Source organism: Pseudomonas fildesensis (genome assembly GCF_001050345.1).
Taxonomy (GTDB): Bacteria; Pseudomonadota; Gammaproteobacteria; order Pseudomonadales; family Pseudomonadaceae; genus Aquipseudomonas; species Aquipseudomonas fildesensis.
Window position 1 is genome coordinate 171,472 of sequence record NZ_LFMW01000009.1, and the last position, 53,833, is coordinate 225,304.

The 53,833-nt window shown below is 60.4% G+C and carries 38 protein-coding genes, 2 rRNA genes and 1 pseudogene (1 of these 41 cut by a window edge); 10 read left to right on the top strand and 31 right to left on the bottom strand.

Translation table 11 applies throughout. The features are described from left to right. The 19 genes from ACR52_RS15220 to ACR52_RS15305 all read right to left on the bottom strand — a co-directional run. Positions 1-281: the 5' portion of a DUF6911 family protein gene (locus ACR52_RS15220; RefSeq protein WP_048725531.1), read on the bottom strand. 124 nt of this gene lie to the left of the window's left edge; 281 of the gene's 405 nt are visible here — the first part of the coding sequence; its start codon is at positions 279-281; its stop codon lies off the left edge, out of view. Then, entirely contained in the window at positions 278-724 is a 447-nt protein-coding gene (locus ACR52_RS32010) for a cytidine deaminase-like fold-containing protein (RefSeq protein ID WP_152687628.1), read from the bottom strand. Before ACR52_RS32010 ends, ACR52_RS15220 begins: the two co-directional genes overlap by 4 nt. Further along, complete coding sequence (locus ACR52_RS30405) at positions 706-1,095, bottom strand: hypothetical protein (protein WP_048725533.1); 390 nt, start codon at positions 1,093-1,095, stop codon at positions 706-708. Before ACR52_RS30405 ends, ACR52_RS32010 begins: the two co-directional genes overlap by 19 nt. 2 nt (positions 1,096-1,097) lie before the next feature. Beyond that, complete coding sequence (locus tag ACR52_RS15230; RefSeq protein WP_053221246.1) at positions 1,098-9,791, bottom strand: hemagglutinin repeat-containing protein; 8,694 nt, start codon at positions 9,789-9,791, stop codon at positions 1,098-1,100. 31 nt (positions 9,792-9,822) lie between these two features. After that, complete coding sequence (locus tag ACR52_RS15235; RefSeq protein ID WP_048725534.1) at positions 9,823-11,544, bottom strand: ShlB/FhaC/HecB family hemolysin secretion/activation protein; 1,722 nt, start codon at positions 11,542-11,544, stop codon at positions 9,823-9,825. Positions 11,545-12,092: 548 nt separating this feature from the next. Continuing rightward, the gene (pgaD, locus tag ACR52_RS15240; protein WP_048725537.1) at positions 12,093-12,575 is read right to left on the bottom strand and encodes a poly-beta-1,6-N-acetyl-D-glucosamine biosynthesis protein PgaD; all 483 of its coding nucleotides are present in this window, start codon (positions 12,573-12,575) and stop codon (positions 12,093-12,095) included. 2 nt (positions 12,576-12,577) lie between these two features. Next, positions 12,578-13,918, bottom strand: a complete 1,341-nt coding sequence (pgaC, locus tag ACR52_RS15245) for a poly-beta-1,6-N-acetyl-D-glucosamine synthase (protein WP_048725541.1) — start codon at positions 13,916-13,918, stop codon at positions 12,578-12,580. 2 nt (positions 13,919-13,920) lie between these two features. After that, the gene (gene pgaB, locus ACR52_RS15250; RefSeq protein ID WP_048725542.1) at positions 13,921-15,918 is read right to left on the bottom strand and encodes a poly-beta-1,6-N-acetyl-D-glucosamine N-deacetylase PgaB; all 1,998 of its coding nucleotides are present in this window, start codon (positions 15,916-15,918) and stop codon (positions 13,921-13,923) included. A 12-nt stretch (positions 15,919-15,930) separates the two neighbouring features. Beyond that, the gene (pgaA, locus tag ACR52_RS15255) at positions 15,931-18,411 is read right to left on the bottom strand and encodes a poly-beta-1,6 N-acetyl-D-glucosamine export porin PgaA (protein WP_048725544.1); all 2,481 of its coding nucleotides are present in this window, start codon (positions 18,409-18,411) and stop codon (positions 15,931-15,933) included. A gap of 299 nt (positions 18,412-18,710) precedes the next feature. After that, positions 18,711-20,207, bottom strand: coding sequence for a YdgA family protein (locus ACR52_RS15260; protein ID WP_048725546.1), 1,497 nt, complete (start codon positions 20,205-20,207; stop codon positions 18,711-18,713). 149 nt (positions 20,208-20,356) lie between these two features. Continuing rightward, the gene (locus ACR52_RS15265; protein WP_048725550.1) at positions 20,357-20,989 is read right to left on the bottom strand and encodes a hypothetical protein; all 633 of its coding nucleotides are present in this window, start codon (positions 20,987-20,989) and stop codon (positions 20,357-20,359) included. Positions 20,990-21,084: 95 nt separating this feature from the next. Then, positions 21,085-22,527, bottom strand: a complete 1,443-nt coding sequence (locus tag ACR52_RS15270) for an efflux transporter outer membrane subunit (protein WP_048725553.1) — start codon at positions 22,525-22,527, stop codon at positions 21,085-21,087. Next, positions 22,524-23,414 (bottom strand): efflux RND transporter periplasmic adaptor subunit, encoded by an 891-nt coding sequence (locus tag ACR52_RS15275; RefSeq protein ID WP_048725556.1) that lies wholly within the window; start codon positions 23,412-23,414, stop codon positions 22,524-22,526. The genes ACR52_RS15270 and ACR52_RS15275 overlap by 4 nt, the downstream gene beginning before the upstream one ends. Next, complete coding sequence (locus ACR52_RS15280) at positions 23,411-23,620, bottom strand: DUF1656 domain-containing protein (RefSeq protein WP_012721577.1); 210 nt, start codon at positions 23,618-23,620, stop codon at positions 23,411-23,413. Before ACR52_RS15280 ends, ACR52_RS15275 begins: the two co-directional genes overlap by 4 nt. Beyond that, positions 23,617-25,695 carry an FUSC family protein gene (locus ACR52_RS15285; protein WP_048725561.1) on the bottom strand — a complete coding sequence of 693 codons (2,079 nt, stop codon included), beginning with the start codon at positions 25,693-25,695 and terminating at the stop codon, positions 23,617-23,619. The genes ACR52_RS15280 and ACR52_RS15285 overlap by 4 nt, the downstream gene beginning before the upstream one ends. Further along, on the bottom strand, positions 25,692-26,123 hold the full coding sequence (locus ACR52_RS15290; protein ID WP_048725563.1) for a MarR family winged helix-turn-helix transcriptional regulator: 432 nt from the start codon (positions 26,121-26,123) through the stop codon (positions 25,692-25,694). Before ACR52_RS15290 ends, ACR52_RS15285 begins: the two co-directional genes overlap by 4 nt. A gap of 344 nt (positions 26,124-26,467) precedes the next feature. Then, positions 26,468-27,961, bottom strand: coding sequence for a Fic family protein (locus ACR52_RS15295; RefSeq protein ID WP_048725567.1), 1,494 nt, complete (start codon positions 27,959-27,961; stop codon positions 26,468-26,470). 101 nt (positions 27,962-28,062) lie between these two features. Continuing rightward, the gene (locus ACR52_RS15300) at positions 28,063-28,308 is read right to left on the bottom strand and encodes a DUF2789 domain-containing protein (protein WP_048725570.1); all 246 of its coding nucleotides are present in this window, start codon (positions 28,306-28,308) and stop codon (positions 28,063-28,065) included. Between the two features lie 33 nt (positions 28,309-28,341). Continuing rightward, entirely contained in the window at positions 28,342-29,946 is a 1,605-nt protein-coding gene (locus ACR52_RS15305) for a glycosyltransferase family 39 protein (RefSeq protein ID WP_048725571.1), read from the bottom strand. Positions 29,947-30,125: 179 nt separating this feature from the next. Here ACR52_RS15305 and ACR52_RS15310 point away from each other — a divergent pair, with 179 nt between their 5' ends. The 5 genes from ACR52_RS15310 (at position 30,126) to ACR52_RS15330 (ending at position 35,064) form a co-directional block, all read left to right on the top strand. Continuing rightward, entirely contained in the window at positions 30,126-32,294 is a 2,169-nt protein-coding gene (locus ACR52_RS15310; RefSeq protein ID WP_048725574.1) for a hypothetical protein, read from the top strand. After that, on the top strand, positions 32,291-32,995 hold the full coding sequence (locus tag ACR52_RS15315; RefSeq protein ID WP_048725576.1) for a DUF3142 domain-containing protein: 705 nt from the start codon (positions 32,291-32,293) through the stop codon (positions 32,993-32,995). Before ACR52_RS15310 ends, ACR52_RS15315 begins: the two co-directional genes overlap by 4 nt. A gap of 70 nt (positions 32,996-33,065) precedes the next feature. After that, positions 33,066-33,695, top strand: a complete 630-nt coding sequence (locus ACR52_RS15320) for a hypothetical protein (RefSeq protein ID WP_048725655.1) — start codon at positions 33,066-33,068, stop codon at positions 33,693-33,695. 26 nt (positions 33,696-33,721) lie between these two features. Beyond that, positions 33,722-34,396, top strand: a complete 675-nt coding sequence (locus tag ACR52_RS15325; protein ID WP_236692152.1) for a hypothetical protein — start codon at positions 33,722-33,724, stop codon at positions 34,394-34,396. Then, positions 34,393-35,064, top strand: a complete 672-nt coding sequence (locus ACR52_RS15330; protein WP_048725581.1) for a protein phosphatase 2C domain-containing protein — start codon at positions 34,393-34,395, stop codon at positions 35,062-35,064. Before ACR52_RS15325 ends, ACR52_RS15330 begins: the two co-directional genes overlap by 4 nt. A gap of 44 nt (positions 35,065-35,108) precedes the next feature. On the opposite strand, the pseudogene ACR52_RS31595 reads toward ACR52_RS15330, so the two are convergent. The 9 genes and pseudogenes from ACR52_RS31595 to ACR52_RS15370 form a co-directional block, all read right to left on the bottom strand. Then, a pseudogene (locus ACR52_RS31595) lies at positions 35,109-35,209 on the bottom strand (RNA polymerase subunit sigma); the annotation flags it as partial. A gap of 74 nt (positions 35,210-35,283) precedes the next feature. After that, positions 35,284-36,729 (bottom strand): efflux transporter outer membrane subunit, encoded by a 1,446-nt coding sequence (locus ACR52_RS15335; RefSeq protein ID WP_048725584.1) that lies wholly within the window; start codon positions 36,727-36,729, stop codon positions 35,284-35,286. Next, positions 36,726-37,784, bottom strand: a complete 1,059-nt coding sequence (locus tag ACR52_RS15340; protein ID WP_048725586.1) for an HlyD family secretion protein — start codon at positions 37,782-37,784, stop codon at positions 36,726-36,728. The genes ACR52_RS15335 and ACR52_RS15340 overlap by 4 nt, the downstream gene beginning before the upstream one ends. Before the next feature lie 27 nt (positions 37,785-37,811). Continuing rightward, on the bottom strand, positions 37,812-39,347 hold the full coding sequence (locus ACR52_RS15345; protein WP_048725589.1) for an MFS transporter: 1,536 nt from the start codon (positions 39,345-39,347) through the stop codon (positions 37,812-37,814). A gap of 173 nt (positions 39,348-39,520) precedes the next feature. Then, a complete protein-coding gene (locus ACR52_RS15350) occupies positions 39,521-40,438 on the bottom strand; it encodes a LysR family transcriptional regulator (RefSeq protein ID WP_048725592.1) in 918 nt (305 codons plus the stop codon). Positions 40,439-40,617: 179 nt separating this feature from the next. Continuing rightward, entirely contained in the window at positions 40,618-41,466 is an 849-nt protein-coding gene (locus ACR52_RS15355) for an ABC transporter permease (RefSeq protein ID WP_048725596.1), read from the bottom strand. Positions 41,467-41,477: 11 nt separating this feature from the next. Next, on the bottom strand, positions 41,478-42,329 hold the full coding sequence (locus tag ACR52_RS15360; RefSeq protein WP_048725599.1) for an ABC transporter ATP-binding protein: 852 nt from the start codon (positions 42,327-42,329) through the stop codon (positions 41,478-41,480). Position 42,330: 1 nt separating this feature from the next. Beyond that, positions 42,331-43,356: an ABC transporter substrate-binding protein gene (locus ACR52_RS15365; RefSeq protein WP_048725602.1), complete on the bottom strand. Its 1,026-nt coding sequence runs from the start codon at positions 43,354-43,356 to the stop codon at positions 42,331-42,333. Positions 43,357-43,370: 14 nt separating this feature from the next. Beyond that, positions 43,371-44,264: a TauD/TfdA dioxygenase family protein gene (locus ACR52_RS15370; RefSeq protein WP_048725605.1), complete on the bottom strand. Its 894-nt coding sequence runs from the start codon at positions 44,262-44,264 to the stop codon at positions 43,371-43,373. A 335-nt stretch (positions 44,265-44,599) separates the two neighbouring features. Here ACR52_RS15370 and ACR52_RS15375 point away from each other — a divergent pair, with 335 nt between their 5' ends. The 5 genes from ACR52_RS15375 to ACR52_RS15395 all read left to right on the top strand — a co-directional run bounded on the left by ACR52_RS15375 (position 44,600) and on the right by ACR52_RS15395 (position 51,226). Continuing rightward, complete coding sequence (locus ACR52_RS15375) at positions 44,600-45,298, top strand: GntR family transcriptional regulator (RefSeq protein ID WP_048725609.1); 699 nt, start codon at positions 44,600-44,602, stop codon at positions 45,296-45,298. Between the two features lie 379 nt (positions 45,299-45,677). Next, on the top strand, positions 45,678-46,436 hold the full coding sequence (locus ACR52_RS15380) for a DUF3050 domain-containing protein (protein ID WP_082143164.1): 759 nt from the start codon (positions 45,678-45,680) through the stop codon (positions 46,434-46,436). Then, positions 46,433-47,380, top strand: a complete 948-nt coding sequence (locus ACR52_RS15385; protein ID WP_048725614.1) for a diiron oxygenase — start codon at positions 46,433-46,435, stop codon at positions 47,378-47,380. The genes ACR52_RS15380 and ACR52_RS15385 overlap by 4 nt, the downstream gene beginning before the upstream one ends. Beyond that, positions 47,377-50,748, top strand: coding sequence for an amino acid adenylation domain-containing protein (locus tag ACR52_RS15390; RefSeq protein ID WP_048725617.1), 3,372 nt, complete (start codon positions 47,377-47,379; stop codon positions 50,746-50,748). Before ACR52_RS15385 ends, ACR52_RS15390 begins: the two co-directional genes overlap by 4 nt. 19 nt (positions 50,749-50,767) lie before the next feature. After that, positions 50,768-51,226, top strand: a complete 459-nt coding sequence (locus ACR52_RS15395; RefSeq protein WP_048725620.1) for an SRPBCC family protein — start codon at positions 50,768-50,770, stop codon at positions 51,224-51,226. Positions 51,227-51,265: 39 nt separating this feature from the next. Here the strand turns inward: ACR52_RS15395 and ACR52_RS15400 are convergent, their stop codons facing one another. The 3 genes from ACR52_RS15400 to rrf (ACR52_RS15410) form a co-directional block, all read right to left on the bottom strand. Beyond that, on the bottom strand, positions 51,266-53,146 hold the full coding sequence (locus ACR52_RS15400; RefSeq protein ID WP_048725622.1) for a methyl-accepting chemotaxis protein: 1,881 nt from the start codon (positions 53,144-53,146) through the stop codon (positions 51,266-51,268). 347 nt (positions 53,147-53,493) lie between these two features. Beyond that, a 5S ribosomal RNA gene (gene rrf / locus ACR52_RS15405) occupies positions 53,494-53,609 on the bottom strand. A 110-nt stretch (positions 53,610-53,719) separates the two neighbouring features. Next, positions 53,720-53,833, bottom strand: a 5S ribosomal RNA gene (gene rrf, locus ACR52_RS15410); the annotation flags it as partial.

A 53,833-nucleotide genomic window follows, 5' to 3' on the forward strand; every position in this document is an offset into this window, starting at 1 on the left:
TCGTTTTTTGAGTTGAGATCAGTCATAGTTCTGACGACATGCTCACCATCTTTATCATACTCGCTAAGCATCAGTAAAAAATTTTCACTTTCAACATAAAGCGCCAATTCATAGGGGCGACCTTCAGATTCAGACTCGCACCGCATCTTGATAACGCCGGAGCCTTTACCAATGGAAGTCAATACCCCTCGAACATCCAATTCTTCGGGATCCATGATAGCTTCTAACTGATGGCGATATCCATCAGCGTCAACAATATAGCCGCCAAAAACCATACTCATGGCACCTCCTTAATCGACCGCATTCCCGGCACCCAATTATATTTTTTTGGTAATCCAGTTACGTCGTCTATCGCTTGAATAGTCAAAGAACTCAATCCGGATTTTTCCGCAGCGGCTGCTATATCACCTTTGCAAAATCCACATACATCTTTACCTGCAACGCTCATAGCCATATCAGCACCTTGAGTCTTGCCAGCATTATATGCCTGCTGTATGACGCCAATTTCTGCATGAGCGTCAGCCATATTTCCATTCGGCAAACATTTTCCTGTTGCTTCAGTTTTGGCCGTTACTCGATCAGCTATCAGAGTTGCCTCATCTGGATTTGCCTGAGCTACTGGACGAGCTGTTTGGTTTACATCAGTAAATGCCGCATCTCCAATTTTTCCCTCTGCGGTGACAACCGGAGAAATACCTTTTGCACCTACAAGTAATCTAGCCAGTCACCGGACTTAACATTCTGTCTCTTCTTGAGGAAATCCTCGTACCGAGCTTTATGTTTTTCAACAGCACCCTCAACATCTATAGAAATAAAACCACGCCCTCTCTCCTCTACAGATAAAGCTGTTGGCTTAATCTTCATCGGCGAAAGCTCTATCAAGACCCCTGAAACCTTAGACTTATGAAATATAAAGCTCTTTCCTCCGGCCAAGGGAAGGATTTCATCCATCACAGAAAACATTATTTCAGGGTTAGACATCTCAATTTTTTCACCATCTTCATAACTTTCTGAATAGTTCTCTGGGATGAGGAAAAGCTTATAATCAATAATAACCAGCCAGCCATCTAGCTCAACAATATCGCCGATATTCATTATCACTTCCCTATCACAATGGCATTAACGCCTGTTGACATTGCGCCATCTAACAACCCTTGCTGAACACCTCTTGGCCCGACATACGGGTCTCGTGTCATATAGTAACTTACGCCATCAATAGACTTAACACCATCAACAATAATGAAGTGTTTTCCTTGGCCAGCGGGAACCTGAACGATAACACTCGCTCCTTCTTGCAGTGCTTTGTTTAACTGCTCAGGTAGCATTGTAGTGTTTACAGTATTTTTAACTCCCGCCTTAGATATCACATCTGATAATTCCAGAGTGTTAACGCCGGTCGGCCTGACCCCGTTTACAAAGCTTCCAATTGCATTGTCAAGGCTAATAGCCGCACCCGTTTTGTCAGTAATTGTCATTGCTGCGCAGGCTGGTCCGCATACAGGGGCGTCACCTTGTAAAACAACCGAGCCCTTTGGTTCATATGGGATTGTTTTAGGCGCAACAACAATACCGCCTGCGCCATCAACAGAAGCACCTGCTGTCGCTTTTGCACCTGTGCTCTCAGGTATTTTTGGTAAATCTGAAACAACCCTAGTCGTCGACGACTCCAACTGGGCAACAGTTTCACTGACCTTCACACTATCCTTCAACCCCATTTTGCCAAGGGTTTTACTGGAAACCTCGATACCAATCCTAGCCAGTGCAGCGCCGCCCTTAGCCAGCCCGCCTGCATCCACTGCAACACCCGCGACTGTATGCAGGAGTAACCCTACGTCACGTCCAAGCTGAAGGGCTTGGTCAGTTCCCCCATATTCCAGGGCATAATTGATTCGAGCAATTGAGGCTTCCAGGCTTTTAACGCCTTCCTCTCCGAGCTGTTTGCGGACCTCGGGATTCTTAACGAGCTCAGTGATGCCATTCAGACTGTCCACTGGATGGGCCAGGAAAGTCGCCATTCCCGAAAGGTCTTTCCACCCGCCCTCTTGGAGGCCTAAGACAAAACCGACTTGACTTCCAAGATCCTGTGCAGAATCGATCCCACCCCATTTTCTATAAACGGCGAGTTTCTCTATCAGGTTCGGCGCCGCATCCAGTTCCTTCTGCTTTTGTACTTCTTGCTGAGTCGCCAACCAATTGTTATCAACATTCGCAGTCGCCGCATTGGTAGCGGTCGCCACGCCATTGGGGTCCGTGACTGCCGCAATCCCTGTCACCAAACTGGTGATGATGTTGCGCTTAGCCTCTCTTTCTTCACCGGTTTCATCGGGGTTGGCGTCATCGAACAACCCTGCCAATACGCTTGCAGCCGAAGCCCCCACAGCACCTGAGGAACAACTCTGGTTACTGGCTGCAGCCCCCGCACACCCTACGATGGCATGGAGTGCCGCGTGTTCCGGACTGCCCTCCTTGAGTCCTTGCACTACCAGCTTGCCGATGTAGTCAGAGCCCTGTTGCTGGACGTAATTGACCACCATGTTTTGGGCAAACTGGCTGGTGCCACCCGTTACATTACCCGAAGCACCAGCGACCAATGCTGTCGCGATCTGGCGATAAGTGCCGCCTGCGCCCCAATCATTGGCTATGGATTTGGCTTCCTGGTTTAGCTCCAGATACTTGTCACGGTGCTTCTGACTTGCTTCAGGACTGAGATCCGGATTGGTGGAGGCGATTTGCTCTTTCTCGGCCAACGCTTTCTTGGCATCCACCTCACGAGCCCGCGACTCCAGGTAAACCGACACGTTCTGTACGAACTTGCCAGTGATGTCGAAACCGGCCTGGATCTCATCGACGTTGAAGATCGGTTTGAGCTTGTTGCTGCCGTCCCGATCACTGGACACGTCGGTGTTGATCGCCGCGACTGCCTGTTCGGAGGTTTCTCCGGTCAGTGCCTGCTGCTTGCTGCTATCGGTGATTTTTACGTCCGCGCCGCTGATGCCACTGCGGGTTTTGCTGCTGGAGTCATCGCCCGCATACAGCGCGATTGGCGCAGACACGCTGACACCTTTATCGCTTGCAATCACAGGCCCCGGTTTGGTTGCGTCTGCGTTGCCTTTCGAGTCCCGACCGATCTTCCCACCGTAACCGCCGCTGAGGTTGATGCTGGTGGCGTCATACTCGGCTTTATTCTTGATGTCAGAACTGGTGAGACTCCCAGTCGTCAGGGTATTGCGCCCGTCCGCTACAGCTTTGTCCGTACTGGCGATGACGGCGCCTTTCAGATCGGTATTGCCTTTTACATTGACTTGGAAGCCGCCGTCCCCAGCCTTGATCCCGGACTGTTCGCTGACACTCGCATAGTCACTTTGCATCTTCTGCTGGCTGATCCCACCACTGATGCTGCTCATGCCATAGCAGAACGGCGGGATACAAAGGCTGACGCCAACATTGGCGCTTTGTTGTTTGGAGGTGTAGGTACCGGTGTCCTGCAGGCTGGCGATATTGAGATCCCCACCCACATTCGCTTGTACCTGACGCCCAGAGACAACCGCTCCTTTGAGGTTTGTATCGCCTCCACTTTCAAGCAGTGCAATGTTACCGGCCTTAATCACACTGTTTGTCTGTGTGACATCTTCGCCGCTGGCCTTACCCCGTCCCTTGTTAGCAGCAAGATCCAAAGTAAACCCACTGCTTTCACCGAAACCAAATCCGATTCCTGCGCTCCAGCCGCTATTGCCGCTGGTATTTTTCTGACTGGACGTATTTTGCGCGGCCAGGAGACTGATCGCGCCATCAGCCTTGAGGTTGGCATTCTGGCCTGCCTCGATACGGCTGCCGAGGACGTTAATGTTGCTGTTCGCCCCGTCGCCTTTAGCGCTGATATTGACGTCACCGCCGGCAACTACGCTGCTACCAACCACGTTACGACCCGATTGACTCCCTTCCCGATGACTGCGGCTGTCACTGAGATTGATGCTGATCTTCACCCCGGCAGTTGGGGTTTGAAGCATCGACTGGCCCGCCTCCACGGCCTGATTGGCACTCATGGCAACATTAACGGCAGCCAGAGCGAGCATGCGGCCATCATTGGTGTCCTGGGCGGCTTTACCCATGTCCTGAATGCCACGCAAGGCTTCCAGCAAAGGCACTGTGACTGTTCCGCCTATCGCGGTTCGGCTGTTGCTTGCCGTATTACTGGTTTTAAGCGTGTCGAAGCCCGCATTGATGCCGACTCGTTTGGCGAGAATATCGATATCGCCTTTGGGTGCAACAACCTGACTGGCGACTTGGTTGTAATGTTCACCCGCCCTTAGCTGGACATCACCACCCAAGGAAGCCACCTGGCTACCGGACTGTCGAGTGGTGTCATTTTTATCGGATTCTTTTTGCTTGACGATACCCGTCGCCCCTTGCCACCAGGAGCCGATCTCGCCGACCTTCTTGCTGCTGGAGCGAGCAGTGGCACTGTTGGTATTTTCTGCACTCACAATCTCAAGATCGCGACCCGCATTGATCTTGAGATCTGCATCTGTAACCAGTGTGCTACCGCGAATGACGGCATCGCGGCCACTTTTGATATCAAGCGTTCCTGCGCTGATATCACTGCCCACGCTCTCGCTGGAACCCTGCCGTCCATCTTGGGCTTTCTGCGTGGCTGAAAGCAGGCCGTTGAACGTCATTCCAACCTTGCTGGACTGTTTGGATTGGCTCGATGCCTGATGCTGCTCGGCAGTCCCGATTACAACATCGTTGCCTGCCACGACTCTCGCCGCCTCTTGGGCCTTGATGGAGGAAGCCGTCATAACAATGTCGTTACCAGCCTTCAGGTCAACGCTTTGAGCCACAAGATCTGTGCCGGTAAAACTGGTCTGACTGTTAGAGCTGCTGCTGGACTTGCTGGACAAAAATCCTTTTTTCGATTTTGCACTGGCTTGGCTGGAGAAGTTTTCAGCAGCATCAAGATTGATGTCATGCCCGGCGCTGGCCAGCAATGCGCCCGCAGTGGCCAATTTTGCACCCTCGGCGTTGATATCCTGCGAGGCGGAGATAACCAGTTTTTTCCCGGCTTCAATCGTCGAGCTGACGGCTAGATCGCTCTCGCTTTCCGTCATCTTCGAACTCTTTTTACCCCACGATCCCTTCTTGGTCTTTGAGTAGTACGAGTAATCTGCGTTTTCAGATGTCGCAAGGTTGAGATCGTTGCCTGCGAACAAATAGGCCTCGTTGCCTGCGGCTACCCGGCTTGCTACAACGCCCAAATCCTGCCCGGCACTCAACGTCGCATCGCCACCGGCCTTGATCACGCTGGACACTTGCTGCACGTGGTCTTCGATGCTTTTGACCTTTTTCGTGTTGGCCGTGGAGTGCTGCTCGTTGGCTGCCGCGATGGCGTTGAGGTCGCGGGTGGCAATCAGGTTGATGTCGCGCTTGGCTTCGACCTGGCTGGCGATGGCGCTGATGTCGCGCCCGGCGACCACATGCAGGTCGCGGCCAGCGTCGACCACGGAGCCTTGCTGGGCGATGGTGGTGAAGCTGGAACGGTTGCCGATGGCGCCGCTGTCGAGGGTTTTTGAAGCGGTGATGTTGACGTCGCCCACGGCTTTGACCGTGGTGTCGGCGCCGCTCTTGAGCACACCGCCGACGTTGTTGACGTTGCCGCCAGCCTGCATGGCCAAATCGCTGGCCGATTCGATGCGCGCGGCGCTGTCGACGAAGTCGCTGCGTTCGGTGCGGTAGTTGCTGGCGCTTTCGTGGGTGGTGACGCTGCGTTCGTTGAGCAGGTCGGCGCCAGCGGCGAGGTTGACGTTACCCCCGCTGATCACACCGCCTGCGCGGTTGGTCAGGTTGTTGCCGCTGAGCAGGTCGAGGCGACCACCGGCTTCCATCAACCCACTGTTGGTGAGGCTGCCGCCGACGTTCGCCAGCAGGCTGCCGGTGGCGCGCAAGGTGCCGGCGTTGTTGAGGTTGCTGCCGGTGATCAGGTTGACGTCAGTGCCGGAAATCAACGCGCCGTTGGGCGCCAGGCGGTTGCTGGCCTGGGCGAGGTACAGCACCGGCACCAGCACTTGTTGCCCGGCGACGGTGGTGCTTTCCAGCCACACGATGTCGTGGGTCAGGGCCGCGACCTGTTCGGCGGTGAGGCTTACGCCCACCGACAGGTTAAGCGCGGTTTTGCTGCCGATGGCGTTGTCCATCAGGTGCTTGAACAGGTCGGCGTCGCTGGTCTGGCCGTCGATGAAACGCTGGCCGGTACGGGCGAGTACGGCTTGCTGGATCAGGCGCTGTTCGTAGAAACCATCGCCCAGGCGCTTTTGCGCGGTGTCGGGGTCATAGCCGAGCTTGGTCAGCATGTAGTCCGAGCCCAGGAACTGACGCATATCCGTGAACAGCGGGTTGGTTTCGATCAGGTACTTATGCGGGTTGGCTGCGAACTGGCTGGTGGGCAGGCCTTTGGCGCCATCGCTGTCGTTGAGGTGGAACAGGCCGTTCTGGCCGGTGGACAGGTCGAAGCCGGGCAGGCCCAGTGGGTTGACCTGTTGCTGGGCGAGGTCGGGCGGCAGTTGGGCGTTGAGGCTGACCTCGGTCGAGAAGCCCGGCGCGTTGGTGTTGGCGCCGCTGCCGACGTAGGTGTAGCCACCTTGCACGACGTTGTTGTCGATGCCGGCCTGGGCCTTCACGTCCACCGCGCCACCGGCCTGGATGACGGCGGCGTAGCTCTGGTCGGGCACCTTCAGTTGGGTGGTTTTGCGCAGGTCGGTCTTTTCGCTCTCCATTTTGCCGATGAACGCGGCCATGGCGGCTTCAACACCGTCCATGTTGTTGCTCGCCGAATAGCGCTGGGTGAAGGCCGCCGCCTCGCGGTACCAGCCCCCCGGCTTACGCTCGCGCTCGGAAGTGAAGATGCGGTCGTATTGGGTGTCGTGGGCCACCAGGCCGACGTTGGTCAGTTGGTCGACGCGCACGGTCATGGCGCCACCGGCAGCGATGCTACTGCTGCTGTTGAGCAAGGTGCCGCCGGTGAGCAGCATGTTGGCGCCGGAGGTGATGCCGGAGCCGGGCGTGGCGCTGGTGACGATGAGGTGATCGCGCTGAGTGATCTGGAACGGCCGGTTCTGCTTGCCGCCTTCGCAGTCGCCACCGGTCACGCCGTCGATACACGCTGTAGGGGTGATGGATGCGCTGTAGATGCCGGACTCGGTGGTGAGCACAGTACGGATGTTCTGGATCGTGCTGGCGGCCAGGATCAGGTTGCGCTCACTCTCGATCGTCCCCGAGCTGTTGATGATGCTGGTGGCCAAGCCGCCCTGGCCGTCACGATCGACGCGCAGGTTGCCCATGGCGTAGATCGCGGCACCGAGGTTTTTCAGGCGGTCGACCTTGAGGTTCAGGTCGCCGCCGCTGAAGATCAGGCCGTGGTCGTTGAGCAGGTTGCCCACCGAAAGATCCAGGCTGCCCTGGCTGGCGACGCTGCCGCCCACGGTCCAGTCCTTGCCACTGCCGACCAGGGCGCGGGTGCCGAGCAGTTTGCCGGTGGCGGTCTGTTGCAGGTTATCCACGTTGACGGTCAGGCGCCCGGCCTGGATCGCGGTGCTGTTGGTCCAATTGACCTTGTCGAAGGTCAGTTCGCCGTTGGTGACCAGGCTGCCACCCACGTCATCGAGGCTGATACCGCTGAGGTCGAGCACGCCGGTGCCCACGTGCAACACCTTGCCGCCGGTGTTCTGGAAGCGGGTGGCGGCGAGGCTCAATTGGTCGTTGGCGGTCTCCAGGCTACCGCTGTTGTTGAGCAGGCCACCGATGGCGTAGCGGGTCTTGCCGCTGGTGCCCAAGGCGCGCATTTGCCCGCTGTTGTTCAGGCTGGCGGTCTCGACATCAAGGGCCGTTGCGCTTTCGATCAGGCCACGATTGGTCAGTGCGCCATTGAGGCTGACGTCGATCCGGTTGCCGGCGATTTCGCCGCCGTTATCCACATTCATACCGGTCAGGTGCACGCGATCTCGAGCAAACAGCGCGCCGCTGCCGTTGTTGAAGTCAGTGGCGTCGATCTGCGCATCACCGGCTTTGGCGGCGATGCGGCCACCGTCGTTGTCGAGCGTACCGGCGGTGATGGTCACGCCAGAGCTTTCACTGTGGATCAGGCCGTTGCTGCTGTTTTGCAACAGGCCGCCGGTGGTCAGGGTCAGGCCATCGTTGGCGGCCAGGGTGCCGGTGTTACGGTTGTCGATGCTGTTGGCGAATACCGTCAGCAAGCCCTGGCTGGCGAGCTTGCCGCCCTGGTTATCGATGTGCGCGGCGCGCTGGATCAGCAGCGGCCCGGCGCTGGCCAGCTTGCCGTTGCGGTTGATCAGGTCGCCGATCAAATCCAGGGTGATCGCCCCGCCAGCGGTCAGGTTACCGGTGCTGTTATCCAGGGTATTGCCGTTGAGGGTGAACGCACCGGTGCTGTCGATGATGCCGCCCTGGCTGTTGTCCAGCAGGCCGCTGACGTTGAGGGTCTGTGCGCCGTCGCTGAGCAGGCGACCTTTGTTGCGGTTGTCGACGCTGGCGGCGGTGACGTTCAGCGCCTGCTTGGCGCTCAAGGTAGCGCCCTGGTTATCCAGGCTTTGCGCGGTGGCGGTGAGGCTGCGATTGGCGATCACCGTGCCGGTGTTGGTGAGGTGCTGGCTATCGAGGGTGACGTCGCCACCGGCATTGCGGGTGTTGTCGGCGTTGACCCCGGCTTCGATGATGCCGCTGTTGGTCAGTTGGCCGTTGCTGGCCAGGGTGATGCTGTCGCGGGCGGCGAGGGTCTTGCTGTTTTTCAGGGTGCCCTTGGTCTGTGCCTTGAGGGTGGTGCCCGCGTACACAGCGCCCTTGGTCTCCAGGCTCGCGGCCTTGATGTCCACCGCACCGCTGGCGGCGGCTTGGGCCATGCTCAGGTGGCCGTTGGCGTCGAGCTGAATATCACCACCACTGGCGACCAGCGTGCCGTCGAGCTTCACGCCCACACCGGCTTCGGTGCCCACCAGTTTGATCGCACCGGCATACATGCCGCCCAAGGCCGACGAGTCGATGGCCAGTTCCGGCTTGGCGCTGCCGTCGTCGGCGCGCGCGGTGGCTTTCAGGCTTTGGGCATCGACGTCATTGCGCCCGGCGATCACCGTGAGTTGTTTCGCGTTGATCTGCGCATTGATCTTGGCCGAACGGGTGATGATCTCGAAGTGGTCGACGTTGCTCGCGTTCAGGCCTTTGCCGTCGATGGTCACGGCGCCGCCGTCGACCTGGTAGCTTTTCAGTTGCCCGGCCTGATCGATCATCGGTTTACCGGTGGTCAGGGTGACGTTGGGGGTGTTGATGAACCCGCAACCGTTGCAGCTGATGCCGTAAGGGTTGGCGACGATAACCTTGGCCGACTGGCCCGCCACTTCGGTGTAGCCGCGCAATTGGCTGGGGCTACCGCCTTTGACTTCGTTGAGGATGACATTCGCCGCGCCGCCCTTGAGGTTCGGGTTGCCGACGATGATCCCGCCCAGTTGCGTGCTTTGCACAATGCTGTTGGCGTTGTTGAGGATCACGCCGTTGGGGCCGACGTTGTAGTCCTTGAACTGGTTGTGGGACAGGCCGCTGCCATTAGGGGTGGCGATGTTCACCACCGGCACGCCGTTGCCCGCCTGGCCGACCGTGGTGCCCGGGCCACTGACCACGATCCCGTCGGCCTGGGCCAGCAGTGGCTGCCAGAACAGCGCGTTGGCCAGAATCAAGGCCAGGCCGCGTTGGCTCAGGGTTTTCAGGGCAGTAACGGGGCGAACGTCCATATTCAAAATCTCAAAGGCTGCGGGCGTTGAATTACAGGTAGAAATCCAGGCGGAAATAGATCGGCGCTTCGCGCTCGGTCATCACGCCAGGTCGCTCCAGGGAGTGGGCAAAGGTCACGCTGGTGCTGACGTTTTTGCCGCGGGCGAACAGCTCGAGGGAGTTACTCGACACCCGGCCGTGCTGGTCATCGTTGTAGCGATCGTTGCGAATCACGCCCTGGTCATAGCCGACGCTGGCGCCGTATTCGGCAAAGGCGGGACGCATCCAGTCGAGGGTCACCGGGCGTGCCCAGCGCACTTCGTTGCGCCAGTAGCCGCCGCTGTCGCCGGTCAGTTGCTGGTCCTTGAACCCGCGCACCGAGTACGAGCCGCCGAGGCTCATGCGTTGCGCCGGATACAGCACGTCTTCACTGCGCTGTCCGGTGGCCAGGCTGGAAAAACTCAACGATTCGCCCCACAGCGTGAAGGGTTGCAGGTAGCTCACTGTGGCGGTGTATTTGCGGTAGCGCGGGGTTGGGGTGAGGTTGCCGCGGATGCGTTCCTGGTCATCCTTTTGGGCGTCAAAGGCACCGGTGCCGTTCTGCATGCCGACATCCAGGTTGACGAAGGCGCTGCCGATGCGGCGCCCGTGGTTGATGCCCACCTGGAACTCGCTGAGGCGGTTGCTGCTGACGTCCAGGCGATCGTCGTTGAAGTAGTTGTTGGTGCGCAAATGGGTCAGGCCGACGTTGACCGAGGTCTTGCTCACGTCATCGCGATGCACCACGCGCTCGGCACGCACCTGGTGGTTCTGGCTGTCGCCCGTTTGCTTGTACTTGTAGCCGTCAAGGTCGCCCGGCGCGCGGTACTCGCTCTCACTGTAGGTGTAACTGAAGTTCCACCAACCCCACGGCACGTTGTAGTAGAGCATGCTGTTTTTCGAGGTTTTCTGGTGGTCGCTGATGGCATCGTGGCCGCCGCGCAGGATCAGTTGATCGGCCAGGCCCAGCGGGCTGTCCCATTCCAGGCCCGCGCCCCACTGCTGTTCGCCGGTGCTTTTCTGGCCGTCGTTATTGCGCGACAGGCTGGCGCGCCAGGGCTTTTGCGGCTGGTTCTTGACCAGCACTTCACTGCCGCCTATCTGCGTGCCGGGGGTCAGTTCCATTTGCGCCTGCTTGGACGGCAAGCGGCTCAGTTGATCCACCAGTTGCTCGACTTCGCGCAGGTTGAGCGCCTCGCCGACCTTGCCGGGAAAGGCCATGGCCAACTCGCGGTCGGTGACCGTGCTGCCCTGGGCGCCCTTTATGCCTTCGAGCTTGCCTTCAACCACCAGCACTTGCAGATGGCCGCTGGAAAGGTCCTGTTGGGGCAAGTAGGCGCGACTGGTGACGCGGCCCTTGGCGATGTAGTCGTCGGTGATGACCTTGAGCAGTTCATTGAGCTGCGTAACGCCCAGGCATTGGCCGATATAGGGCTTGAGCAGGCGCGTGCGGTCCGGTGCCGACAGGCTGTCGGCGCCCTTGAGTTCGATGTCTTTGATCGGGAAGCAACGGGTGTCTGCCGGCGTGGTCGGCGCCTGGGGCTTGGCGGCTTTGCCGGGCAGGTCCTGGAGTTCTTGGAGACGCCGCTGTTGCTCTTCGAGCAGGCGGTTCTGCCGGTCACGGATCAGGTCTTGATCCCCTGGCGTGGGGGCGGCTGTGGCGCTGTTCAGGCTCAAATACGCGAGCATGAACGTGCACAGCAATAACCGAGTCCGTGGCGATAACAGAGACATATTCGATCCGTCGAAAATCAGGGGGCGGCAAACTAACATCGAACTTCGACTGATCCAAGAAACTGGATAAGTTGTACGCTCGCACCAGTAATGGCTGCAACACACTGATTAATAACAATAAATAATAATCAAAAAGATGATCGGCCTGTTGCTGGAAGTATTATTCCGACAAGCGGCAACTGTTTTGATTGTGATTCGGTGGATAACTAATTGATGGCCACTAGTTGGCCATCCAGTTATCGCCGAGATAGGTTAGTACCGGGAAAGGTAGAAAAGTTCGCGGGGGTTTTGTGAATTGGATCCCATTTATCGGAATTGCAGTACAACGTCCCAAGGGGTGCGGGATTGTTGTGGTGGGTCCGTTCGTTGTGGCTATAGGGCTTGTTGTGGCGAGCGGGCTTGCCCCGCGTTGGGCTGCGCAGCAGCCCTAAAACCTGGCGCCGCAGCCTGCCTGAAACAACGCGGCGGTTTTCAAAGGGGCTGCTGCGCAGCCCAACGCGGGGCAAGCCCGCTCGCCACACCAAGCCCGTTCGCCACAGGGGAAGCCTTTAGCCGAGGTCTTTGCCTTTTTCCTGGCCCGGCACCAGGGTCAGCGGCGGCCGCTCCACGTCACGCGAGACGTGGGACTTCACTTCTTCCACACCGCCCTCCTCGTCGTTGTGGATAACCAGCACACCCGGTCTGCGCAACTGCTCCAGGTCGCCCTCCCCCAGCTTGAAACTTTCACTGAGGTGCTGGTCACTGAGCGCATTGGCCTCGGCGCGACGCTGGGCGAACTTGCGGCCCTTGCGTTGCTGGTAGCGCGCCCAGCTGATCAGGATCACGGCGTTGAACAGCGCGATCCACAGGTAGATCTGCAGGGTATTGAGCGCCGCGAAGATCGGCGCTTCGATGCGCGGGCCGCCATGCGTTTCCAGCATCGACGTAATGCCGCGCACCACTAACCAAACCAGGCCGGCCCAGGCCATCAGGGTCAACAGCACATCGATGACCCACATCACCGGGCTTTGACGAGTTCGCACCAGTTTCATGATTACGCGTCCTCATTGGCAGGTTTGATACCGCGATCCGGGCTGACCCAGCGCGCGCGCTTCTGGTGCTGGTTGAACAGCACCTTGGGGAAGCTCACCAGTGTGGTGAACAGGCTGACCAACCAGAACACCATCGGGTACCAGACGGTCCAGAACAGGGTTTTCCACAGGTCCTTCTCGTAGCGCCGGTCGATCAGGATGCTCACCGCGAACTGCAACAGGCACACCATGGCCAGTACCAGCCCGGTAAACGCCGGCGGTACCAGGGAGTCCACTGCAATCGCCTGCGGCAGCACCATGAATTTGCCCAGGCCCCAAAAGATCACCGAGAGCATGAAGGTAAACGCCCAGCCGGTGGACAGGCAGTATTCGAACAGCAGCGGCCACAGGTAGCGATGGCGCCATTGCCAGATGCCACGGATGTTTTTGAACAGCACTTCGGCGCCGCCCTGGGCCCAGCGCAGGCGCTGTTTCCACAGGCCACCGACGGTTTCCGGCATCAGGATCCAGCACAGCGCGCGCGGCTCGTAGAAGATGCTCCAGTGATCGAGTTGCAGCTTCCAACTGACATCGATGTCCTCGGTGATCATGTCGGTGCTCCAGTAGTCGATGCGGTCGAGCGCTTTCTTGCGAAACGCCACCACCACACCGGACACCGTGAAGATCCGCCCGAACACCCGCTGGGTGCGCTTGATCAAGCCGATGATCGAAGAAAACTCACCCACCTGCACCCGGCCGATCAAGGTCGAGCGCGTGCGGATGCGTGGGTTGCCGGTGACGGCGCCCAGGCGCGGGTTGTCGAGCATCGGCGCGATCATGTAGGCCGCCGCGTTTTTGTCGAGCAACGCATCGCCGTCGATGCACACCAGGTACTCACTGCGTGCGGCCACAGCGCCCATGCGCAGGGCCACGGCCTTGCCCTGGTTCTGCGCCAGGTGCAGCACCCGCAGGCGTGGGTGTTCCAGTGCCAGCGCGTCGAGCACCGCAGCCGTGTTGTCACTGGAGCCGTCGTTGACCGCGATCACTTCGATGTTCGGGTACAACTGGCCCAGCGCCGCATGGATGGTTTCGGCAGCGTTATCGCCTTCGTTGTAGCAAGGGATGATGATCGAAATCAGCGGGTTGCCGGCCAGGGTCGGCGCCGGCGTGTCCTCTTTCCACGGCCAGTGGCGCTCCCAGTGCAGCCAGAAGTACAAGCCGCCGGCGATCCACAGCGCCGACATGAACAGCGGGTAGAAAAACACGAAGTCCATCAGGAACTGCCCGGTGACCAGAAAGATCAGGCCCAGGGGCAAACCCAACACCAATGCGAGCACGAATAAAGCCAGGATTCTGTCGAACATGGTCAAGGGTTCCATTGATTGGAAAGGGCCGGACGTATCGTCTTCAGGTCCGGGGAGTTTTCCAGGAAGTTGTCCGGGTAGTAGCCAAAACTCGTGACCCCCTGGCGCTTGAGTACACCCATCCATTCAGCCAATTGCGCACCACTCAGATCCGGAGCGGCCTGGGTGCGCCAGTCCTTGGCTTGCAGTTCGAACACGGTCCGCTCAAGCGCACCCGGGCGCGCCTTGACCGTGGCGACCAATTTTTCCAACCAGGCGTTGGACGTCTTCAGCTCCTGCCCTTCCATCAGCGGCATGGCCATCGGCGCGGTCCAGTCGTAGGTCTGGAGGAAATCATCGAGGTTCTGCGCGAACCAGGCTTCGCTGCCCGGGTTGAGCATCGGCTCGGCGAAGATATTGCGCGCGGTCTGCACCTGCGGCCCACCGATGGCGCGGACCTTGGCGGTCAGCTCCTGGGTGAAGTCGATCAAGTAGCGGCTCTTGAAGCGTGTCCAACGCTGCATCACCGCCGGGTCGGCGCGCAGGGCCGCAATGGTGTCGGGCAGGCCGTTGGCGGCATAGGCCTTGAGTGCGGCGGGGCTGGCGTCTTCGAAGTCGGACAGCACCGCATCGTCGTGGTACAGCACGCCGTCGATGGCATTGTTGCGCGCCAGGTCTTCATAGATTTCGCCAATGATCTTGCGCACCTGAGGGTCGAACGGCGACAAGCGTTTGTATTGGTCGGGATCGAGGCCCACCTTGCCGGTTTTCGGGTCCCAGCGGGTCACACGGGGCAGCTTGGGGTCGAGGGCGAAACTGAGCACCGGCATCCAGGCATACACGGCGGCGTGGGCACGGGTGTGCAACTGCCAGGAGACGCGGTTGAACAGGTCGGCGCGCACCGGCAAGTGACGGTTGGGGAAGTACAGCTCATGCACCAGGCCGTCACCCTTGGGGTCGGCGAACGCTTGCAGAAATACGGTGCCCGCGCCCATGTCCACCACGCGCTGCACAAGCTGGTCGAGGTTACGCGCTTGTTGGGCCGGGTCGGGGTCATAGACGTTGTCCAGATCCACATGCAGCACCCGCAGCGGCGCATTGGCCTGCGCCGCGACGATGCTGTTGGCGAAATGCTCGCCGTCCGGGTCGGAGGCCACCAGGAAGCGCGGGCTGTTCATCAGGTTGCCGAGACTGTCGAGGCCGTCTTCCAGGGTCAGGGCCATCTGATAGCCCTGTTCGCCGACGATCGCCAGCGAGGTGCCCTTGGCCGCGCCATACGGCCACACCCATACACGTGGTTTCTTGCCGGTCACGGTTTGGATTTTGTTGGAGATTGCCGAGACATCCGCCCGCATCCGCGCCTGGAACTGCGCTTCGGTTTCATAGCGGCCCGTGGCCGGGTCATAGCGCAGCGAGGTCGCCGCCGGCTCCAGGTTGCCCTGGGGGTTGGCCAGGATCCCTGTGTGACTGGCATCGGTGTGCGCGGCGATTTCCACCAGGCCCGATTGCGACACTTCGCGGATCTGCTGCCAGGTAAGGAACTCTGCGCGTGGCCGCGGCGAACCGGCGAAGTCCACCGGTTTGTTCAGCGGCGTGTCGATCCAGTAGCCCACCGGCGCCAGCAAAGCGGGCCAGTGATAGGCGCGCAGAATCGGCATCACGCGGGTGTAGAAGCTGGAGTAGCCGTCATCGAAACTGAGCATGATGGCTTTGGGCGGCAGGGTCGGCCCACCCCGGCGAGCGGCGAGGATCTGGTCCACGCTGACCGCCTGGTAGCCGTTCTCCCGCAGCCAGGCCAACTGCTCGATCAAACGCTCGGTGCGCACCGCCACCACCGCTTGATCGGGGTCGCGATCCTCGACGTCGTGGTAGGCAATGCCCAGGAAATGGTTTTTCGGCCACGGTGCTTCACTGGCCGCTTTCGGCCGCTCGACGGGTGGTGTGAATGGCGCGGGTTGCTGGGCGCAGGCACTGGCCAGCAATACACCCAGGACCAACAAGCAACGGCTAAGGAGGGTCATGGTCAGGCTCTTCTAGAAACGGTAAGTGAGGTCGACGAGCAGGCGCAGATCGCGTTCGCGATCACCGTCATAAGGTCGGCTGATCAGGCTCAAGTTGGCGCCGGCTTCGAGTACGTCATTCCAGCGAACGCGTTGGCCGTAGCCGATAAGGCCGATGCCGCCGGTGGAATAATCGCGCTGGCTATAGGTACCCGCACCAACCTGGAACTGCTGACTCCACTGGGTCTCGTAGCGGTGATAGAGCACATGGTTGATGTTGACGGTGGGCAATACGCTGAAGTCCGACTTCGGATTGAAATACACCGTGTCTTCCTTGCTGTTTCGGCTGGCACCCACTTCCAGGCCCAGGTCCACTTGCACATGCGGCGAGCTGTAGATGCCCTCGCGACCGGTGAGCAAGGCTTCGACGCGGTCGTTGCCATCGCTGAAGTGGGAGGGGCTGAGGGACAGTTTCCACTCGCGGCTTTCATTGGCGCGCCAGCGGATAAAGCCGCTGCCACCGTTGGCGGTGACACCGTCATTCAACGCGCGCAGCGGCGTGGTGGTCAGGAGATAGCCGAGGCTGCCGCCGTATTGCCAGTTGTCATTGATGTCGCGGGCGATCGACACGCTGGCGCCTTGCTTGGAGCCATCGCCGTAGGAGTGGTTGGAGACCTCGGCTTCCAGGGTCATATCGCGGGTACGCCGCTCCACACCCACGCGCTGCCAACGGTGTTGGCCCGTGCCTTCCTCGAAGTCGGCGGTGGCATAGCCAGCACCGGCGAACAGGCGCCAGTCTTCATCGATGGGCGGCGTATAGATCACGCTTTCAATGCCCCAGTCACGGCTGCCGGCGACGGCACCCGTGTCGTTGTTATTGCCGCCGCCGTAGCTTTTGCCGGTGTAAGCCTCGACGCGCACTTCGGCCATGTCGTGCACATCGCGCAGACGGCTCAGGCGCTGCACCTGGCGGTTGTCCGGGTTGCGGGCGACCACGTCATCGGTGAGCAAATCGAGTTGGCGCCACTCCTGCAGATCCAGGGCTGTGTAGGCCTGGGACACCTCCAGGCCGATATCACGCGGGGCCTGGGCCTCGGTTTCCTTGAGGGTGGCTTCGGCACGGCGTGGCAGGTCGCGGGCGCGGTACATGTCGGCCTGGGCCAGGCGCAGGCCGACGTTGCCCGGCGCCTTGGCCACCAGCGCCTCCAGGCCGACTTCGCTGCCCGGCAGGTCACCGCCGTAGGTGCCGGCCTGGGCGGACAGTTGTTGGGCATCCATCCAGTTGTCGTTGGGGTTGCCGATCGGCAGGCCCTTGAGTTCGACGCGAGGGTTCTGGCTGTTGGCGAGGTCCTGGGCGACGGTGCGCGCGTCTTCGACCTTGTCGCTTTCCAGCAAGGCATAAAACAAGGCCGTGCTGTCGTCGACACGGTAGCTGGCGTCAGCATCCGGGGCGGTCAACACCTGGCGATACAGAGGTTCGGCCTTTTCCGGCTGGCGTTGGTCGAGGTAGGACGCAGCGACCCAGCGTAGGGCGTAGGTAGGCAGTTGCACGCCTTCGCCGTTGAGGGTCTGGTACTCGTGGATCACGTCAGCGGTACGCGACCGAGCCTTGAGCGCGCCCAGGCGGTCGATGCGCCAGCGCACCACGTCGTCATGCGCGCTGGCATCCGGGGTCCAGCGGGCGAGTAACTTGTCGTAGTCCTGGAGGGCGCGATTAGCAATGACATAGCGTTCTTTTTCAGTGCGCGTGGCGAACTCTGCCAGGCGCACGCGCTCGGCGGCGAGGTCGCCTTCCAGGCGGCGCTGGGTGACTGGGTCGAGCAGGCCCGGGCGCTGGGCCGACAGGCGCAACGCGGCTTCCGGCAGGCGGGCCTTCTGCAGGGCGGTGATGTACTCGCGGGCGACTTCGGGTTTGTCACCGGCGCGGATAAAGGCCTGGTCGAATTCAAACAGCGCATCGTAGTTCAAGCCGGCGCGGGTCAGTGCGTAGCCCAGGGCCATGCGCCGGTTGGGGTCATCGGGTTTGGCCGCCACCAACGCGCGGGTGCGCTCTACGGCTTCTTTGGCTTGGCCGCCGTCAGCCTGGGTGAGCGCCAGGCCCAGTTGCAGGTCGACATTGTTCGGTTCACGCAGCAGCGCCTGGCGATAGACCGCCTCGGCCGATGCCCACTGCCGTTGGTCGCGATACGTCCGTGCAACCGTCGCCAGCGCCTGCGTACTCAAGTTGCGATGCTTGCCCTGCGCCTCGTACACCTTCAACACCTCGGCGCCCTGCCCGGCCCAACCGGCAATCACCAGATGATCGCTGACCTGCCCCGGCGTCTGGCGTTCGGCAGACAACTGGCGCAACTGGGTCAATGCGGGGGTGAAGTTGCCGTTGCGCGCCTGGATGATCAGGGCGTCATAGGCTGGGTCGGCCACGGCGAAAGCGGGCATCAGCAACTGGCTGCACAAGGTGACCCCGATGAGCAGTCGCAACCGTCCTGTGGCACTGAGTGGTAGGTTTCGCAACATATCGTGAGCTTCCTTACACACGGAAAGCTGTAACGATAGGTGGTCCTGAGCAATTTGCTGCAGGGTGCCGGCGTCTCGTGACCCGGCCTAGCTTTCCTGTGGAAACTATCCCTCAGGAAAGCAGGGAGAAGTGCAATTCAGAACAATTGTTCAGAATTGCCTGCCCTTCCAAAACGTGAATGTGGGAGTGGACTTGCCTGCGATAACGGGCTTTCAGTTGGCTGGGACGTCAACTGTTTGACCCGTATCGCGAGCAACCCCGCTCCCACATTATTTGTTTCGGTTTGACGCAGAAATACTTACTGCGCGCCGCTCACGGCACCGGCTTTCGCCATCACAAAGTTCAGGAATTGCTCGACGGTCATCTTCTGGCCGTTGAAGGTCACTTCATTGTTGGCGTAGTGCAGCTTGGACACCACGTCGCTGCCCACCAGGGTCGCGAGCTGAGTACCCACCGCCACGCCGCTCACCATCTCGGCGGCCATCTGCGACTGCTGCTCGATGGCTTTAGGGTCGGTCACGCCACCGGCCTGCGCCTGCAGGGCGGCAATGTCGGCGATCATCGGCTTGGACAGGGTCAGGTTGGCGTCCAGCAGCGAGATCATCTGCTTGCCCAGCTCAACTGGCGGCAGTTCCATGGTGGTCGGCTTGGCCAGGTCCAGCACCAGGTTGAATTTGCTTTCGCCCTTGGTGGTTTTCAGCGACAGGTTTTCCACCGCCACTTGCGGCTTGGCGGCCAGCAACTGGTTGACGTTGGCTTCGGCCAGGGTCTGCTCGGCTTCGGTCAGTTGCAGCTCAGGCACGGGTTGGCCGGCAGCGGCAGCGGCTTGCACCGGCTGCATTTTTTCCTGGTAGAGCTTGGTCAATACGAGCATCGACGGGACGTCGACGTTCTTCATGCTCAGGGCCATGGCGGCCGAACCGACAGGCTTACCCTGGTAACCGATTTCGTCGATCTTGTAGTCGACACGGCCGGCCAGGTTGTTGTCTTTGGTTTCGCTGGTGTCTTTCTGCTCGAAGCCCTTGAGGGTCAGCACGGTCTTCTGTGGGCCCACGGTGAGCTTGGTGTCGGTCAGCTCAACGGTGTTCTGCCCGGTGTAGAAGCCGAACGTGGATTTCTCCAGGTTGCTGGCCACGGTCAGCCCGGACAGGTCGGCTTCGAACGGCGCGCCATTGGCATCCACCACGGCGACCTTGAGGCTGTTCATGTAACCGTTGGCCTTGACCTTCTGGCCTTCGGCGGAGCTGTCGAAGTCCATGTTCGCGCCGGAGAAGCTCACCGAGGACTTGTCGTCCTTGAACTCCAGGGGCAGCAGTTCGACGTTACCGTTGACCGAGCGGCTGTAGCCGATGTTGGCCACGCCTTTGAGCGGCGATACGTCTTTGGCGGCGGCAAACCACTTCTCGGTGGTGGCGTTCTTTTCCAGTGCGTAGTGACTGGTGGCCATGACCGGCAGCCATTTCAGCGTGACCAGGCGCGAGAACGGCAGCGGGCCGTGCTCGATGTGGTCGACGAAGAGCAGCTCCGGGTTCGGGTTGTCTTCGCCGAAGACCGCGCCTTGGGCCTTCAAACGGTAGTGGGCGGTGCTGCTGAACACGCCACGGTCCAGGGACACCAGCTCCAGCGCCACAGTGCCATCGACACCGGCCATGGAGGTCTGCAGTTCCTTGTTGGCGTTCTGGATCGCGGTTTGCAGCACCGGCTCCAGCTGTTTACCGGTGTACCAGGCGCCGCCTGCACTGACGACGCCAACGGCGACAACAAAACCCAAAAGAACAACTGCTGGCTTATTCATGAAGTGACCTGATCAAATCCTGTGAGAAGTGGGCTTTCTTCCTTGAACCCCAAACGAGGTTGGTTCAAGCCCGCCGAAAACGGGGGGAAGATTAGCACTGGAGGCCGCGAACGGCCCAGCTTTTCAGAGGGGTAAGGTCGGCACTTGGTTCACGAGTACTCCATTTCGATTTCATCGAGCTGGTGATCGAAACTCTTCAAGCGTGCGGTCCAGGTGTACACCAGCACCTCAAACTCGCGGTGAATCACGGCATTGCCGGGGGTGTCGGATTTGGGATCGCAGAAGTCCAGCTGGTAGCGCTCACGGGCCATCTGCGTAGCAACGTCGGACAATTCCCGCGCGTTATTCAGCCAGTGCCTACCTTCGGCTACTTGCCGATCCAGCAGTACGCACTGTTTTTTCAGGACTTCGAGGCTTTTTTCCAGGGGGGTGCCGGTGAGGTCACCCATGACTTCCTGGAAGGTGCGCCCGGGTTGCCAATAGCTGCCCCAGAAATAGCGGTCGAACACGGTTTCGACCCGACGCAGGGCGACTTTGGTGTCCCAGATCGCCACGCGCGTCTTGCCTTGTTCGAGAAGCTTTTTCTTCACGCGTTGGTTTTGGTAGGACGCCCAGGCGACCACGCCGATGGACAGGGTGCCGATCACCAGGCACGCGCTGTCGAGAAAGACCATGGCCGTGTCGAGTTGATGGGCGAGCATGACGCCGTAGAAATAGGCAGCCGATAACAACACCAGTGCGAAACACACGCACCAGAAAGCGGGAGCATAAGGGTTTTTCATTATTGGAATCCCCAAGAGCAAACGCGAGCAGTGTCAGGCGGCTGCCGTTGACTAAAAAGCCACGGGAGCCCGCCTGTCAAAGCATAGCTACCTGCTCAGGGTTTGCCGGGTTGTGACGCTTGCGTTCGTCCGCTTTCCCATCCGCCGCCCAGAGCCAGGAACAGATCGATCTGGCTCATGGCAACCTGGGTGTTGGCCGCCGCCAGTTGCGCCCGCACATCGGTGTAGGTGCGGGTGGCTTGCAGGTCGGCCAGGAACGAGGCGCGGCCGGCCTGGAAGAAGCGGTGCGTCTGGTCGGCGGCTTCCCTGGCGGAGTCGCCGGCCTCGGCCAAGGCGTCACGACGCTGCAACTGCGCGGTGTATTGCGCCAGGCCTGTCTGGGTCTCGCGGATGGCGTTGAGCACCACGCCGTCGAAATGCGCGAGGGCGCCCTGGGTGGCGGCTTCGGCTTCGTGGATACGTGCACGCGCACCGTTGGTCGGCACCGACCAGCTGATCATCGGGCCAAAACCCCAGCGGTTGGTCACCGGCGTGCCGAGGTTCTCGAGCAGGCCGACGGTGCCGACACTCGCGCCGATGCTGATATCCGGGTACAGCGCGCCGGTGGCCACGCCGATACGTGCGGTGGCGGCGGCCAGTTGGCGTTCTGCCTGGCGTACATCGGGGCGGCGCTTGAGCAGCGTGGCACCGTCGCCCACCGGCAGCAGTTGGGCGATGTGCGGCAGCTCGACGCAGGTGCCGGTGCCCGCCGGCAGTTGGTCCACCGGTTTGGCCAGCAGCATCGACAAGCGAAACAAGCCGGCCTGGCGCGCCGCTTCGTAGCGCGGCATGTCGGCACGCAAGGATTTGTATTGGGTTTGCGAACGGGTGACCTGGGTTTCATCACCGCGCCCGGCGTCGCGCAGGCGTTGGGTCAGTTTGGTGCTCTGGCCTTGCAGGTCGAGGGACTCGTTGGCAATCGCGAGTTCTTCATTGGCGGCGCAAACCTGGGTGTAGGAGCGCACCACATCAGCGACCAAGGTGATACGCGCGATATCGGCAGCGGCCTGGGTGGCATCGGCGCTGGCTTGGGCGCTTTCGATGCCGCGCTGCAGGGTGCCGAACAGATCGAATTGATAGGAGGTGGTGATACCGACACTGCCGATATTGCCCACCGGGACTTTCTCCGACAGCAAAAAGGCCTCACCGGACTCCTGCAGGCGCTGGGCCTCGGCCTTGGCACCGGCGCTCCAGCCCCCGGCGGATTCAGCTTGCTGCACCTGATAACGCGAGCGCTGCAGGTTGGCGGCGGCCACGCGCAAGTCGGTGTTAGAGGCCATGGCCTGGCGCACCAGTTCATCCAGGCGCGGGTCTTTGTAAAGCTTCCACCAGTCCGTCGGCACCGGCGCCGACACCACGTTGTTGCCCTCGCCCAACAGTTGCCCTTGCAAGTCGCCCCGGTTGACGGCGGCCTTGTCCGGCAGTCGGTAATCGGGGCCCACCACCTGGCAGGCTGACAACAGCAAACCCAGCGCAGCGGTGGCCAAAATCTGCTTCATGGCTGGGCTCCGTCCTTGGGCTTGTCGCCAATGATCGACACCGTCGCCGTGCGCCCGGCGATCATGCGAAAGTCCGCCGGCACGTCGTCAAAGGCAATGCGCACCGGAATCCGCTGAGCCAGGCGCACCCAACTGAATGCCGGATTGACGTTGGGCAGCAGGTTGGCGCCGCTGCTGCGGTCACGGTCCTCGATACCGGCGACAATGCTCTGTACATGACCGCGCAGGCGGGCGTTGTCGCCAATCACGCGGATATCGACGGCCATGCCGACGTGGATACCGTCGAGCTTGGTCTCTTCGAAGTAGCCGTCGATATGGAAGGAGTTACTGTCCACCACCGACAGCACCGGGCGCCCGGCGGTGACGAATTCCTGGTTGCGCGGCGCGCGGTCGTTGACGTAGCCGTCCACCGGGCTGCGGATCACCGAGCGGTCGAGGTTGAGCTGCGCGGCGTCCACCGCCACTTGCGCTTCGGCCAGGGCCGATTGGGCGCGGGCGACGCGGGACTGGCTTTCTTCCAGCTGTTCGCTGGGCACCAGGTTGCCGAGGCCACGGTTACGCTTGTACTCGCGCTGGGCCTGGGCCAGGGTTTCCTGGCGGTCAGCAACGGCGGCCTGGGCTTGGCGCAGGGCCAGCTTGAAGCGGTCCTGGTCGACAGCAAACAGCACCTGGCCCTTGGTCACCAGTTGGTTATCGCGCACGTCGACTTGCTGGATCAGCCCGGACACGTCCGGGGCGATCTGCACGATATCGGCACGGATGTGGCCGTCACGGGTCCAGGGCGCATACATGTAGTACATGACCATGCGCCACACGACGACGACAGCGAAGCTCACTATCAATAACGTCAGGACTACACGGCCGATGGTCAAAAAAGGTTTTTTCATGTCATCAGGTATCGACTGAGTGAGTCCACCGCGCCCAGCAACAGCGCGTAGAGCCCCACATTGAATAATGCCCGGTGCCAGACCAGGCGATAGAAGTGGACGCGGGTCAACAGCCCGTGCACCACCAGAAACAACACATACGTAATGCCCATCAGCACCAGCAGCGTGGGCAGGAACACCCCGCTGATATCCAGATCACCGATCATAAAGGCGCTCCATCAGGCAACGGCGCTTCCATCTCCGCGCCGCCAATAAACTCAACGCCCGGCAGCAGCGACAGGCGCAGACCGGCCAAGGCATGCAGCAGATGCAGGCGGGTGTCGTCTTCGTCTTGCAGGCCCTGGCCGTTGAGGGCGCGGCGGGTGCGGTCGAGGGTCAGCAGCAGACCGCTTGGCGCGGGCAAGCGTTCACCCGCCTTGAGGCACGCCTTGAAGTAACCGCCCACGCCTTCCACCACTTGGTTGAGCAGCACCCGTGGCACACCGTAGATGCGTGGCGAGTACGCCAGCAGGTCGAGCAGGTTCAGCGCCACGCGCAAATCGCGCAGGGCGCTGCCGGTGTCCTGATTGATCAACGCCAGGCGCGGCAGATGCTGCATCAGGCGGTCGAGCATTTGCACGGCCATGTGCCGGTGTTCGTTCAGGGTCGCGGGCTCGGTCAGGCCGACGATGTCGCGCCAGCTGAAACGGGTCAGGCGCTTGGCCGCCAGTTCAGCGCCGAAGGGCCGTGCGACCAGGGTCCAAACGAAGGCAAACAGCAGGCCCACGGGCCCGGCCAGGTTGACGTTGGCGAAGTTGAGGAAGTCCGCGTCGTAGGCACCCTGGATGCTGATGAACGATGAGGTATTGACCAGCGTCAGCAGCATGCCGAGGTAAAAACGCGGCTGAACGGTGAGCGTGCCAATGCAGATAAACGGCACCGCGAACGCCAGCACCAGCATGGGGAAGTCGTGCAAGTTGGGCAGTACAAGAAACAGGTACAGACTGGCGAACAGCACCGACATGGCGGTCCAGAAAAAGAACCGGTAGATCTGCGGCGCCGGGTCGTCCATCGAAGCGAAAAAGCTGCAGGCCACAGCGGCCAGAATCACCGCGCTGCCGCCGTCGGTCCAGCCCAGCAGAATCCACAGCACCGAGGCGACGATGATCGCGGTGACGGTGGAAAACGCCGAGTAGAACATCAGGCCACGGTCGAGAAACGGCGTGAGCCGGCCCAGGCGCCAGTGGCGGTAGACGGCGCGCCAGGTGTCCTGGCTTTCGCATTGGATGGCGGCTTGCAGGCTGCGGCAGTCTTGCCAGAGGTCAATCCACTCACCCAGGCGATAGAGCGCGTTGGAGAACAGCAGCGTGTGGCGGTCGTCCAGCGCTTCGCCCTGGGGTTGCAGGGCGTCGAGTTGGTCACGCAGGGCGCGCCAGCTTTCCAGCGGCGCGGTTTCGGTGGTGCTTTGCAGCCACTGGTTGGTCGCGTCCAGCAGCGGTGTGAGCTGATCAAGAAACTCCGGCGCACGGTGTTCGATGGCGTACAGCGCATCGTCGAGCGCATCGACCACCGGCAGCAGGTGAATCATCCGCCCGCGCAGTTCCTTGGTGTTGCGCACCGTCTGTGGCCGCGCGCCTTCGTGGGGCAACTGGCCGATCATCAATTCAAGGGTGTTGAAAGTGGCGACCATGCCGCCGCGCAAGGTGCTGACTTCTTCCGGCGTCACGTTGCGGGTGAGAAAGCGCTGGCTGTAGACCTGTGCGTCGGCAAACCACTTGGCCACCGAACCATCGAACACCGGCATCAGGCGACGCGGCCAGAACATCGCGCCCACCACCGCCGCGACGGCGATGCCGAGGAAAATTTCTTCGGTACGCGCTTCGGCCACGTCCCACACCGCCAGGGGGTTATCCACCACGGGCAGGGCAATCAGCGGCAGGGTGTAACCGGCCAGCATCAGCGCGTAGTTATTCGCGGTGCGCAGGTGCATTGAAAGGAACAGCAGCGTGCCCGTCCACAACGCAATCACCACCACCAGGAGGTAAGGCGACTGCACAAACATCGGCACAAAAATCACCGCGGCCGCCGCGCCCATGAAGGTGCCGATGGCGCGGTACAAGGCCTTGGAACTGGTAGGGCCGACAAACGGGCTGGAGACGATGTACACCGTGGCCATCGCCCAATATGGACGCGGCATTTGCATGAGCATGGCGATGTACAGCGCGATCATCGAGGCGGCGAACGTGCGTACGCCGTAGAACCAGTCTTTCGCGGGCGGCATGCCGGTAAAAAAACCGCTCAAGATGGCACAACCGCTGGATGTTGGTGGGCGGCTTCAAAGGCGTGTAGTACGCGCAGCGCAGCCTCCATGTCCGCAGTCGTGATGTCGGCCAGCACTTCCCGGCGCAGGCGCACCAGTTGCGCCTCCACCGCGTGCACCAGTTCACGGCCACGCTCGGTGAGGCTCAAGGCCTTGGCGCGGCGGTCGTGGATGTCTTCGGTGCGGCACACATAGCCTCCGCTGCACAACTGATCAAGCAGGCGCACCAGCGACGGGCTTTCCATCCCGGACGCTTGCGCAACCTTGACCTGATGCACACCGTCGCCCAAGCGGCCGATCATCAACAACGGCACGGCGCAGGCTTCTGAAATACCGAAGCTCACCAGCGTGGTCTGGCAGATTTTGCGCCAGTTACGGGCGCCCACCACCATGCTGCTGCTGAGGTTCATCTGGAGTTGTTCGAGGGATTGAGGCACTGGATAGTTCGCATACAGTTAGTTTGCTAACTATCAATATGGTCGATGGATCCAAACGCGTCAAGTTTTGAAACAATTTAGCGGATGGGTGGCGGAGCATGCGGGAGGTGTAGGTGAGTAAAGCGGGTTTGAGCGTGGGTGTTGATCGTTCCCACGCTCTGCGTGGGAACGATCGATTGGTTGTTAGGCCTCTTGGCCGGTCAGGATTTTTTGCACCATCGCCAAAAAACATGCTTGCGCGTCATTTTCCTGCTTCCTTGTATTCATAGGCCACATCCGGTGTTACAGGCACACCGGCCACTATCGTCCACCTCCGTTTAGTCGATAGGAAATTTCCCAATTTCGCGCAGAGCATGCCCCGCTTCCGACTCAATAAACTCAAACACCTCCTCCGGCACGCTGTACTGAAACTGCTTGCGCCGGTGTTTCGACACCTTGCCTTCGTTATCCAGGCACATCATCACCAGCTTCGACAAATCACTGCCGCGTACGTCGAAGCGCTGGTTCACGGCCTTGATCACACGGTCGTAGCGGTCGAGAAATTCGGTTTCTTCGCGCAGTTCGACTTCCAACGCACGGCGGGCCATTTGCAGGGTGAATTCGACGCAGCGGGTGGCATCCCAGTAGCGGTAGATCGAGGGGTGGCCGATGAAGTCGAAGGCCATCTGATCGCCGTCCAGCCAGGTAACATCCCAGAACTCCCGCGTCGGTTGAGAAAAGGCTTTGAGTGCCTCCAGGTAGGCTTGTTCTTCGTGCTTCATGGCAACGGAGACCGGCAGCAGCAGGCCGTGTTCCAGTGCGCCGTAGTGGCAGAGCATCTGGTGGATCAGGAAGCGGGACAGGCGCCCATTGCCGTCCATGAACGGGTGCAGAAATACAAAACCGAATGCGGTCACGGCCGCCGCGACCAAGGGGTCAACCTCGCGCACAGGCTGATTGGCGAAGGCCATCAGCTCTTCCATCAGCTCCTGACAGAGTGCTGGCGCCGGCGGCACATAGCTGACGCCCGCCGCGCCACGCAGGCCGTTGTGCAGGTGGTTCTGCTCGTGGCGGAATGCGACGGCCTTGTCGAAGAGGTTGGAGACGGTGCTGTTTTGCAGCTCGACCAAGTAGTCCTCGGTGAGCAGGCGACCTTCGTGGGCCTGGCGTAACAGCTGGACGAAGCGGCGGGATTTTTCTTCGCTGGGTTGTTCTTTTTCGATGGCGAACGAGTCACGGGTTTCATGCAGATAGGCCCACTGGATGGCGCGGTCCATCATTTCGGGTGGCAGCGCGGCCATGAAAGACTTGGCGCGGCTCAACACATCAAGCGCCAGCAACGCCTCCAGCTCAGGCGTTCGCTCTACGGTGGCACAGTAATGCAGGGAGCCCAATCCGTTGAAATCCACTCGCCAGCGACTGTCACGGGTGCTGGGGCCGGTTACATAGCGCTTGGGATCGAACAGGGCGACAACGCGTCCGCGAACGGGAAGGGCGTAATTCAGCGTCTTCCCTGTAAACCCTTCCCAAAGAAAGCAGGCCTTTCTGATAAACGCGCCATTGGGCGAATCCGCCAACCCAGCCAGGAAGGGTTCTGGGCCCAACCTTTCAAATACCTGGGCGAGCACCGCTAGATTTACGCCTTCATGCTTGAGCGCGAACAGCACATGTTCAAACAGTGCATGTTGCGCAGGCGCCACGCTGTGGGGGACGGCCAGGCAGTTGCCGATCAAAGTGATTCTGGTCACAGGTTTGATCATCGCGACGCGATAGGGCGCGATAACTTTTAGATCCAGCGCTTCACAGAGAAGGGCATATCCGACTGTTGGCATGGTGAGCCTTTCCAGAAAAAATTCACTGGAGCGATTAAAGCCCAGTTTTTTTTACCTCTCACCATTTTTTTTTACATTATTGTGTTTCCTCAAGGATTTTTTTACACATTACGCCCGCGCCGCAGCATCAGATTCAACTCATCCACCACCTCCGCCCAATCCGCATCCTCCAAAATTTCCTCACGCAAAAACGCTCGCTGGCTGTCCGTCCAGAAAAACGCATCCGCCAGTTTCAAATCCGGTTTGAGCGGTGAATGAGCGGTTACAAACTGCTCAATACTGGCCGGGTCATCCGCCAGCCCCAGTTGTTTGAACAGTAACGGCAAGCTATGCACAGGCGATTCCATGGTGGGCTCCAGACAGAAAAGGTTTAAACGAGTCTAGCGGCAGCATTCGGGTTGCGGCTGCGGCACCTTGCACAGCACAAACAAGCGTGCCCTGGCGCCGCCACCGTCCTGGCGACTGAGTTCGCGCCACCCCTCGGGCAGCGGGGCGAATTCATCCGGTGGCTCGTTGCTGCTAATCAGCCACACGCGGTGTGTATCCGCCGGCAGTGCCGACAGACGGTCAAGGTAGATACGGCCGCCGTCCTGGTCCACCAGGGTGCCGAAGCCATAGGCATTTGGCCGGGTCGGCGTACCGTCGGGCTTGGGTGGGGTGAAGAGCTGCAGTTGGGCGTCGGTCTGGTCGTAATACACGTAGCTCAGGTACCACATCATGTCGCTGAGGACGATGCGGTCGTCTTCCTGGTAGTTACGATTGACGAACTCCACCGGCACGTTGACCTGGTCATGCTCATCCACGGCGAAGTTGTTCTTCAACCCCACGAGTTCCAAACCGACAAACAGCACGAACAACGCTGCTCCTAGCAGTGAAAAACGTGCCGGCAGGCGGTCGATGGCCAAGGCCAGGAGGATCGGCAGGCCCAGGGCGTAGACGGTGAGGTAACGCTCGATAAACACCGGGGAGATGAATGACACCGCATACACCAGCAGCAGCGGCAGCAGGAAAAACAGCGCCAGCAGGCTGGCTGGTCGATAGCGCTCGTGATCGCGCCAGGCGGTGACGCCTACCACGGCCACCAGCAGCAGCGGGAATACCCAGAACAGCGGTGGCCAGAAATTGATACCTTCATCCTGCAGCACGAACTGCCAGATCATCGACGGCAGGGAATGCAGGTTCACCGGTTCTTCCCAGCCAATATCGCCGCCCACCTTGAGCTGTTCGACGTGCTGCACCAGGTCGAGCAGGTTCGGCAGCCAGGGCAAATACACCACCACAATCGCGACGTTGACCGCCCACCACGTTGGACGCGTAATCAACCGCTGGCCTGGCAACTGGGATGGGCTCAGCAATCCCAGGTACGCCCAATGCACCAGCACGCACAGCGCGGTGAAGTAATGGGTGTAGAAACCGGCACTCATCAGCAACGCGTAAACGACCAGGTAGCGCGTGCGTTGGGGCTGGCGCACCCAGTACACCAGCGCCAGCGTAGCGCCCAGTAGCCACACGCCCAGCAGCGAGTACATGCGCACTTCCTGGCTGTAGCGCACCGCCGTGGGCAGCAGTGCCAGCAGGATCCCCGCCAGCACGGCGGCGCGTCGGGTGGACAGTTGCCGCGTGAGCCAGATGCCCAAGCCCACAGCCACCACGCCGGGGATGGCACTCATGCCGCGAATCGACCCGATGCTGTCGCCAAACAATTCGATCCAGCCGCGCAGCAGGAAAAAATACAGCGGCGGGTGCACGTCATGGGCTGCGTGAAACCACAGGTCAGCCAGTGCGTATTCGCTGAGCAGCAGGCTGGAGCCTTCGTCGCCCCAGATCGCGGCGGCCGTCAGGCCGTAAAAACGCAGGGCGATGGCCAGCGCCAGGATCGGCACCCACCACAACCGGCTGATCCAGCCGGCCCTCTCCCAGGCGAGGCGGTTGAATGCGGGCAACGCCCCGACCTTATCGTTTTGCTCTACCACAGACCGACGCACCTCGATTCCCCTGCCACTGCACTGTTTACCCGACTGCAAACACCGCCACTCTAGGACAAAAGCCCCGGACTCGCTTCTGGAATCGGACAAATCAGCAATTTGTGTAGGGCTTCAACGAAGCACTCGTAAGATCACGCTATTATTGCCACCCTCCAAGGACTCAGGATCAAGGACACGTCATGCGCATCGGTTTTCTGTCACCCCTGGCACTGGCACTGCTAGCCGGTATTTCACTGCAGGCCCAAGCCAGCTCCGACGACTCGTGCTATCCCGACTGGCGTGTCTCGCGTGGCAGCCTCGACCCGTGCAGCAACCAACCCTTCCTCAATCCAGGCAACGACAGCCGCGTCAACCTGCGCCTGCTGCTGGCCGACAAACAGGCGGCGGCCCTGACGCCGAATGCCTTGAGCGAGGATGACCTGGCCCAAGGGTTCGGCCCGGTGCCGTTTCCGGTGTATCGCCTCGCGCCCATCCCCGGAACGGACGAAGCGCCCGACGACCAACCGGACGATTCACGCACCGCCGAACTCGACACGCTGCTCCAGCCCCTGGGCATCAAGCGCGACGACTACAAAACCGCCGGCGAAGCCTTCCTCAGCGGCGAAGGCAGCCGCTGCCGCAGCAACGACGATGACAGCGCCACCGCGTTTATCAGCCAGGTGATCAAGGCCGAAATGCCAGCGGCTGAACGCGAGTTGCTGGTGAAGGCGCGGCTGCAATTGCTCACTGCCTGCAACTGGGATGGCCAGGTGCTGGATGCACAGCAGACACCGTCGACCAATGCCCAGCTGTTTCGCACTTATCTACAGGCCGCCGCCGACTTCTACAGCGGTCGCTTCAGTGACGCCGAACGCGGTTTTGCCGCCGCCAGCAGCAGCGATGTGCCGTGGCTGCGGGAAACCGCGCTGTACATGACCGCACGCACCTCACTGAACCAGGCGCAGGCCGAAGCCTTCGACGAATACGGCATGCCGCAACTTGAGCATGTGGATAAGTCCGCGCTGGGCGATGCCGAGGGAGGGTTTCTCGGCTACCTGAAAACTTATCCACAGGGCGCATACGTAGCCTCTGCCCGTGGCTTGTTGCGCCGCGTGTATTGGCTGGCGGGCAACGATGAAAAACTCGCCGAAGCGTTTGCCTGGCAACTGACCGAGGCCACCGAGGCCCAGCGCAATGTGTCGATGGATGAACTGGTGGAAGAGGCCGACCTCAAGTTGCTGATGGTCAACAGCGAGACCGTCAAGACGCCGATGATCCAGTTCGTCAGCGACCTGATGGTGATGCGCGGCGGCAACCAACCGACGCTGAGCCGCGCAGATCTCGAAAAGCAAAAAGCCGCGTTTGCCAGCGCGCCTGAACTCTACGACTACTTGTTGGCCGTGTGTGCGCTGTACATCGAGCATCAACCGGACAGCGCCTTGAAGCAGTTGCCGCAGAGCGTACCGTCGACCCTGAACTACTTCGCCTTCAGCCAACAGACCCTGCGCGCCCTGGCACTCGAAGCCAAGCAAGACTGGAAGACTGCCGAAGCCCTGTGGCTGGAACTGCTGCCGCTGGCCAAACAGCCGCTGCAACGCGACCAGCTTGAGCTGGCACTGGCGATGAATTACGAACGCAGCGGCCAGTTGGCCAAGGTGTTCGCCGCCGACTCGCCGATCAGCGCCAAGCAGGTGCGTTACATCCTGCTGCGCAACGTCGCCGGGCCTGAGTTGCTGCGCGAGCAAATCGCCAGGGCCAGCGACCCGCTGGAGCGCCAGACCGCGCAATTCGTGCTGCTCTACAAAGACCTGCTGCGGGGCCAGTTTGCGACTTTCGCCGACGACCTCAAGCAACTGCCGGCCTCGGCCCCTGAGGACAAATTGGGCACCAGCCTGGGCTACGTCTACAGCGCCAGCCAGACCTTGAAACTGTTCCAGTGGAGCGGCGACAAGGCCGAATCCGGTTACGCCTGCCCGACCATCGCGCAAACGGCTGCCACCCTGCAAACCGACGCGAAAAACCCACAGGCCCTTAACTGTTTTGGCGAATTCATTCTGCGTAACGGCCTGGACGGCATGCCACTCGAACAAGCCCGTGCCGCCGGCAGCCTGGGCAGCACCCCGTCGGGCTTCAAGGGCGAAAGCTTCTCGCGACTCGACGGTTACCAGCAGGTGATCGGCAACCCCAAGGCGCCGAAAACCGACAAGGCCTACGCGCTGTTTCGCGCCATCAATTGCTACGCACCCGCAGGCTATAACAGCTGCGGCGGCGCAGACGTGACACCTGCCGCGCGCAAAGCCTGGTTCCGCCAGCTCAAGACGGGCTTCGGCGACACCCAGTGGGGCAAATCGCTGCAGTACTACTGGTGAAACACCTGTGGCTAGGCTTGCTGCTGTTGGCAAGCCCGGCCTTCGGCGCCGTCGACGCCCGCGACTATGACGCCTTCTGGCTGTGGAGCGGCGTCGCGCCCCAGCCCGTACTCAAACAGGCAAACTCCCTGTACATCCTCCAGGGCCAAATCAACGCCACCCGCCGCGCGCCCCAGCGTGGCGTGCAATTTATCGCCCAGGGCATGAGCGTGCCGCGCCTCACTCAGGGCGAAGTCTGGGTGGTGTATCGCGCCCACACCCTGCACTGGCCGGAACGGGTCTACAGCCAACTGCTCGGCCAGGTGCAACGCTGGCGCGACGCGGGCAACCCGGTGGTCGGCATCCAGATCGACTTCGACGCCCGCACCCAATACCTGCACGAATACGCCGACTTCCTGCGCGACCTGCGCCAACGCCTGCCCGCCGACTTGCGCCTGAGCATCACCGGCCTGATGGACTGGAGCAGCAATGCCGACCCGGCCGCCATCGCCCAGCTCAAGGGCGTGGTCGATGAAGTGGTGGTGCAGACGTATCAGGGGCGCCACAGCATCCCGGATTACGCGGCGTATTTGCCACGGCTGAACCGGATAGGGGTGCCGTTCAAGGTCGGGTTGATTCAGGGTGGGGAGTGGGAAGAGCCGGGGTATTTGAAGGGGAGTGAGTGGTTTCGGGGGTATGTGGTTTTTTTGCAGAATCGTTGACATAGATGTCAACTCTGTGCAAGAAAGTGTCCACGGTCCATGGACAGTGGACACTTACCTTCAGGCCAGCATGAAAAGTCAGGACGTTGTAATTCTATTCAAATTGATCAGCCTGGACCTTCAAGCGAGAGGGGAGCGGGTCAACGAACTCGGGGTCGAAAAAATCGATCTCAACCGGCCCCATGACTGGAAAGGCTGGGACGATATTATCGACGAGGAACCCATCTCGCCGAACAGTGAAAGTTATTCCGTTCGAGCGCTCTCTGCCTCACTGGCCTTGAGCAAGAGCGAGGTATCCAATTCCCTGAATCGTTGTCGAGACATCGGTCTCATTCACACTGACCGGGTGAGCGGAAAACCCAGTGTCAGAAGCGCTGCTCTTTTGGACTTCGTCAGATACGGCATCCGTTACGTCTTTCCCGCAAAACCAGGCCCAATCGTTCGGGGCATACCAACTGCATTCGCAGCCCCGGTCCTGGCTGGGAAAGTAATGAGCGGCGGCGATCTCATTCCCGTATGGCCGGACGCCTATGGCAAAAGCAAAGGCCAGGAAATCTCTCCGTTGTATAAGACCGTCCCCGGGGCGGTGAAAAAGGACGAGCTTCTTTATCACTTTCTGGCCCTTGTGGACGCCATCCGTATCGGAGGGCCACGCGAAGCCAAAGTGGCTGACGCGATGCTGAGAGAGTGGATCCTGTGACCTCAAACCGGGAAATGATGCTGCAAATGCTTGAAGAGGTCGCCGACGCACTGGGCGTTGAGCTGCGTCAGCAAGTGGCATTTGTCGGCGGATGCACGACTGTTTTGCTCATCACCGATGAATACACTCTGGAGTCGATTCGCGGCACGGATGATGTGGACTTGGTTATCCATCTGACCGGGACGGCTGACTGGTACCGACTTGAACAAACCCTCAAACCCAAAGGCTTCAAAAACACCGGGCAGGACACCGTCACCTGCCGGCTGCGATTAGGCGCCTTGAAAGTCGACTTCATGCCCACCGATGAAAAGGTACTGGGCTTCTCCAACACCTGGTTCGTCGGCGGACTGGATAATGCCGTTGATTACACATTGCCCAACCGAACGCGCATCAAGGTCTTCGCGGCGCCTTGGTTTCTGGCGGCCAAGCTGCAGGCCTACCAGGGACGAGGCAACGGCGACGTACTGATGTCCAATGACATAGAAGATGTCATTGCGCTATTGGACGGCCGGGAAGAGCTGATTGAGGAAACGAGACACGCACCGATCGCGTTACGGCGTTTCGTGAGCGATCAACTCTCAGCTTTGCTCCGGCTGGCGGCGTTTCAAGACGTGATCCAAAGTACTGCACAAGACTCTGATCGCGAGACGTTGATTTACGAGCGCCTCAAGACCCTCATTGGATTCGGAGCGCTGGCTTGATTCTGCCGTTGAGCCTCAGCCGAAAAGGAACTCATAGAACAGAAAACCGCGATGCCAGCGGTTCGGCGCACAACACAGGCACTTATCTTTACGTCATTGCCGACGGCACCTCCAAACCGGGCAGCGGCGAACTGGCGCAAGCCTTGACTCACTCTTTGCTTGAATCCTTTTCCCGCGCAGCCCCGCCTGTTGTGTCCTGCCCCGACAAAGCCCTTGAACTGACGCTTTCTTCACTCGACGAGGTGCACTCAAATCTTTGCCGAGACTATCCCCTCGCCTCCACCAGCTACCTTGCCTTGCTGGTGATCGACCAAACTGCCCTCTGCATCCACGCAGGCGACTGCTGCTTAGGGCAATTGGGAAAGGCTCGGCGCGTCAATTGGCTAAGTTCACCTCACTGTGGACCCAACTGGAAAGGTGACCTGGGCCACTCGCTCATCGCCAAGAGCCCTGCCCGCAAAAGACTGCTCAATTGCATGAGCCACCGAAGGCCCCACGAGCCTTACGTCCAACCCATGCATTTTGCGCCAGGGACAACGTTGATTTTGGCAACAGACGGCTTCTGGGCCGAGCTCTGCGTCGAGCGCCAACTTAGCGCTATCGCCGAGCGAAGCCTCGACGCCTACCCCGCTGAAGACGACGTCACCTTCATGTTGTTCCAAACCTAGCGGTGCTTGAGCCGGCGATGAGCCCGGCAAGCAGGGTGTCGCCGATTTGCGACGTGTTCACGGTCGCCCAGGCGCCTGCGCAGCCAGCCGTGATGGTCGCAGTACAGGAAATGAACTGTTGCTGGCCGTCGGTTGCGGAGTCAATGAAAAACTCAGATGCATGATTGAGCGCAATTTTCCTTCCACCTTATTTCGCGATTGGCAAAAACGCTTTGTCGATCAGCGCCCGGCGGTTTGCAGCGGATACACCGATTCCCAACCGCCACCCAGCGCTTTGTAAAGGCTCACCATCGCCAACGACACACCCGTAGAGCTTTCCACCCACTGCTCCTGCGTGGCCAGCAGCGCACTTTGCACAGTCAGCACGTTGACGAAATCCACCACGCCTTCAACGTACTGGTGTTGCGCGGTGGTCAGGGCGATCTGGTTCTGGCGCACGGCTTCGGCAAGGCTGTCGCGGCGCAGTTGGCTGGCGTTGTAGCGGGTCAGTTCGTCGTCGATTTCATGCCAGGCGCGCAGCACGGTTTGCTGGTAGGCCAGCGCCGCTTCCTGTTGCTGGGCTTCGCGCAGATTCAACATGCCTTGCAGGCGCCCACCGTTGAACAGCGGCAGGCTGAACTGCGGGCCGAAGGCAAACGCGCGGGAACCCCACGAGCCGAAATCCGACAGCTGCATGGCTTGCGAACCCAGGTTGCCCGACAGGGTGATACGTGGGTAGAAGTCGCCCTTGGCCACGCCAATGTTTGCGGTGGCAGCATGCAAGCGCGCTTCGGCCTGGCGGATATCCGGGCGGCGCTCGGCCAGCTCCGACGGCAGGCCGATAGCGACCTGGCGCTGGGTCTGTGGCACGGCGGCGTCCTGGGACAATTGCGCGTGCAGGGCCTGCGGTGGTTCGCCCATCAACAGGCTCAGGGCATTGATCAACTGGTCCTGGCGTTGCTGCAAATCCGGCAGGCGCGCTTCGATGGCGGCGACCTGGGCGGCGGCTTCGGCCACGTCCAAATCAGTCGCCACGCCATCGGCCAGGCGCAGTTGCGAGAGCTTGAGGCTGTGGCGGGCGACGTCGAGGTTTTGCTCGGTGACGGCGCGGGTGTTTTGCACGCCGCGCAGTTGGATGTAGTCCTGGGCGGTTTCGGCCAGCACCGACAACAGCACGGCGCGTCGGTCGTTTTCGGCGACTTGCAGGGTGGCGTCGGCGGCTTCGGTTTCGCGCTTGACGCGGCCCCAGAAGTCCAACTCCCAAGCCGCTGAAAAACCCATGTCCCACTGACTGAACGCCGCACGGCCATTCTCGCCGGACGGGTCGCTCAAGCCTTTGCCGCTTTTGCGTTGGCGCTGGTAATCACCGGTTGCGTTGACGTTGGGATAACGCTCGGCGGTAGTCACCTGGCGTACGGCGCGGCTTTGTTGCAGGCGGCTGCTGGCCAGTTTCAGGTCGAGGTTATCGGTGAGGGCTCGGCGCGTGAGGGCAGAGAGTTGTTCATCGTGAAACACGTCCCACCAACGCTCTTGCAGCGGGTCGCTGACCGCACGGCTGGCCGCCTGACGGCCCTGGGGTTCGCTCCATTGCGTGACCTGCGGGCCTTGGGGCCGCTGGAAATCCGGGCCGACGGTGCAGGCGTTCAGGCTGATGACACTGAGGGTGAGCCAGGCAAGGCGTCTCATTGCTGGGCCACCTCACGCTGCTGCACGACGGGCTGGGTGTCGACGCTGGCTTCTACCGACATGCCAACGCGCAGGCGTTCGGTGTGTACCTGGCCCGGTTCGAGGACGATCTTCACCGGGATACGCTGCACCACCTTGGTGAAGTTGCCGGTGGCGTTGTCCGGTTTGACCGAGGCGAAGGTCACCCCCGTCGCAGGCGCCAGGCTTTCCAGGTGGCCGTTGAGGAGCTCACCGCCGAGGCTGTCGACGCGCACCTGCACGGCTTGGCCCGCTTGCATGTGCGAGAGTTGGGTCTCCTGAAAATTGGCTATGACGTAGGCCTCAGCCAACGGCACCACCGCGAGGATCTTGCTGCCCGGCGTCACATAGGCGCCGACCCGCACTGCGCGCTCGCCGACCATGCCATCCACCGGCGCGACGATGCGTGTGTAGGACAGCTGAAAGCTGGCCATTTCCAATGCCGCCTGGGCGCGCTTGAGGCCACCTTCGGCGGCGTCGCGCTGGGCGGTGAGGATTTCCACCTGTTTGCGTTCGGCCGCCAATACCGCCGCGGCATTGGCCAGGCGCGCGGTGGCCTGGTCGATGCGGGTCTTGGCTTGCTGGGCGTTTTGCACCGTGCCCGCGCCGACACCTGCGAGGTGGTTGTAGCGGTTCAGTTCGTGCTCGGCGAAGGCTACTTCGGCACGGTCTGCCGCGACGGTCGCCTGGGCCTGGGCGATCACTGAGCTTTGGCGCTCGAGGGTGGCGGTGGCGTTTTTCAGCTGGGCCTGGGCGACCAATGTGTCGGCATCGGCGGCCTGGGCGGCCGCGCGGAAATCGCGGTCGTCGATCAACGCCAGCAGTTGCCCGGCCTTGACCCGCTGGTTGTCTTCCACCAGCACTTCCTTGATAAAGCCCGCCACGCGCGGGGCGACCAGGGTGAAGTCGGCGGCGACGAAGGCGTCGTTGGTGGTCTGGCGCGGGTTGCCCAGCAGGCCCGGTGCGGCCAGGTACACCAGCATGCCGACGGCGAATACGGCGATAACAGAGACGGCAATTTTGTCTTGGCGTTTCATGACAATTCCTTTGGGCTCAGTGAGCAATCAAGTCGGTGCGCGGGGTGGAAAAATCCGCGTGGGCATCCAGAAAATCAGCAGGATCAACGCCGCCGCGATACCGGCCATGACGTAATAGAGATCCGAAGAGGTAAGCACCACGGCCTGCTCGTGCAGGCGGTGAGCCAGGCCCGGTGCATCGCCGTCGGCCAGGGGCGAGTTACCCAGGCGGTCCACCAGCATGGTCGAGTGAAAATGCAGGCGCTGGGTGGTCAGCGTGTCGAGCACGCCGGTAGCGACCACGGCGGCCAGGCCCTTGACGGTGTTGAACCAGGCCGACGCAAACGGCCCCTCGGCCGGCTGGATGCTGCCGGTGGAGAGCATCAGCAGCGGCAACACGGCCATGGGCTGACCGAAGATTTGCAGCAGGTACAGGCCATAAAAATCGTCGCGGATCCACGCCGAGGTCAGGTGCGCGCTGCCCACGCAGGACAGGATCAACATGCCCAGGCCGATCCCCAACACCCAGCGGCAATCCACCCAACGCAGGTTGCACAGCGCTGCCACCAGCGGCAACGCAATCAACTGCGGCAGCGCCATCAGCAGCATCAACGGTGCGGTTTGCAACGGCCGATATCCCTGGACCTGGGCGAGGAAACTCGACGGGATGATGATCACCGCCGTCAGCACGACCAGCACCCCGGCCAGCACGATCAAGGCAAACGCCAGGTTGCGCAGGCCGAGCATCTGCAACTTGAAAAACGGCATCGGGTGTGACCATTCATTGAGCATGAACAGCACCAGCAGCACCGTACCGCCGCACAGCAAAAAGGTGATCAAGCCTGACTCGAACCAGTCCAGGCGATTGCCCTGCAACAGGCCGATCACCAGCATGCAGATCGCCGGGAAGCCCAGCAGCAGGCCACGCCAGTTGAACTGCTTGAAGCGCTCCAGGCGCAGCGGGTCTTGCGGCAAGCCGTAGGCAACGGCGGCCATCGCCAGCAGGCACGGCCCGACGATCTGCCAGAACGCCCACTGCCAGCCAACGTACTCGGTCCAAAGAGCGGCCAGCGGCGTGCCGAGGCTTGGCCCGAAGGTAGCGGTGAGTGCGTAGCCGGCCAGGCCGTACAGCTTGACGTTGGCCGGCAGGAACCGCAGCGCAACGGTCATCAGCATCGGCGGCAGCGCGCCGCCGGCCAAGCCTTGCAGGGTACGCAGCGCCAGCAGGCTTTCGTAGTTCGGCGCAAAGGGGCACAGGATCCCCAGCACCGTGAACAGGCCGATGGCCCACAGGGTGAAGCGGCGCAGGGACAAGGTCACCGAACACCACGGCGCAAAGGCCATGGCCGACACGGAGGTCGCCGTATAGGCAGCGACCAGCCAGGTACCTTCGTCAAAACCGATGTAAAGCGCACCCCGGATATCAGCGAGGGCCACCTTGGTGACCATCTCGTTGAGACCGGACACCAGCACCGCCAGCAACACACCGACCAGGCCGATGATGATGCGCGGGCCGAACACGGGCGGGCTCAGGGCGACAGGTTTGGCTGCGGCCTGTAGGGCGGGGGCAGCGAGGGAGGTCATGAACAGGGAACTCGGGATTAGGAATACCCGAGCAGTTTAATCAGGCTGACACATGACAAAAAGTGACTTGTCGGCAGGTTATAACTGCATGGGATGCAGCTATCAGTTACCAGCTTCAAGCTGCAAGTGAATGAGGTCAACTTGCAGCTTGAAGCGTGGCGCTTGCAACTCAGCTACGGCTGCGCTTCAAGCCAGGTGGCGTGGCAACTCTCGCGCATGGTCTCGCGCAGCCATTTGTGCGCGGGGTCTTTGTCGAAGCGCGGGTGCCAGAATTGAGCCAGGACCAGCGTCGGCAGCGAAATCGGCAAGGGGAACGCCCGCAGCGGCAGCTTCAAGCGATTGGCGCTGTAGAGCGCCTCCTTGGGCACCGGCAGGATCAGGTCGGAATCGGGCAGCATGAACATCGCGCCGTGGAAACCCGGGGCGATCATCGCGACGCGACGCTCCAGGCCCAGCGCATTCAGCGCGGTGTCGATCGGGCCGCGGGCGATGCCGCGTCGGGAGATGCTGATGTGGGAGTAACTGGCGAAACGTGCGGCGGTGATCTCTTCGTCGAACAACGGGTGGTCTTCTCGCGCCAGCCCGACGAAGGTGGTGGAGAACAGGTTCTGCACCTTCACTTCGGGGCTTACGGGCATGGTGTTGCTCACTCGCAAATCCAGGCGCCCTTCTCGCAAAGCTTCATCATCCGTGTCGCCTTCGGGTACGAAGCACAGCTCGCACAGCGGCGCCACGCGCTCCATCGTGTCGAACAGCCGACCGCCATAGACGCCGATAAAAAAATCATTGGCGCGCACGCTGAAGCGGCGACGCAAGGTACTCAAATCCACTTGATCGGCCGAACGAAACAACAGCGCCGCCTGTTCCACCACGTTGCGCACCTGGCCTTGCAACTGCAGCGCCTTGGGCGTCGGTACCAGGCCGCGACCGGCACGCACCAGGATCGGATCGCCCACCGCTTCGCGAATGCGCGTGAGGGTGCGGCTCATGGCCGCCGGGCTGAGGTTCATCCGCCGCGCGGCGCCGACCACGCTACCCTCGTCGAGCAAGGCGTCGAGGGCGACCAGCAGGTTCATGTCCGGTAGTTGCATGCCAAGCACTCGTGAGCAATGTGAAGTGAACTGGGCGCAATCGTAGCAGGCTTGTGAACGATTACAGCAGTCGAGGAATACTGGCCGGCAGGTAGTCGGCGTAACGCGCCTTGGGATTATTGCGGCACCGGCGGACGATTTCGCCGTTGAGCGCGCTGCAGGTTTGGAACAATTCCTGTTTAGCGCTGCATGCCCCAACGCTTCACGGTGAGCCGCTCGAAGGTGTCAAACACAAGGTTCTCCACCAGCAGGCCGATCAGGATCACCACCGCCAACCCGGCAAATACCTTGTCGGTGTACAGCTCGTTGCGGTTCTGGAAGATGTACCAACCCAGGCCGCCCTTACCGCTCGTAGCGCCGAACACCAGTTCGGCGGCAATCAACGTTCGCCAGGCAAATGCCCAGCCGATCTTGAGGCCGGCGAGGATCGACGGCAGCGCCGCAGGGATCAGGATGAACAGCACAAAACGCATGCCCTTGAGGCCGTAGTTGCGACCGGCCATGCGCAGGGTTTCGGACACACCAAGAAACCCCGAATAGGTGTTGAGCGCCAACGCCCACAGCACTGAATGCACCAGCACGAAAATCAGGCTGTTCTGGCCCAGGCCGAACCACAGCAGCGCCAGCGGCAGCAGCGCAATGGCCGGCAATGGATTGAACATCGAGGTCAGAGTGCTCAACAAGTCGCGGCCCAACTGCGTCGACACGGCCAGTGTGGTCAGCGCGAACGCCAGCACGATACCCATCACGTAACCCTTGATCAGCACCACCAGCGAGATGCTCACTTTGCTGAGCAATTCGCCACTGAGCAGGCCGTCGTACAGCGCGGCAGACGTCTGCAGGAAGCTCGGCAGCAGCAGGTCGTTGTCCTGATAGCGGGCTACCGCTTCCCAGAGGATCGCGAGCACGATGAGGATCAGCCCCTTACGTAACCAGCCTTGTTGCCACAGGCGTTGGGGCAGGGGCAGTTCGCGTTCCACCGGGACGCTGAGCAGCGGTTCGAGGGTAATTTCGTATTCCTGGCGCATGGGTTGCCCTCTTAGTAAGCGATGCGGATATCAGCGAAACCCAACTCACGTTCGGCCTCAGGCGCTTCATCGAACAACAGGCGATGAATCCGCCGCGCCGACGCCTGGAATTCCACACCGCCGAGGCTGTGCAGGTCGTATTGATGGCTGTGGATTTCCGCACGCACCCGCCCAGGGTGGGGCGACAGCAACAGGATGCGATTGCCCACTACCAGCGCTTCTTCGATGGAGTGAGTGACAAACAACAGGGTGAAGCGCACCTCTTCCCAGAGCAGCAGCAATTCTTCCTGCATCTTGCGCCGGGTCAGGGCGTCGAGGGCGGCAAAGGGTTCGTCCATCAGCAGGATTTTCGGTTGCATGGCCAAGGCGCGGGCGATGGCTACGCGGGCTTTCATGCCGCCGGAGAGGGTGTGCGGGTAAGCGTCGGCGAAGGCCGTAAGGCCGACTTTGTCGAGGTAGTGCAGCGCGCGTTCTTCAGCCTCGGGACGCTTCATGGTTTTCGACGCCAGCAGCGGGAACATCACGTTCTGTTTGACGGTTTTCCACGGAGGCAATTGGTCGAACTCCTGGAACACCACGATGCGATCCGGGCCGGGTTGTTCGACCTTCTGCCCCAGCAGACGAATCTCGCCTTCGCAGGGTTTGATAAACCCAGCGATGGATTTGAGCAAGGTGGATTTGCCGCAGCCCGACGGGCCGAGCAACACGTAGCGGTCGGCCGGGTCGATCTCGAAACTGACCTGGTGAGTGGCCCGCACTACGCGTTCCGGGGTGCGGTATTCAAGGCTGACGTTATCCACCGCCAGCAACGCAGCGGTGGTGTGCAGGTTGCTGGCCGTGTGGCCTTGCAAGGGCGCGTTCATCTCAACTTCCTTGCAGGGGCTTGGCGTCCTGGAAGAAGTAGTCCTTCCACGAATCAGGCTTGTTTTTGATGGCGCCGACGCGGTAGAGGAATTCCGCCAGCGGGTAGGTGTTTTTCGGCGTGACGCTGAATTCGAACTGCGGGTTGTCGATGATTTTCAGCAGTTCGGCACGGTCGATCTTGGCCTTGGTCACGCGGATATAAGTGTCAGCTGCGGCGCCTTTGTCGTTCTGGGCGAACTGCGCGGCTTCGGTCAATGCCTCGACAAATGCCTTGTAGGTTTTTGGGTTGTCGTTGCGGAATTTTTCCGTGGCGAACAGCACCGTCGGCGAATTCGGGCCGAGCAGGTCGTAGGTGTTCAGCACCACATGCACGTTGGGGTTGGCCAGGGCCTGATCCTGAAATGGCGGGTTGGAAAAATGCCCGGTCAGTTCGGTGCCGCCGGCAATCAGTGCGGCGGTGGCGTCGGGGTGTGGGACGGCGACGGTGTACTTGTCGAGGCGATTGAATTCCTTGTCGCCCCACTGCTTGGCGGCGGCGTATTGCAGGAAACGCGACTGCACTGAGACGCCCACCGCCGGTACCGCGATGCGGTCCTCTTCGGTGAAGTCAGCGATGGTTTTGACCTTGGGATTATTACTCACCAGGTAGTAAGGGAAGTTACCCAGGGAGGCCACGGCTTTGACGTTTTGCTTGCCGTGGGTGCGGTCCCAGATGGTCAGCAGCGGGCCGACACCCGCGCCAGCGATATCAATCGAGCCGGAGAGCAGGGCGTCGTTCACGGCGGCACCGCCGGAGAGCTGGGTCCAGTCGACCTTGATGTCGATGCCTTCCTGCTTGCCGTATTTCTCGATCAGGTTCTGGTCACGCACCACGTTGAGCAGCAGGTAGACGATGCCGAACTGTTCGGCGATGCGGATCTCGCCTTCTGCCTGCGCGGCGGCCGGTGCGACCAGGCTGCCGGCCAACAGGCTGACACCCAGGCCGAACGTCGCAGCCAATCGTGTGAATGGAATTTTCCTGGACATGGTCGTGCTCCGAATCAGAAAGGCGCGTCGCCCTGGATGGTGGTGCGAAACAACTTGCGGCGCAGATGGCTCGGGCAACCGGCAGCCAGGTGGATCAGCGAGCGGTTGTCCCAGAACACCAGGTCATGGGGCTGCCACTGATGGCGGTAGATGTTTTCCGGTAGCACGCTGTGTGCGTAGAGTTGGGCCAGCAGATCGCGGCTTTCGTCTTCCGGCAGGCCGACGATACGGGTGGTGAAACCTTCGCTGACAAACAATGCCTTGCGGCCGTTTTCCGGGTGGGTGCGCACGATGGGGTGCACCACTTCGGCGACTTGGGCCAGTTGCTCAGGGGTCAGCGTGGGACGCCAGTTGCCTTCGAATTTGGTTTCGCTGTAGCGCGCGGTGTAGGAGTGCGCGGCGCTGCGGCCTTCGGTGGCTTTACGTAGGTGCTCGGGCAGTTGGTCCCAGGCTTTGTGCATGTCGGCAAACAACGTGTCGCCGCCTTCGGAGGGCAGTTCCTGGGCATGCAGCATCGAGCCCAGGCTGGGCAGTTCTTTATAGGACAGGTCCGAATGCCAGAATTTACCGGCGTCACCCAGGCCGATGGATTGGCCATTTTCAATGATGTTGGAGACGATCAGGATTTCTGGGTGATTGGCCAGCAGGAATTGTTTGAGCACATGGATCTGCAGCACGCCGAAACGGCGGCTGAAGGCGATTTGTTGTTCGGGGGTGATGCGTTGGTCACGGAAAACCACGACATGGTGGTCGAGGTGCGCGCGGTGAATGCGGGCAAAATCTTCGTCGTTGACCGGACGCGACAAATCCAGGCCGACGACCTCGGCGCCTACGCTGCCGGGGAACGGACGAATCTCGAAGGCTTGGGCGGTAGGGATCGCTGTTGGAACAGTAGAGGCGGCGGACATGAGTTCACTCCCGGTCGGACAGGAGAGTGACTTTATAGATATAAGAACGGCATTTTAAATACCGTTAACGAATATCTATAGACGGGAATGTGTCGGCGAAAACTCACGGCTGCCCGAGCTCAGGGAATAAATATCGGCAGCGTAACCTTCAATCCGTAGCAACCTGACGCTGGCGTGTAAGACGCCGCAAAGGCCCGCTGTGGGCGCCATGAGCCACGTGTTTAGCTGCTTACAAGCCGAAAACCTTGCTCGTTTGACAAGCCTGGAGGCAGTCTCTAGTGTGCATTGGATCCAATTAGCCATACCCCCATTTTAATAAGGAGGATAGCGTAGCCGTGACGCAGAAGCCGAACCCTTTGAACAGCATCAAGATCAGCGGTCCTATTCCCGCCCATCTTGCCCGTTCCGTAATTGAAGAAACCCTGCGCAATGCCATCCTCGATGGCCGACTGCCTTGCGGTACCGCCATGCGCCAGCAAGAGCTGGCCAGCCTGTTCGGGGTCAGCCGCATGCCGGTGCGCGAAGCATTGCGCCAACTGGAAGCCCAGTCATTGCTGCATGTGGTGACGCACAAGGGCGCCGTGGTTGCGCCGTTGATCGAAGACAATTCGGCTGAGACCTACGCCTTGCGGATGCTGTTGGAGTCCGAAGCGCTGCGCTTGTCGATTCCATTGCTCACCGAAGCCGACATCGCCGAGGCCAATGCCTGCATCAATGCCCTGGAACAGGAGAAAGACTACACCGAGATTGGCCGCCTCAATCGCCTGTTCCACATGGTCCTGTACGGCAAGGCGCCTAACCAGCGGCTGCTCAAATTGGTCGAGCACGGTTTGAATGAAGAGGAGCGCTTTCTGCGGTTCAACCTTGAGGCGATGGGTCTGGGCGAGACGTCCCAGGAAGATCACCGCGAGCTGCTGAACCTGGTAGCCCAGAAAAAGACCGAAGAAAGCATCCTGACCCTACGCAATCACTTGATGCGAGGGATGGAGGTGATCGCCACCTACCTCAATGGCCTTGAAGCAGCCGACACGTAAGCTTTTCCAGCACCACCCTTGACCCTCATGTGTGCGGGGCGCCCTTCCCATCAGGAAGAGCCCCGCGTCGATACGCCTTGGTTAAAACCATTCGATTAATTAAGCCTGCCCATAATATGGAAACTTCCCACGCTTAATAAAACAACTTACCCACAACACGTATTCTTTCGAAAAAACATCTAATACATTTATAAGCTCGTCCAAACGTTTAATCAGCTTATTATCCTTCACCACTAAACCCAACACATCAACCGGCAGCATCACCCCATGTCTGGGTGGTGCTGCGCGCGTGGTTTGGCTAAACGCTACCTGTCTACTTTTGACTGTAAAAGCTCATCACTGTTTTCAGAGCAGTCGCAACAACTTATAGGCATCAACCATGCATCAAACTTTACTTGAACAAAAAAAACTGCAGTTATGTAACCACCCGTTATTTGAAGAAATAACTTCACTCAATAAATTACAAGTTTATATGGAAAGCCATGTATTCGCCGTGTGGGACTTCATGACGCTCACCAAACGCCTGCAACAGGACCTGACCTGCACACAGTTGCCCTGGCTCCCTCCAACCGACCCTCAAGCCGCCCGACTGATCAATGAGATCGTGTTGGGCGAAGAGTCGGACGACCACCCGAGGGGCGGTAATTGCAGCCACTTCGAGCTGTACCGGGAGGCCATGGCCGAAGTGGGCGCCAGCACCGCAGCCATCGACACCTTCATCACGCTGCAACGTCAAGGCCTGGAGGCCACTGCAGCCTTGCAGCAGATCGATGTTCTACCTGGCGTTGCCCGTTTCGTCCGCAGCACGCTGCACATCGCGCTGAACGCTCCCACCCATTGCGTGGCCGCGGCGTTCCTGCACGGTCGTGAGGGTGTCATCCCAGCCATGTTCGAACGCCTGTTGCAGGGTAGCGAGGTCATCAATCGTGGGGCGCCCATCCTGAGCTACTACCTCAATCGTCATATTGAGCTGGATACCCAAGGCCATGAGCCTGCGGCGCAACAGTTACTTCAACGCCTGACCGGAGCAGACCCAATGCGCCAGGAGCAGGCCGTTGGGAGCGCTCTCGACGCCGTCGAAAACCGCATCACCTTCTGGGACAACGTGCGAGCGTCTGTGCAAGAGGTGCAACCATGAACCTGACAGACTACCGCTCCATCGCTGAAGACTGGGAGCGCCGCGCGACCATCCGAACCCGCCCCCGACGCATGTTGGAAGACGACGAGAAACTGATCTATCCCCTGTGTCGCCAGCCGTTGGTACTCACTGCGACCTTTCTCGAGCACTGTCCGCAATGGCGCGACTTTGTGCTGCTGCAAAGCTTCTACAAGTTCATCAATGACGTAGTGATTTTCGAAACCGAGATCGTCGACAAGACCGCCCGCAGCATCGCCAAGAACCGCTTCGCCCTGCCCTTCCCCCTCGTCTGCCGCTACGACGCGATGACCGTCGTGGTGGACGAGGATTACCACGCGCTGGTTGCGCTGGATTTCCTGCAACAAACCGTGGAAATGACCGGCGTACAACCGCTCGACTTGCCCAGGCAAATCGAATTGAGCCGTGCCCTCCCGGCGGCACAGGCAAAGGCACCGCCACACCTGCACAATGCAGTGGAGTTGATTGGCGTGGCCATCGCTGAAAACACCGTGACTCAGGACGTGGCGGCCTTTTCCAAGGACGACAGCATCAAGTCATCCGTACGCGGCATGATGGCCGACCACCTGTTTGACGAAGGGCGCCATGCACAGTTCTGGACGCGCCTGGTGCGTCTCTACTGGCAGGCAGCGAACCCGGAGGATCGCGACAGCATCGCTCACGTCCTGCCGACGTTCCTGGCGCACTACCTGACCAACGACCTGCAAAAATCCTTTGACCTGCAACTGATCGAACATCTGGACGTCGGCACCGGCATCCGCCAGGCCTTGAGGAACGAAGTACACGCGCTGGACTTTCCCATTACCCGCCAACACCCCCTGATCGGCAACATTGTGGGCTTTTTGCACCACAGCGGTTTGCTGCAGACCCCAAGCGTGGCCCAGGCACTGGCCGACTATCTGCCGCTGGCCGGGAGAGCGGCATGAGATGCCTGACGATTGGTTGGGTCGGCGCCAGTAAAGCCCTGGAGGGTGTGAGGCAGATGCTGGAGCAATACGGTCATGGGTCTGGGGAGGAGGTTGTCGACCTGGTGATCGAAGACAGCAGCCAGCCACTGCCGACACATTTGGCAGGCGCCACACGTATCAGCCTGCGCCTGGGTATTGGCCCACTGAGCGAATGCGGGTTGCCCGCGCTGCAGTTACGCAGCTATGACGGTAACCAACGCTGGGTAGCAGCACTGGACCTGGCCGAAGATCCCAGCGGGAACGGCCAACGCTTGTACCGGCAAGCGACGGCCGCACTGGTGGAGTGGGTCGCCCAGCAGGTCAGCTGCTTCGCGCGCGACCCAGGGTATTTACCTGCGGGGACCTGCGCCAACTCCTGGCCCGAGCAGGGTTTGCAAGGGCTGGAGGCGTTGGCGTTTCTACATCGGTTTAACCGCACGGCAGATCCGGCCCTGCTGTTGGCAGCCCAAGTGCCGGTAATCGAGCGATTGCAGGCCAGCCTTCTCACCTTCGCCGCGCGACCCGCACTGAACATCGCGGGCAATGTGCTGACTTACCGTCAATTGCAGGATCAGGCAGTGGCGATCCAGCAACGGCTTGGCCCATTGCTGGAAGGCATCGAGGCGCCGTCGGTGGTTGGCGTATGCCTGGAAAAATCCACCGGGTTCTACGCCAGCATTCTTGCGGTGTTGGGCTGCGGCGCGGTGTACCTGCCGCTGGCGCCGGACCATCCTCCATTGCGCCAACAAGCCATGCTGGAAAGCGCAGGAGCCCGCGTGCTTCTGGATGATGGCCGCCATCCCCTGCGTGAGCACTTCGTTTCGCTGGATGTGAGCACTGTCGATCAGCGCGACACCTCGCAACCCTTGATGCGCCACCGCCCCGACGTTGATGCACCGTGCATGGCGCTCTTCACGTCGGGTACCACCGGCCGGCCCAAGGGGGTACTGCTGAGCCAGGGCAATCTCGCCCATTTCACCGCGTGGTTTGGCGGCTGCATGGCGTTAAGCGAAGAGAGTCGCGTGCTGCAGTTCGCCTCTGTGAGTTTCGATGCTTCGCTGATGGATATTTTCCCCAGCCTGATCGCTGGCGCGGAGCTGATCGTCCCAAGCGAGGCGCAACGACGCGACCCGCAGCAACTGGTGGAGTTGATCCGCCAACACAGTATCAGCCATGCATTCCTGCCGCCGGCGCTGCTCAGCATCCTGCCGCTGGACCAGCCGCTGGGCCTGACTCACCTGCTGACCGGCGGCGATGCCTGTGAACCGTATGTGATCGAGCGATTGGCAGGTCAATGTCACCTGCACAATCTCTATGGCCCCACAGAAGCCACGGTGCTGGTTACCCATCGAAGGTTGCAACCCGGGGATGGCAATCGAAACCTGGGCCGTCCTATCGCCAACAGCCAGGTGCTGATCCTCGACGATGACCTGCAACCGGTGGATGAGCAGGTGATGGGTGAGCTGTACATCGTCGGGCCTGGGGTGAGCCTGGGGTATTTGAACGCACCACAACCGCTCGACGACCCTTTCGTCGAACTGGCGCTGCCTGACGGCGAGAGCCTGCGGGCCTACCGCACGGGAGACCTCGCGAAGTGGTGCGGCGACGGCATCGAACTGGGTGGGCGACGGGATGAGCAGGTGAAGATCCGAGGGTTTCGGGTCGAGCCCCGGGAGATCGAGCAGTGCTTGCGAGACAGCCGGCTGTTTCGTCAGGTGGCGGTGGTTACTGATGCTGATTACAGAATCCGTGGCATTGTCGCCCAGCCGGAACCCGGTGCAACACTCGCCGACCTGAAGCAGCATGCGCGGCAGTGGCTGCCTGATTACCTGCAACCGGATATGTGGGCCGAGTTGCCCAGCCTGCCGCACTCCAGCAACGGCAAAGTCGACCGCCGCGCTTTGCTGAAGCTACCGATTCAACCCACGCAGAATAGCGCCGGGCAGGCTGCGCAAACACCGCTTCAGATGCAACTGGTGGGGCTATGGAGTGAGTTGCTACGGCTGCCCGTGGATAAGTTGTCGATTGATGACAGCTTTTTCAATCTAGGCGGCCACTCCATCCTGCTGTCGACCCTGTTGCTGCGGGTCCGCGAGCAATTTGGCCGCAGCCTGCCCTTGAACCGGTTCTTTGAAGTACCGACGATTCGTACGCTTGCGGTGCTGATGGAGGATGGTGTGCTGCCCGATGCAACGTCCGGCCAGGCGATCCGGGATGCACTGCAGGAAGAGGTGGTCGGGGTGCTGTCCGACAACCGTGCTGGTGATCGGAGCAAAGTGATCGTGACGGGCGCCAACAGTTTCATCGGCGTGCATATCGTCGAGGCGTTGTTGGCCGGCGGAGCAACAGAGGTGGCGTGCCTGGTGCGTGAATTGCCGGGCCATCCGGCAACGACGCGATTTGCCCAGGCATTGAGTGAGTACCGCCTGGAGCATCTGGACCTGAGCCGGGTGCGGGTGTACGTCGCTGATATCAGCCAGCCTCGCCTGGGCTTGGCGTGCGACGTGTATGACCGTCTCGCCCGGGACTTTGGCGTGCTTGTGCATAACGCGGCGCGGGTCAATCACGTGATGGACTACATGTCGCTGGCAAAGGACAACGTCGAGCCTGTGCGCGAATGCCTGCGCCTGTGTGAGACCCATTGCAAAAAGGTCTTCAATTTCATTTCGACGCTGTCGGCGTGCAGCAGCATCGACGCTGGCGGACATGTCCTCGAAACACCCGCGGCGGCGACCCCACCGATCTACATCAAGAATGGTTACAACCTGTCCAAATGGGTCGCCGAACGGCTATTGGGACGTGCAGTGGAACAGGGCGCCTGGGTGAACATTCATCGTCCGGGGAATATCAGCTTCAACACCCATAACGGTGTTTGCCAACCGCAGAAAAATCGCCAGATGTTGATGCTCAAGGGCTCGCTGCAACTGGGAATGGTGCCCCGGTTGGAGGCGAACTTCGACCTGATGCCAGTGGACTTCTTTGCGCGCTTTCTCGCATTCCACTGCGGCCACTTCAACGCCGGGCGAAGCGTGTTCCACCTGCATAACCCACAGCCTTTGAGTTGGGACCACTACCTCGATGCATTCAGCCAGGCGGGCTACACATTCGAGCGGGTCAGTGTTGTGCACTGGCAACGGGCGCTGCGAACGGTAAGCCACGAAAACGCGCTGTTTGGCGTACTGGGTTTTTATCTGGATGGGCCGGGTGAAGACATCGGCGATACGTCGATGATCCATCACCACAACGCACGCCGGGGCGTGGAGAACATGCGCGCGCAGTACCCCGAAAAAAGCCCGACCCTGCTGCGCAAGGGCTGCGACTACCTCAAGGCCATCGGCTTTCTCTAAACCGCTTCAGGACATCCTCATGGAACCGCTGCAACCCGATACATTGATCCGCAACCCATACGGCGCGCCGGTAGTGGCCTCTGTTGTCGTCGACTGCGAAGCCCCTCGCCTGTGGGGCCTGGTAGGTCAGTTTGCAGGCTTTGATGCCTTCATTCCTGCCTTGTCGCACATCGAAATGACCGGTGTGGGCGTGGGCGCTTTGCGCACGAAAATTTTCCACGACGGCCACTGCGTCGTAGAGCAACTCAACAGCCGGGACGAAGACGCCATGCGCATGACCTGGACCACGATCTACAACACCTTGGGCGTGGCCCGTTTATGGGCGGCGATGAGCGTGGAAGCGCTGGGCTCAAGACGCTCCAGGGCGACCTGGACCGTCATTGGCGAGCCGGTCGAAATGGCGCAAGCGGAGTTAGAAACGTTTGTGCAAGCATTCGCCGACAGCGCTCTGGAGAACGTGCGTCGAATGCTTGGCTAAGCAGTCGGAGCGAGAGAGCTCGCCCCTGTGCAATCAAGGTCAAATCTTGAAACTGTCGACCAGTTGCTTCAAGCGGCTAGCTTGTTGGGACAGTGCATCGCAGTCCTTCAACGTTTCATTGAGGTTGGCTACGCCCTGTTGGTTGAGCATGTTGATCTGGTTGATGTCGACGTTGAGCGTTTCCACTACGGCGGTCTGCTCCTCGGTGGCGGCAGCGACCGATTGGTTCATACCATCGATTTCTACGATCCGCTGCGTCACGCTGACCAGGCGTTCACCGGCCTGGTTGGCCACTTCTACGCTCTCTTCGCTGGAGACCTGGCTGGCATTCATGGTGGTCACGGCTTCACGCGAGCCCACTTGGAGCGAAGTGATCATTTTATGGATCTCCTCGGCGGACTCCTGGGTACGGTGAGCCAGGTTACGCACTTCATCGGCGACCACGGCAAAACCACGGCCGGCTTCCCCGGCCCGGGCGGCTTCAATTGCGGCGTTGAGCGCGAGCAAGTTGGTTTGCTGGGAGATACCTTTGATCACATCGAGGATATGGCCGATGTTGTCGGTGCTGGCATTCAAGGTTTCAATCTGAGTGCAGGAAAGGCTGATCTTCTGCGACAGTTCCGACATCGCCAGGATGGTTTTCTCCACCACCTTGCGGCCGTCGTCGGCCTGCTCGCTGGCGCCGCTGGCGTGCTGTGAAGCATCCGCAGCGTTACGTGCGATTTCCTGGGTGGCAGCACCCAGTTCGTTGATCGCGGCGGCCACACTGTTGGTGCGCGCGCTCTGCTCGTCGGAGCCGATGATCGAGGCGTTGGACGAGGCCATCACGCGCTGAGACAGGTCATGCACCTGACGCGTCGCCGAGGACACTTCGGAAATGGAAGCGTGGATACGCTCGACGAACTGGTTGAACGCACTGCCTACCTCGCCAAATTCATCCTTGCTGTTCACGTCCAGGCGGCGGGTGAGGTCGCCCTCGCCCTGGGCGATGTCCTTCATGGCGACGCCCATGGTCGTCAACGGCCGCAGCAACACTTGGATCAGCAGGCTCAGAAGCACTGCAATCGCCACCACGGCAATCAGCATGGCAATCAACGCTGATGTGCGGAATTTACCCAATGGTGCGTAGGCTTTGTCTCTGTCGATCGACAGACCGATGTACCAATCCGCACCTGGCAGGCCACTGATCGGCGTGAATGACAGAATACGATCCTGACCACTGAGGACGACATCCTGGCTGACCTTCTCGATCCGTACGCGGGTGCCCGGGTAGATGTCCTTGAGGTTCTTCATCACCTGGTCCTGGTCGGGACTGACGATGACCTGGCCATCTCCGCTGACCAGGAACGCATGGCCGATGCCGCCGAAGTCCACCGAGTTGATGATTTTCACGAGGGTTTGCAAACTCAGGTCACCGCCGACGACGCCCAACAGCTCGCCGTTCTTTTTCACCGGCAAGGCTATCGTTACGATCTGCCCACCCACCGCAGCCATATAGGGCGGGGTGAGCATGGTTTTGTCGGCAGCCACGGCTTGCTTGTACCAAGGACGCTGACGCGGGTCGTATCCATCGGGCATCTTCGCGTCCGGACGCTGCGTGAACACACCGTTGGTTTGGCCGACATAGGTGAACTGGAAGTTTGAGGTGAGCGCGGGTTGATCAACCAACCCCGGAAGGTCGGCAGCACTGCCCTGGTGGGCAACATTTTGCGCCAGGTTTTCGAGTACCAGGACACGGCCGCTAAGCCAGTTTTGTACACTGCTGGCGGTGAGCTCGCCGGACTGCTGGATGGACGATTCCAGATTCTGCTTGATGGTGCTGCGCTGCAGGTAGTCGTTGTAAAGCGTGAATAACGCGAACGCCAAAACTACGACGCCTGACGCGGCCAACAGAATTTTATGACTGAACTTGAGATTCATTTCATCGACTTCTTTTTGCCAAAGGGGGGTGAGCGTGCCGGGTGAAACATTCCATGTAGCGGTATAGGCGGACTCTCGGACCTCTCTATTCCGGCGCACGCATGGCTCGTCAGGCTTTCGGCCAAATGAAGTGAAATCTTAAGTGTTTGTGGGAAACATCCTCTTTTTGAGTGAAAAACTGACCAGCGGTACAGGAAAGCACGCGAAGCCACGAGCCCTGGCTAGCCTTCCAGAGGGCAGCCATCAATCCTATACCGGGCGATCGCCGGGCGGACTTATGGCCAAATCAAACGCCCTAAACGACAAAACCCCTGTCTGCGTTAGCAGACAGGGGTTTCGGAATTTAATCTTGACGATGACCTACTCTCACATGGGGAAACCCCACACTACCATCGGCGATGCATCGTTTCACTGCTGAGTTCGGGATGGGATCAGGTGGTTCCAATGCTCTATGGTCGTCAAGAAATTCTGTGTACCGGACCGTTGCGTTAGCGACGTGCCGGTGAAAAATCATGTACTTCTACATAAACAAAACCCCTGTTTGCGTTAGCAAACAGGGGTTCTGGAATTTAATCTTGACGATGACCTACTCTCACATGGGGAAACCCCACACTACCATCGGCGATGCATCGTTTCACTGCTGAGTTCGGGATGGGATCAGGTGGTTCCAATGCTCTATGGTCGTCA

Bases quoted from the DNA above. Each gene is read 5' to 3' on its own strand.
- ACR52_RS15370 (WP_048725605.1), bottom strand. From the start codon at position 44,264: ATGTCCGCCGCCTCTACTGTTCCAACAGCGATCCCTACCGCCCAAGCC.
- ACR52_RS15320 (WP_048725655.1), top strand. From the start codon at position 33,066: ATGAAAAGTCAGGACGTTGTAATTCTATTCAAATTGATCAGCCTGGAC.
- ACR52_RS15385 (WP_048725614.1), top strand. From the start codon at position 46,433: ATGAACCTGACAGACTACCGCTCCATCGCTGAAGACTGGGAGCGCCGC.
- ACR52_RS15395 (WP_048725620.1), top strand. From the start codon at position 50,768: ATGGAACCGCTGCAACCCGATACATTGATCCGCAACCCATACGGCGCG.
- ACR52_RS15300 (WP_048725570.1), bottom strand. From the start codon at position 28,308: ATGGAATCGCCTGTGCATAGCTTGCCGTTACTGTTCAAACAACTGGGG.
- ACR52_RS30405 (WP_048725533.1), bottom strand. From the start codon at position 1,095: ATGAATATCGGCGATATTGTTGAGCTAGATGGCTGGCTGGTTATTATT.
- ACR52_RS15390 (WP_048725617.1), top strand. From the start codon at position 47,377: ATGAGATGCCTGACGATTGGTTGGGTCGGCGCCAGTAAAGCCCTGGAG.
- ACR52_RS15265 (WP_048725550.1), bottom strand. From the start codon at position 20,989: ATGAAAAACCCTTATGCTCCCGCTTTCTGGTGCGTGTGTTTCGCACTG.
- ACR52_RS15400 (WP_048725622.1), bottom strand. From the start codon at position 53,146: ATGAATCTCAAGTTCAGTCATAAAATTCTGTTGGCCGCGTCAGGCGTC.
- ACR52_RS15345 (WP_048725589.1), bottom strand. From the start codon at position 39,347: ATGACCTCCCTCGCTGCCCCCGCCCTACAGGCCGCAGCCAAACCTGTC.
- ACR52_RS15355 (WP_048725596.1), bottom strand. From the start codon at position 41,466: ATGCGCCAGGAATACGAAATTACCCTCGAACCGCTGCTCAGCGTCCCG.
- pgaB (WP_048725542.1), bottom strand. From the start codon at position 15,918: ATGACCCTCCTTAGCCGTTGCTTGTTGGTCCTGGGTGTATTGCTGGCC.
- ACR52_RS15295 (WP_048725567.1), bottom strand. From the start codon at position 27,961: ATGCCAACAGTCGGATATGCCCTTCTCTGTGAAGCGCTGGATCTAAAA.
- ACR52_RS15275 (WP_048725556.1), bottom strand. From the start codon at position 23,414: ATGAAAAAACCTTTTTTGACCATCGGCCGTGTAGTCCTGACGTTATTG.
- ACR52_RS15365 (WP_048725602.1), bottom strand. From the start codon at position 43,356: ATGTCCAGGAAAATTCCATTCACACGATTGGCTGCGACGTTCGGCCTG.
- ACR52_RS15380 (WP_082143164.1), top strand. From the start codon at position 45,678: ATGCATCAAACTTTACTTGAACAAAAAAAACTGCAGTTATGTAACCAC.
- ACR52_RS15360 (WP_048725599.1), bottom strand. From the start codon at position 42,329: ATGAACGCGCCCTTGCAAGGCCACACGGCCAGCAACCTGCACACCACC.
- ACR52_RS15350 (WP_048725592.1), bottom strand. From the start codon at position 40,438: ATGCAACTACCGGACATGAACCTGCTGGTCGCCCTCGACGCCTTGCTC.
- ACR52_RS15235 (WP_048725534.1), bottom strand. From the start codon at position 11,544: ATGTCTCTGTTATCGCCACGGACTCGGTTATTGCTGTGCACGTTCATG.
- ACR52_RS15290 (WP_048725563.1), bottom strand. From the start codon at position 26,123: ATGAACCTCAGCAGCAGCATGGTGGTGGGCGCCCGTAACTGGCGCAAA.
- pgaD (WP_048725537.1), bottom strand. From the start codon at position 12,575: ATGAAACTGGTGCGAACTCGTCAAAGCCCGGTGATGTGGGTCATCGAT.
- ACR52_RS15260 (WP_048725546.1), bottom strand. From the start codon at position 20,207: ATGAATAAGCCAGCAGTTGTTCTTTTGGGTTTTGTTGTCGCCGTTGGC.
- ACR52_RS15325 (WP_236692152.1), top strand. From the start codon at position 33,722: ATGCTTGAAGAGGTCGCCGACGCACTGGGCGTTGAGCTGCGTCAGCAA.
- ACR52_RS15270 (WP_048725553.1), bottom strand. From the start codon at position 22,527: ATGAAGCAGATTTTGGCCACCGCTGCGCTGGGTTTGCTGTTGTCAGCC.
- ACR52_RS15335 (WP_048725584.1), bottom strand. From the start codon at position 36,729: ATGAGACGCCTTGCCTGGCTCACCCTCAGTGTCATCAGCCTGAACGCC.
- ACR52_RS15230 (WP_053221246.1), bottom strand. From the start codon at position 9,791: ATGGACGTTCGCCCCGTTACTGCCCTGAAAACCCTGAGCCAACGCGGC.
- ACR52_RS15310 (WP_048725574.1), top strand. From the start codon at position 30,126: ATGCGCATCGGTTTTCTGTCACCCCTGGCACTGGCACTGCTAGCCGGT.
- pgaA (WP_048725544.1), bottom strand. From the start codon at position 18,411: ATGTTGCGAAACCTACCACTCAGTGCCACAGGACGGTTGCGACTGCTC.
- pgaC (WP_048725541.1), bottom strand. From the start codon at position 13,918: ATGTTCGACAGAATCCTGGCTTTATTCGTGCTCGCATTGGTGTTGGGT.
- ACR52_RS15280 (WP_012721577.1), bottom strand. From the start codon at position 23,620: ATGATCGGTGATCTGGATATCAGCGGGGTGTTCCTGCCCACGCTGCTG.
- ACR52_RS15340 (WP_048725586.1), bottom strand. From the start codon at position 37,784: ATGAAACGCCAAGACAAAATTGCCGTCTCTGTTATCGCCGTATTCGCC.